At 72.0% G+C, this 57,059-nt stretch carries 49 protein-coding genes (2 of these 49 only partly in view); 21 read left to right on the forward strand and 28 right to left on the reverse strand.

Annotation, left to right across the window (positions count from 1 at the left end):
• Together V2J52_RS04020 and V2J52_RS04025 are read right to left on the reverse strand one after the other, a co-directional pair.
• Positions 1-215, reverse strand: the 5' portion of a protein-coding gene (locus tag V2J52_RS04020; RefSeq protein ID WP_331226364.1) for an SDR family oxidoreductase. The gene continues 556 nt to the left of window position 1, outside the view; only the first 215 of its 771 coding nucleotides appear in the window; it begins with the start codon at positions 213-215; the stop codon falls past the left edge of the window.
• 55 nt (positions 216-270) lie between these two features.
• On the reverse strand, positions 271-804 hold the full coding sequence (locus V2J52_RS04025; RefSeq protein WP_331226365.1) for a GNAT family N-acetyltransferase: 534 nt from the start codon (positions 802-804) through the stop codon (positions 271-273).
• Between the two features lie 275 nt (positions 805-1,079).
• On the opposite strand from V2J52_RS04025, the gene V2J52_RS04030 reads away from it, so the two are divergent.
• The 3 genes from V2J52_RS04030 to V2J52_RS04040 all read left to right on the forward strand — a co-directional run bounded on the left by V2J52_RS04030 (position 1,080) and on the right by V2J52_RS04040 (position 4,694).
• Positions 1,080-2,000 carry a hypothetical protein gene (locus V2J52_RS04030; protein WP_331226366.1) on the forward strand — a complete coding sequence of 307 codons (921 nt, stop codon included), beginning with the start codon at positions 1,080-1,082 and terminating at the stop codon, positions 1,998-2,000.
• Between the two features lie 77 nt (positions 2,001-2,077).
• Positions 2,078-2,740 carry a DUF3592 domain-containing protein gene (locus tag V2J52_RS04035; protein ID WP_331226367.1) on the forward strand — a complete coding sequence of 221 codons (663 nt, stop codon included), beginning with the start codon at positions 2,078-2,080 and terminating at the stop codon, positions 2,738-2,740.
• A 67-nt stretch (positions 2,741-2,807) separates the two neighbouring features.
• On the forward strand, positions 2,808-4,694 hold the full coding sequence (locus V2J52_RS04040) for an NHL domain-containing thioredoxin family protein (RefSeq protein ID WP_331226368.1): 1,887 nt from the start codon (positions 2,808-2,810) through the stop codon (positions 4,692-4,694).
• Between the two features lie 17 nt (positions 4,695-4,711).
• On the opposite strand, the gene V2J52_RS04045 is transcribed toward V2J52_RS04040, so the two are convergent.
• Positions 4,712-6,394: a BCCT family transporter gene (locus tag V2J52_RS04045; RefSeq protein ID WP_331226369.1), complete on the reverse strand. Its 1,683-nt coding sequence runs from the start codon at positions 6,392-6,394 to the stop codon at positions 4,712-4,714.
• 89 nt (positions 6,395-6,483) lie between these two features.
• Here V2J52_RS04045 and V2J52_RS04050 point away from each other — a divergent pair, with 89 nt between their 5' ends.
• The 4 genes from V2J52_RS04050 (at position 6,484) to V2J52_RS04065 (ending at position 10,389) form a co-directional block, all read left to right on the forward strand.
• On the forward strand, positions 6,484-7,101 hold the full coding sequence (locus V2J52_RS04050; protein ID WP_331226370.1) for a cob(I)yrinic acid a,c-diamide adenosyltransferase: 618 nt from the start codon (positions 6,484-6,486) through the stop codon (positions 7,099-7,101).
• A 129-nt stretch (positions 7,102-7,230) separates the two neighbouring features.
• On the forward strand, positions 7,231-8,175 hold the full coding sequence (locus V2J52_RS04055; protein ID WP_331226371.1) for a hypothetical protein: 945 nt from the start codon (positions 7,231-7,233) through the stop codon (positions 8,173-8,175).
• Positions 8,176-8,312: 137 nt separating this feature from the next.
• The gene (locus V2J52_RS04060) at positions 8,313-9,872 is read left to right on the forward strand and encodes a molybdopterin-dependent oxidoreductase (RefSeq protein WP_331226372.1); all 1,560 of its coding nucleotides are present in this window, start codon (positions 8,313-8,315) and stop codon (positions 9,870-9,872) included.
• A gap of 121 nt (positions 9,873-9,993) precedes the next feature.
• Positions 9,994-10,389 carry a VOC family protein gene (locus V2J52_RS04065; RefSeq protein ID WP_331226373.1) on the forward strand — a complete coding sequence of 132 codons (396 nt, stop codon included), beginning with the start codon at positions 9,994-9,996 and terminating at the stop codon, positions 10,387-10,389.
• 6 nt (positions 10,390-10,395) lie between these two features.
• On the opposite strand, the gene V2J52_RS04070 is transcribed toward V2J52_RS04065, so the two are convergent.
• On the reverse strand, positions 10,396-10,833 hold the full coding sequence (locus tag V2J52_RS04070) for a nitroreductase family deazaflavin-dependent oxidoreductase (RefSeq protein ID WP_331226375.1): 438 nt from the start codon (positions 10,831-10,833) through the stop codon (positions 10,396-10,398).
• A 96-nt stretch (positions 10,834-10,929) separates the two neighbouring features.
• Here V2J52_RS04070 and V2J52_RS04075 point away from each other — a divergent pair, with 96 nt between their 5' ends.
• From V2J52_RS04075 to V2J52_RS04110, 8 genes are all read left to right on the forward strand, one after another.
• Entirely contained in the window at positions 10,930-11,406 is a 477-nt protein-coding gene (locus V2J52_RS04075; RefSeq protein WP_331226376.1) for a PPOX class F420-dependent oxidoreductase, read from the forward strand.
• A gap of 47 nt (positions 11,407-11,453) precedes the next feature.
• A complete protein-coding gene (locus V2J52_RS04080) occupies positions 11,454-11,708 on the forward strand; it encodes a ribbon-helix-helix protein, CopG family (RefSeq protein ID WP_331226377.1) in 255 nt (84 codons plus the stop codon).
• Positions 11,705-12,013 carry a type II toxin-antitoxin system RelE/ParE family toxin gene (locus V2J52_RS04085; protein WP_331226378.1) on the forward strand — a complete coding sequence of 103 codons (309 nt, stop codon included), beginning with the start codon at positions 11,705-11,707 and terminating at the stop codon, positions 12,011-12,013. The genes V2J52_RS04080 and V2J52_RS04085 overlap by 4 nt, the downstream gene beginning before the upstream one ends.
• 120 nt (positions 12,014-12,133) lie before the next feature.
• On the forward strand, positions 12,134-12,802 hold the full coding sequence (locus V2J52_RS04090) for a HEAT repeat domain-containing protein (RefSeq protein ID WP_491062164.1): 669 nt from the start codon (positions 12,134-12,136) through the stop codon (positions 12,800-12,802).
• A 164-nt stretch (positions 12,803-12,966) separates the two neighbouring features.
• A complete protein-coding gene (locus V2J52_RS04095; protein ID WP_331226380.1) occupies positions 12,967-13,962 on the forward strand; it encodes a HEAT repeat domain-containing protein in 996 nt (331 codons plus the stop codon).
• A 165-nt stretch (positions 13,963-14,127) separates the two neighbouring features.
• Entirely contained in the window at positions 14,128-16,449 is a 2,322-nt protein-coding gene (locus V2J52_RS04100) for a DUF6777 domain-containing protein (RefSeq protein ID WP_331226381.1), read from the forward strand.
• 62 nt (positions 16,450-16,511) lie between these two features.
• Positions 16,512-16,760 (forward strand): AbrB/MazE/SpoVT family DNA-binding domain-containing protein, encoded by a 249-nt coding sequence (locus tag V2J52_RS04105; protein WP_331226382.1) that lies wholly within the window; start codon positions 16,512-16,514, stop codon positions 16,758-16,760.
• Complete coding sequence (locus V2J52_RS04110; protein ID WP_331226383.1) at positions 16,760-17,125, forward strand: type II toxin-antitoxin system VapC family toxin; 366 nt, start codon at positions 16,760-16,762, stop codon at positions 17,123-17,125. The genes V2J52_RS04105 and V2J52_RS04110 overlap by 1 nt, the downstream gene beginning before the upstream one ends.
• Before the next feature lies 1 nt (position 17,126).
• Here V2J52_RS04110 and V2J52_RS04115 read toward each other — a convergent pair whose 3' ends face one another.
• Positions 17,127-17,975 carry a dienelactone hydrolase family protein gene (locus tag V2J52_RS04115; RefSeq protein WP_331226384.1) on the reverse strand — a complete coding sequence of 283 codons (849 nt, stop codon included), beginning with the start codon at positions 17,973-17,975 and terminating at the stop codon, positions 17,127-17,129.
• 94 nt (positions 17,976-18,069) lie between these two features.
• On the reverse strand, positions 18,070-18,723 hold the full coding sequence (locus V2J52_RS04120; RefSeq protein WP_331226385.1) for a nucleotidyltransferase domain-containing protein: 654 nt from the start codon (positions 18,721-18,723) through the stop codon (positions 18,070-18,072).
• Between the two features lie 94 nt (positions 18,724-18,817).
• On the opposite strand from V2J52_RS04120, the gene V2J52_RS04125 reads away from it, so the two are divergent.
• Positions 18,818-19,510 (forward strand): YqeB family protein, encoded by a 693-nt coding sequence (locus V2J52_RS04125; RefSeq protein ID WP_331226386.1) that lies wholly within the window; start codon positions 18,818-18,820, stop codon positions 19,508-19,510.
• The gene (locus tag V2J52_RS04130; protein WP_331226387.1) at positions 19,494-20,087 is read left to right on the forward strand and encodes a TetR/AcrR family transcriptional regulator; all 594 of its coding nucleotides are present in this window, start codon (positions 19,494-19,496) and stop codon (positions 20,085-20,087) included. Before V2J52_RS04125 ends, V2J52_RS04130 begins: the two co-directional genes overlap by 17 nt.
• Positions 20,088-20,103: 16 nt before the next feature.
• Here V2J52_RS04130 and V2J52_RS04135 read toward each other — a convergent pair whose 3' ends face one another.
• From V2J52_RS04135 to V2J52_RS04150, 4 genes are all read right to left on the reverse strand, one after another.
• Positions 20,104-23,328 (reverse strand): S41 family peptidase, encoded by a 3,225-nt coding sequence (locus tag V2J52_RS04135; protein WP_331226388.1) that lies wholly within the window; start codon positions 23,326-23,328, stop codon positions 20,104-20,106.
• Positions 23,329-23,390: 62 nt separating this feature from the next.
• On the reverse strand, positions 23,391-23,768 hold the full coding sequence (locus V2J52_RS04140; protein ID WP_331226389.1) for a PIN domain-containing protein: 378 nt from the start codon (positions 23,766-23,768) through the stop codon (positions 23,391-23,393).
• Positions 23,765-24,022: a ribbon-helix-helix domain-containing protein gene (locus V2J52_RS04145; RefSeq protein ID WP_331226390.1), complete on the reverse strand. Its 258-nt coding sequence runs from the start codon at positions 24,020-24,022 to the stop codon at positions 23,765-23,767. Before V2J52_RS04145 ends, V2J52_RS04140 begins: the two co-directional genes overlap by 4 nt.
• Positions 24,023-24,036: 14 nt before the next feature.
• Positions 24,037-25,020, reverse strand: a complete 984-nt coding sequence (locus V2J52_RS04150; protein ID WP_331226391.1) for a DUF2332 domain-containing protein — start codon at positions 25,018-25,020, stop codon at positions 24,037-24,039.
• A 205-nt stretch (positions 25,021-25,225) separates the two neighbouring features.
• Between V2J52_RS04150 and V2J52_RS04155 the strand changes: the two genes are divergently transcribed.
• Complete coding sequence (locus V2J52_RS04155) at positions 25,226-25,498, forward strand: helix-turn-helix domain-containing protein (RefSeq protein WP_331226392.1); 273 nt, start codon at positions 25,226-25,228, stop codon at positions 25,496-25,498.
• Positions 25,499-25,517: 19 nt separating this feature from the next.
• Here the strand turns inward: V2J52_RS04155 and V2J52_RS04160 are convergent, their stop codons facing one another.
• Both V2J52_RS04160 and V2J52_RS04165 read right to left on the reverse strand, forming a co-directional pair.
• On the reverse strand, positions 25,518-26,105 hold the full coding sequence (locus V2J52_RS04160; RefSeq protein ID WP_331226393.1) for a ClpP family protease: 588 nt from the start codon (positions 26,103-26,105) through the stop codon (positions 25,518-25,520).
• Positions 26,102-26,731, reverse strand: a complete 630-nt coding sequence (locus V2J52_RS04165) for a ClpP family protease (protein ID WP_331226394.1) — start codon at positions 26,729-26,731, stop codon at positions 26,102-26,104. The genes V2J52_RS04160 and V2J52_RS04165 overlap by 4 nt, the downstream gene beginning before the upstream one ends.
• Before the next feature lie 199 nt (positions 26,732-26,930).
• Between V2J52_RS04165 and V2J52_RS04170 the strand changes: the two genes are divergently transcribed.
• Positions 26,931-27,566: a DUF4203 domain-containing protein gene (locus V2J52_RS04170; RefSeq protein WP_331226395.1), complete on the forward strand. Its 636-nt coding sequence runs from the start codon at positions 26,931-26,933 to the stop codon at positions 27,564-27,566.
• A 29-nt stretch (positions 27,567-27,595) separates the two neighbouring features.
• Here the strand turns inward: V2J52_RS04170 and V2J52_RS04175 are convergent, their stop codons facing one another.
• On the reverse strand, positions 27,596-28,180 hold the full coding sequence (locus tag V2J52_RS04175) for a hypothetical protein (protein ID WP_331226396.1): 585 nt from the start codon (positions 28,178-28,180) through the stop codon (positions 27,596-27,598).
• Positions 28,181-28,234: 54 nt separating this feature from the next.
• Here V2J52_RS04175 and V2J52_RS04180 point away from each other — a divergent pair, with 54 nt between their 5' ends.
• On the forward strand, positions 28,235-29,224 hold the full coding sequence (locus V2J52_RS04180; protein ID WP_331226397.1) for a DUF4352 domain-containing protein: 990 nt from the start codon (positions 28,235-28,237) through the stop codon (positions 29,222-29,224).
• Between the two features lie 10 nt (positions 29,225-29,234).
• Here V2J52_RS04180 and V2J52_RS04185 read toward each other — a convergent pair whose 3' ends face one another.
• From V2J52_RS04185 to V2J52_RS04235, 11 genes are all read right to left on the reverse strand, one after another.
• Positions 29,235-30,383 carry an RNA polymerase sigma factor gene (locus tag V2J52_RS04185; protein WP_331226398.1) on the reverse strand — a complete coding sequence of 383 codons (1,149 nt, stop codon included), beginning with the start codon at positions 30,381-30,383 and terminating at the stop codon, positions 29,235-29,237.
• 6 nt (positions 30,384-30,389) lie between these two features.
• Positions 30,390-30,797, reverse strand: coding sequence for a YciI family protein (locus V2J52_RS04190; protein ID WP_331226399.1), 408 nt, complete (start codon positions 30,795-30,797; stop codon positions 30,390-30,392).
• Positions 30,798-30,891: 94 nt separating this feature from the next.
• Positions 30,892-32,142: an alpha-hydroxy acid oxidase gene (locus tag V2J52_RS04195; RefSeq protein WP_331226400.1), complete on the reverse strand. Its 1,251-nt coding sequence runs from the start codon at positions 32,140-32,142 to the stop codon at positions 30,892-30,894.
• Between the two features lie 72 nt (positions 32,143-32,214).
• Entirely contained in the window at positions 32,215-33,747 is a 1,533-nt protein-coding gene (locus tag V2J52_RS04200; protein WP_331226401.1) for a rhamnulokinase, read from the reverse strand.
• The gene (locus V2J52_RS04205) at positions 33,744-35,792 is read right to left on the reverse strand and encodes a bifunctional aldolase/short-chain dehydrogenase (protein WP_331226402.1); all 2,049 of its coding nucleotides are present in this window, start codon (positions 35,790-35,792) and stop codon (positions 33,744-33,746) included. Before V2J52_RS04205 ends, V2J52_RS04200 begins: the two co-directional genes overlap by 4 nt.
• A 35-nt stretch (positions 35,793-35,827) precedes the next feature.
• Positions 35,828-36,988: an L-rhamnose isomerase gene (rhaI, locus tag V2J52_RS04210; RefSeq protein WP_331226403.1), complete on the reverse strand. Its 1,161-nt coding sequence runs from the start codon at positions 36,986-36,988 to the stop codon at positions 35,828-35,830.
• Entirely contained in the window at positions 36,985-37,335 is a 351-nt protein-coding gene (locus V2J52_RS04215; protein WP_331226404.1) for an L-rhamnose mutarotase, read from the reverse strand. The genes rhaI and V2J52_RS04215 overlap by 4 nt, the downstream gene beginning before the upstream one ends.
• Complete coding sequence (gene rhaS / locus V2J52_RS04220) at positions 37,335-38,423, reverse strand: rhamnose ABC transporter substrate-binding protein (RefSeq protein ID WP_331226405.1); 1,089 nt, start codon at positions 38,421-38,423, stop codon at positions 37,335-37,337. The genes V2J52_RS04215 and rhaS overlap by 1 nt, the downstream gene beginning before the upstream one ends.
• A gap of 11 nt (positions 38,424-38,434) precedes the next feature.
• Positions 38,435-39,490, reverse strand: coding sequence for an ABC transporter permease (locus V2J52_RS04225; protein WP_331226406.1), 1,056 nt, complete (start codon positions 39,488-39,490; stop codon positions 38,435-38,437).
• Positions 39,480-40,520 (reverse strand): ABC transporter permease, encoded by a 1,041-nt coding sequence (locus tag V2J52_RS04230; RefSeq protein WP_331226407.1) that lies wholly within the window; start codon positions 40,518-40,520, stop codon positions 39,480-39,482. Before V2J52_RS04230 ends, V2J52_RS04225 begins: the two co-directional genes overlap by 11 nt.
• Positions 40,517-42,037: a sugar ABC transporter ATP-binding protein gene (locus tag V2J52_RS04235; protein WP_331226408.1), complete on the reverse strand. Its 1,521-nt coding sequence runs from the start codon at positions 42,035-42,037 to the stop codon at positions 40,517-40,519. The genes V2J52_RS04230 and V2J52_RS04235 overlap by 4 nt, the downstream gene beginning before the upstream one ends.
• Positions 42,038-42,223: 186 nt before the next feature.
• Between V2J52_RS04235 and V2J52_RS04240 the strand changes: the two genes are divergently transcribed.
• Positions 42,224-43,264 carry a LacI family DNA-binding transcriptional regulator gene (locus tag V2J52_RS04240; protein ID WP_331226409.1) on the forward strand — a complete coding sequence of 347 codons (1,041 nt, stop codon included), beginning with the start codon at positions 42,224-42,226 and terminating at the stop codon, positions 43,262-43,264.
• A gap of 30 nt (positions 43,265-43,294) precedes the next feature.
• On the opposite strand, the gene V2J52_RS04245 is transcribed toward V2J52_RS04240, so the two are convergent.
• The 4 genes from V2J52_RS04245 to V2J52_RS04260 all read right to left on the reverse strand — a co-directional run.
• Complete coding sequence (locus tag V2J52_RS04245) at positions 43,295-48,010, reverse strand: family 78 glycoside hydrolase catalytic domain (RefSeq protein ID WP_331226410.1); 4,716 nt, start codon at positions 48,008-48,010, stop codon at positions 43,295-43,297.
• 81 nt (positions 48,011-48,091) lie between these two features.
• Positions 48,092-50,020, reverse strand: a complete 1,929-nt coding sequence (locus V2J52_RS04250; protein ID WP_331226411.1) for a BNR repeat-containing protein — start codon at positions 50,018-50,020, stop codon at positions 48,092-48,094.
• Between the two features lie 83 nt (positions 50,021-50,103).
• Positions 50,104-53,574, reverse strand: coding sequence for a family 78 glycoside hydrolase catalytic domain (locus V2J52_RS04255; protein ID WP_331226412.1), 3,471 nt, complete (start codon positions 53,572-53,574; stop codon positions 50,104-50,106).
• A gap of 230 nt (positions 53,575-53,804) precedes the next feature.
• Positions 53,805-57,059 carry the 3' portion of a family 78 glycoside hydrolase catalytic domain gene (locus tag V2J52_RS04260; protein WP_331226413.1) on the reverse strand. Its footprint extends 1,395 nt past the window's final position, so 3,255 of the gene's 4,650 nt are visible here — the last part of the coding sequence; its start codon lies beyond the right edge, outside the window; the stop codon is at positions 53,805-53,807.

Raw genomic sequence — 57,059 nt, forward strand, 5'->3', positions numbered from 1 at the left:
AAGAAGCGCTCCGCCGTCGTCCGCGACAGCGTCGTCACGTTGCTGACGTCGACGACGGTGTCCACGCCCGCGAGCGCGGCATCGAGGCCCTGCCCGGTACTCAGGTCCACTCCCCGCGACCGGGCGAGCACGACCGGCTCGTGCCCCGCCGTCGTGACGGCGTCGACGACGTGCCTCCCGACAGCTCCGGTCCCACCCGCGACGGCGATCCTCATCTACCGATGCAATCACGCGGGACGGCGGATGTCACGGGTCGAGCACCGCGAGCGCTCACAGCTCGACGGTGTACTCCTGCAGCTCAACGACCTCACCGGATGGAGCGGTTCCAACGGCCGGCTCCTCGCGGGGCCGGAATCCCGCACTCTGCAGAATGCGGCGTGAGGCAACGTTGCCGACGGCCGTGCGGGCACGCAAGGTGGCGAGCCCACAGCCCCGGGCAACGTCCTTGCCGAGCTCGATGCCCATCGTGGCTGCTCCTCGGCCGCGGCCGTCCGGGGCCAGCCAGAACCCGATCTCCGCGCTCTCAACCGTCACGTCGAACAGCACGAGGCTGCCGAGAAACGCGTCGGTGCCCCGGTCGGCGATCGCCAGGACGGCGAGTGTACCGGCCGCGAGGCCGGCGGCGATCTCGGCGTCGATGAGCTGGCGGACGCGTTCGGCCGTGTACTGAGGTTCGGGCAGATGGCCGAACCTGCGGACGTCGGGGTCGGTGGTGCCGGTCGCGTATGCCGACGCGTCGCGGTGGGCGAGCTCGCGGAGCGTGACGGAGTCCCGGGATCGTGGCAGGAGTGCGGTCATGTCCATCGTGGCAACCTAGCAACGCCCCGTCGGCGGTGGCGCGGCGCGGACCTCTGCGGCACGTCAGGACCGGCCCGGCAGCCGCCTCTCGGCGCGTGGCCGCTCGTAGCGGCGAATTTTGGAGCCCGGGGGTCTGACCGGGCCGGTCACATGCATCAACCTCGGAGGGGCTGAAACAATTCCCGGCACCGAGCGACCTGCAGACGAACAGTCGGTGAACTCTTTGGCGATACCCGTGAACTGCGGCGTGCGGCCCGGTGGACCGTGGCACCGTCGGCAACGTGAACGAGACACGGGGAACCTCCGGGGTGGAGGCGGCGCTGCAGCTCGCCGCCGATGCGATCGCGCAGGGCGATGCCGCCGCGATCGAGAAGCACATGCTGGCAGCCTGGGACCTGCTCGCGCTGCCGAAGGTCGAGGACGAGTACGGCGGCACCCTCGCCGTCGACCTCACCGAGCTGTACCGCGACCTGGGCCGCCCCGCGGAGGCGCGGCGCTGGCTGGCCGTCGCTCGGGAGGTCTACGGCCCAGACCCCGACCCGCACACCGAGTTCCTCGCCGGCACCGTCCACTACGCCGCCGGCGAGATCGACGCGGCGTTGGCCGTCTTCAACGGTCTCTACACCCGGTGGAACACCCGGCCGTTCCACGAGGAGCCCCCGCAGTACCTTGCCGCCGTCCTCGCCCACCGTGCCGGCGAGCCGGTCGCCGTCGAACCCGTCGTCGGGCCCTTCACGCGGCTGCGTGCCGATGCCCCGCGCACCGATCCGGCCGCGGCCGACCCGTACCCGCAGGACGCGATGGACCGGGTGGAGGAGCTGTGCGACCTCGGCGACGTGCAGGCCGAGGCCGATGACTACCGCGGCGCCGTGGCGACCTGGACCGAGGCGCTGGCCCTGCTGCCCGAGCCGCGGACCGAGTGGGGCGAGGCGACCTGGCTGTATGCCTCCCTCGGCGACGCGCACTTCCAGCTCGGTGACGACGCGGCCGCGCAGGCGGCCCTGTTCGACGCGCTCGGCTCCCCCGACGGGGCTGCCACCGGCTACGTCCACTACATGCTCGGTGTGAGCATGCTCCGCACCGACGATGCCCGCGCCGTCGATCACCTGCTGCGCGCCTACGCGCTGGAGGGCAAGGACATCTTCGAGGACGACGGCGAGACCGGAGCAGCCGCCCTACGCACCATCGAGCAGCTCATCTGATGCGCCAGCGGCCGCCAGAGCTCCGTCCCGCCGTGAGTCCTCCCGCGAGGACGACGCGGCCTACCGCTGCCACGCTCGTGTCAGCGGCGTTCGGTGCGGCGGCCGTCACCGCGGTCGGCTGCGCCGTCGTCCGCGGCTTCGACGGCCCGTCGGTGCTCGCCACCGTGGGCGCGCTGCTCGTGTCGATCGTCGCGGTGCTGCTGAGCCGTACCGGGGTCAACCGCCTCTACGGCGACGACCCGGCCGCGCCCGACCGCGCCCGGCGTGACGGGTCGCTCGCCACCGCCCGGGTCGTCTCGGCCAAGGCCCTCACGGACGACGACGGGACGCACCTCCTCGTCCGGTGGCAGGTGCTCGTCGCAGCGGTGGCCGGGCCGCCCTACCTGACGCAGACGATCGCCACCATCAACGTGGCCGACATGCCCACCCGGGCCACGGGCGCCGTCGTGGCGGTCCGGGTCCACCCGGAGCAGCCCGGGGTGGTGGTGATCGTCGACGACGAGGCGCCCGGGCCGCCGCCGGTGCTGCCGTCCACCACGCCCGTCGAGCACGACGGCAAGCCGCTGCCGGTCCGCGGCTGGTCGCTGCCCGGCCCGGTCGCCGGGCTGCTCGTGCTGCTGGCGCTGCTCGCCGGGGCGGGCGCGACGCTCGCGCTGCTGCGCTGGCGCTGCCTCGTGCTGTCCCAGCACGAGGTGGGTGCCGGTGAAGAGCCTCAGGCCCAACCGGGCCGTCCTCGCTGAATGTCCCGTCGTCGGCCGAGCGCCTGCCCGGCTCCGGGCGCGTGGCGATGCGGGAGATACTGGCCCCGTGCCTTCCTCTTCCATCCCCCGTGTCCGCGCTTCCGAGCTGCAGGGCCGCGGCTGGCTCAACACCGGCGGCCGCGACCTCTCCCTGGCGGAGCTCCGCGGCAAGATCGTCCTCCTCGACTTCTGGACCTTCTGCTGCATCAACTGCCTGCACGTCATCGACGAGCTGCGCGAGCTCGAGGAGAAGTACCACGACGTCCTGGTGACGATCGGCGTCCACTCCCCCAAGTTCGTCCACGAGGCCGACCCGGACGCCCTGGTCGCCGCCGTCGAGCGCTACGACGTCGCCCACCCGGTCCTCGACGACCCCGAGCTCATCACCTGGAAGGCGTACACCGCCCGGGCCTGGCCCACGCTGGTCCTCATCGACCCGGAGGGCTACATCGTCGGCCACATGGCTGGCGAGGGCCACACCCCGAACATCGCGGTGGCCATCGAACAGCTCGTCGCCGACCACGAGGCCAACGGCACCCTCCACCGCGGTGACGGCCCGTACGTCGCGCCGGAGCCGACGGCCGGCCTGCTCAAGTTCCCCGCCAAGGCGGTCGCGCTGCCTGGCGGCACCCTCCTCGTGGCCGACGCCGGTCACCACCGCGTCGTCGAGCTCGAGCCCGACGGCGAGACCCTCGTCCGCGCGATCGGCACCGGTGTGCGCGGCCGTACCGACGGCGCCGCTGACCGCGCCGAGCTCAACGAGCCGAACGGTCTGTGCCTCCTGCCGCCGGAGGTCGCCGAGCAGGTGGGGTACGACGTCGTCGTGGCCGACACCGTCAACCACCTCCTGCGCGGCGTGCGCCTCGCGGACGGCACGGTCACCACCCTCGCCGGCACCGGTGAGCAGTTCATGGTCGGCGCGCCGGACAACGTCCTGCCGGGCTCCGAGCCCGCCACCGAGGACTACGGCCCCGCGCGGCGCATCCGGCTGTCCTCCCCGTGGGACGTCGCCTGGTCCGACGCCGCGGGCGCCGTCGTCGTCGCGATGGCCGGCCATCACACGCTGTGGACCTTCGACCCGCTCACCGGCCACCTCGCGCGGCTGGGCGGCACCATGAACGAGGGCCTCGTGGACGGCGTGCTGCGCCAGGCGTGGTTCGCCCAGCCGTCCGGGCTGTCGGTCGGCGAAGACGGCCGCCTCTGGCTGGCCGACGCCGAGACCTCCGCCCTGCGCTACGTCGACGTGCCGGCCGGCCAGGTGCGCACCGTCGTCGGGCAGGGGCTGTTCGACTTCGGCCACCGTGACGGTCCGGCCGCCGAGGCGCTGCTCCAGCACCCGCTCGGTGTTGCCGCGCTGCCGGACGGACGGGTGGCGGTCGCCGACACCTACAACGGCGCCGTGCGCCTGTACGACCCGGCCAACGGGCAGGTCAGCACCGTCGCCACCGGCCTCGCCGAGCCGTCGGGGCTGCTCGTGGCCGACGACGGCGCGTACCTGGTGGTCGTCGAATCCGCCGCGCACCGCCTCACCCGGGTGCCCGTCCCCGACGACGGTGCCCGGCACGACGGCGGCGCGCACCGCACCCAGCGCCCGGTCACCGAGGTGGCGCCTCAGTTCACCCTGCGGGTGGTGTTCACGCCGCCGGCCGGGCAGAAGCTCGACGACCGCTTCGGGCCGTCGTCACAGCTCGCGGTCGCTGCCGAGGCGCTCGTCGCCGGCGGTGGCACCGGCACCGAGCTCGAGCGGCTGGTGACGCTCAGCCTCGGATCGCTCGACGGCACCGTGGACGAGGACGGCCAGACGGTGCTGTCGGTGACCGCCAAGGCGGCCTCCTGCGACGCCGACCCGGCGGTGGAGTTCCCCGCCTGCCACCTCGCCTCCCAAGACTGGGGCATCCCGGTGCGGGTGGTCGAGGGCGGGCCGGCGGAGCTGGTGCTCAACCTGCACGGCTGAGCCACCGTGGCGCCGCGCTACGGCGACTGCCCATCCTCGCCGTCGCCGTTGGTCTCGGCCGAGTGGTCGGCCGCGTCGCTGAAGGGCACCTCCGCCGGGGCCCGGGCCCCTCCTCTGACCGGGATGGGCGCGCGGTAGCGCAGCGGGTCGTGGCGCAGGTCCACGTACAGCGCGACGCAGAGCAAGATCATCACGATCACGAAGGGGCTCGCCGCCAGGATGGTGAAGGTCTGCAACGCGTCCAGGCCGCCCATGAGCAGCAGCACCGCGGCCACCGCCCCGGACAGGAACACCCAGAAGACGACGATCGGTTTCCACGGCTGCTCGCTGCCCTTGGTCGACAACGTCCCCAGGACGACGCCGCCGGAGTCGGCGCTGGTGATGAAGAAGATGCCGATGAGGATGACGGCGGCCACGGTCGCCACGGTGGACAGCGGAAGCTCGCCCAGGGCGACGAAGAACGCGGCCTCCTCGCTGCCGGTGCCGGCGATGTCGACCCCGTTGCGCTGGAGGTCGATGCCGGTGCCGCCGAACACGGTGAACCACACCACGCCCACCGCCGTCGGCGTGAACAGGGCACCGATGACGAACTCGCGGATGGTGCGGCCGCGGGAGATCTTCGCGATGAACGTCCCGACGTACGGTGCCCAGGAGATCCACCAGGCCCAGTAGAAGATGGTCCAGCTCGCCAGCCACTCGGTGCCGCCGAAGGCCGCCGACTGCAGGCTCATCGAGACCAGCTGGGACAGGTAGGAGCCCACGCCGGAGGGCACCATGTCGAGGATGAAGACGGTGGGGCCGACGACGAAGACGAACAGCAGCACCGCCCCGGCGAGCGCCATGTTGATGTTGCTCAGGTACCTGATGCCCTTGGCGACGCCGGAAGCGGCCGACAGCGCCGCGCCGGAGGTCAGCACGAGAATGACGACGAGCGAGAGCCCTGGCCCGGAGTCCTCGCTCAGCTGCCCGGTGGCGAGCAGTCCCACGCCGGCGGCGATCTGCAGGGCGCCGAAGCCCAGCGTCGTCGCCGTGCCGAACTGGGTGGCGATGATCGCGAGGACGTCCACGGCCTTGACCGCCTTCGGGGTGCGCCGGTTGCGGAAGAAGGCCTCGAAGCACGAGCTCAGCAGGCTGCTGCGGCCCATCCGGTGCGTCGAGTAGGCGATCGCCAGTCCGGCCACCGAGTAGATCGCCCACGGGTGGATGCCCCAGTGGAAGAAGGTGTAGGCCATCGCGTTGCGGGCGGCGTCGGCGCTGCCGGCGGCGTCGTCGGTGAAGGGCGGCGGCGCCATGAAGTGGCTCACCGGCTCGTAGAGCCCGAAGAACACCAGCCCGATGCCCATGCCCGCGCTGAACATCATCGCGACCCACGAGATGGTGGAGTACTGCGGCCTTTCCCCCTCCTCCGACAGCGGGATGCTGCCGTACCTGCCGAAGGCGAGCACCAGCGCGAACAGCACGAAGGCCGCGACGGCGAGGATGAACAGCCAGCCGAAGGTGGTGGTCACCCAGGTCAACGCGCTCGTGGCCAGCTCGGTCAGCCGGTCGGTGAACAGCACGCCGACAAGCGCGAGAACCACGATGATCGCCGCGCTGATCAGGAAGGTCGGCCGGTCCACGCTGGCCAGCCCGTGCGCGCCACGCGGCACCTGCGGGGGCACGCGGGCCACCTCGGCGGCGTCCGATCCGTCCTCGCTCATGATCCATGTCCCCTCGGCGCTGTTGGTCCGGCCTCGGCTCCGCGACTCGCAGGAAGTGTGGCCGGGGTCACCAACCGTATAGTTCCACCATGGCTGCAGATGAGACATTCGGGGCGGACGTGCCCGACTGGTTCCCGGCGTCCGGAGACGCCGGCCGCACCCGATTCGGCCCCCGCGGCGAGGTCGCGAAGCACGACGACCGGCTCGAGGCCTACGGCGCCTGCGCCGAGGCGAACGCCGCCATCGGGGTCGCGATCGCGGTCGGGCAGCTGCCGGTGGACATCAACGCTCTGCTCACCAGCATCCAGAACGACCTGCTGGACGTCTCCGCGGACCTCTTCGTCCCGGTGACCTCCACCGAGCCCGCCGAGGCTCGGGTCTCCGAGTCCTACATCCGGCGCATGGAGCGGGCCATCCTCCACTATGCCGAGGGGATCGGTGCGCCCGAGACCCGCGTGCTGCCAGGCGGCACGGCCGCCTCCGCCCTGCTGTACCTCGCGCGCACCGTGGTCCGCCGGGCCGAGCGCGCCGTGTGGCGGGCGGTCGACACCTACCCGGACGACGTCAATCCCGATGTCGCCCGGTACCTCAACCGGATCGCCACCCTCTTCCTCCTGCTCGCACGCGCCGCGAACCTGGAGCACGGCAACATCGACTGGACCCCGGCAGCCTCCGCCCGGGCGATGGACGACGCACCGCCCGCCTGAGCATCACGGCAGAAGAAACAAGGGTTCTTCACATCCCTGTCCGAGGTTCTTCACCTCGATATCTCGGGCGCCGTGAGGCTCGTCCCATTCCAGGGGATACCCAGGTCAGCGACTTACGATCACCGGATCGTGAGCATCGACAGCCCCGCCCCCACCAGTCCTCCCGCCGCGGACCAGCAGGCCGTGAAGCGCGAGCCTTCGGCGCCGCGCCTCTCGACCCTGCAGATCGTCGCCAGCGCACTGGCGGCGATGACGACGACGGCGCTGCTCGCCACCCTCGGCGTGGCCGGCACGATCATCGGCGCCGCGCTCGCCAGCGTCATCACCGTGCTGGCCAACTTCGTCTACACCGCCTCCCTCAGCCGTACGGCCGACAAGGTCGCCGCCACCGTCCCGGTGAAGAAGGTGCGCTCCCGTAACGAGACCGCCGTGGCCGGGGCACCTGACCGGCCGAGGGCGATCCTCGTCGCCGGCGAGCTCGTCGACGTCGACGTCGCGGCCGCTTCACCCGACGGCGTGGCGCCCGACGGCCTGGCGCCCGACGGCGCGACCGCTCCCCCGGCGCAGCGTCCCGAAGGCCTCCGATCGGTCGTCGAGCGCGTCGGTTGGCGCCGGATCGGCGGGGCGACCGCGATGGTGCTCGTCCTCGTCCTCACAGCGGTGACCGTTGTCGAGCTGACCGCGGGCCGGGCGCTGACCGACATCGTCCGCCACCAGGAGGGCTCGGGCACCTCGCTGTTCGGGACGGCCGCTGCGCCGCCGTCGGCCCCGGTCGAGCACGGCGACGCGCCCGGGAGCGGGCCAGCGGACGTGCCGGCACCGAGCCCGGAGGAGGTCGTCACCCCGGAGCCGACCGACACCCCGACGCCAGACCCGACCGAGACCCCGACCGAGCCTGCGACCCCGGAGCACCCCACGCCGACGCCCCCTGCCGAGGACGTGACCCCGGCACCGCAGGACCCACCGACGTCGCCGGCACCGGGCGACGAAGAGACCTCGCCGCCCGCCGACGACGACGCACCCGTCACCGAGCCCCGGCCCACCCCGGAGCCGACGCCCTCGCCGGCCCCGTAGCGGGCGGTCCGGCCGGGCCGACCGGGGATGCGCGGTGCCGACTGGCCGCCCCGTCAGCAGGCGTCCCGATCTGACGGCCGGCCAATCGTGACGCCGTCGTCACCCCGGTCAGCCCGCCGCAGTGCCACCATGGGTGGATGGAACGAGGCTCGAGGGCCATGTCCGCGCTGGCCGGGGTGGCCGCGGGGGCGATGACCCTCGGGGTGGCCGAGGTCCTCGCCGGGTTGCTGCCCCGGACGGTAGGCACCGACGGCACGCCGTCGCCGTTGCTCGCAGTGGCCGACTCCGTCGTCGACCGCACGCCGCCCTGGCTCAAGGACTTCGCTATCCAGGCCTTCGGCACCGCTGACAAGGCCGCGCTCCTCGTCGGGATGGCCCTCGTGCTCACCGCCGTGTGCGCCGGCATCGGGCTGCTCGCCCGCCGGCGGTTGGTGGCCGGGTTGGTGGCGTTCGGCCTCGTCGGCGTGGTGGGGACGGCCGCGGTGCTCAGCCGGCCCGAGGCCACGGTGACCGATGCCGTCCCGACGGTGCTCGGCGTCGTCGTCGGGCTCGTCGTGCTGCGCCGGCTTGGCCGACTCAGCCGCGACGTCCCCGCACCCCAGCGGGCGCCCCAGGTGCTCATGCCCGGCGAGCTCTCGCGGCGAGCGGTACTCGTGCGGGGCGGGGCGCTCACCGTGCTCGGGGTGCTGGGCATCCTCGTCGGCCGGATGGTCAGCGGCGCGGGCGAGGCGGTGCGGGCCGCGCGAGACGTGTTCGTCGTGCCGCGGGTCGCCGCGCCGGTCGTGGTCCCGGCGGGCGCGGACCAGGGCGTACCGGGACAGACGAGGTACCGCACCGCGAACGACGACTTCTACCGGATCGACACCGCCCTGGTGGTGCCGCAGGTGGACCCGGCGACGTGGCGGTTGCGGGTGCACGGCCTCGTCGAGCGCGAGGTCGAGATCGACATGGCGGAGATGCTCGCGCAGCCGATGGTGGAGGCACTGGTGACGCTCACCTGTGTGTCCAACGACGTCGGCGGCGACCTGGTGGGCAACGCGGTGTGGACGGGTTGGCCGCTGCGTGAGCTGCTCGCGCTGGCGGGCCCGCTGCCGGAGGCCGACATGGTGCTGTCCACCAGCGCGGACGGCTGGACGGCCGGCACCCCGCTGGAGGTGCTCACCGACGACCGCAGCTCACTGCTCGCCGTCGGGATGAACGGCCAGCCGCTGCCGCCCGAGCACGGCTTCCCGGTGCGGATGGTGGTGCCCGGGCTGTACGGCTACGTGTCGGCGACCAAGTGGGTGGTCGACCTCGAGGTCACCCGGTTCGCCGACGACCAGGGCTACTGGACCCCGCGCGGCTGGTCGGAACGTGGTCCGATCAAGACCGCCTCTCGGATCGACGTCCCCCGCGGCGGGCAGATCGACACCGGCCAGACCGTGGTCGCCGGCGTCGCGTGGGCGCAGCACCGCGGGATCAGCGCCGTCGAGGTGCGGGTGGACGACGGCGAGTGGCAGCAGGCGACGCTGGCCGCCGAGCCCACCGTCGACTCCTGGCGGATGTGGCGGCTGGACTGGGACGCCCCGCCGGGACGGCACGTCATCACCGTCCGGGCCGTCGACGGCGACGGCGAGACACAGACCGAGCAGACCGCGCCGCCGGCGCCGGACGGGTCGAGCGGCTGGCACTCGGTGGAGGTCGAGGTGGCCTCATGACGGCATCGGAGTCGTTGCAAGTGCTGCTGGCTGACACCACGGCTCCGACCTGCGGCTCTCGACTGATGCCGCCCTCCGCGGCCACCCGATGAGTTCCGCCCCCACCGACGGTCGGTATGGCATGGCTACTTCACTGTTCGACAGCACCACCGCCTACGCCGGCTTCTCCGTCGACGACGCAGCCAGCGCCGCGGCCTTCTACCGCGACACCCTCGGGCTGGTCGTGAACGACGCCGGGATGTCCGGCGTCCTGTTCATCGACCTGCCTGGCGGGGCGCAGGTGCTCGCCTACGCCAAACCGGACCACGAGCCGGCCAGCTTCACCGTGCTCAACTTCCCGGTGCCCGACATCGAGGCCGCCGTCGACGAGCTGGGCCGCCGCGGCGTCACCTTCCTCCACTACACCGGCACACCGATGGAGACCGACGAGCGCGGCATCTTCCGCCGCGGCGGCCCGCTCATCGCGTGGTTCGCCGACCCCGCGGGCAACGTGATCTCGGTGCTGCAGGACGCCTGAACGGCGTCAGGCCATCTTCTCCAGCAGGAACACCGGGATCTGGCGCTCGGTGCGCTCCAGGTACTCGGCGTAGGGCGGGAACGCCTCGACGGCTCGCGCCCACCACTCCTCGCGCTCCGCGCCGCTGAGCTCGCGCGCCTGCATGTCCCACTTGTGGGCGCCGTCCTGCAGCTCGACGTGGGGCTCGGCACGGACGTTGTGGTACCAGACCGGGTGCGTGGGCGCGCCGCCCATCGAGGCGACCGCGAGGTAGCTGCCCTCGTGCTCGACCCGCATGAGCGGCGTCTTGCGCAGCTTGCCGGTCTTCGCGCCGCGGCTGGTGACGATGACGACCGGCAGCCCGCCGAGGGTGCCGCCCTCTGCGCCGCCGGTCCGCTCGTACAGTTCCACCTGCTCGCGGGAGCGCTGGCTGGGACTGGGCTCGTACTCTCCATGAAGTGGCATGGTCCGTGTCTACACGAGCGGCGCACCGCCGTCGAGGTGGGTGCCGTCGGCAGAGGCGGCGCGGCAGCTGTCAGCCCCGGGCACTAGCCTCGGAGCATGGCCCGTACCGTCGCAACGAACCGCACCGTCGATCTGCCCGAGCTGCTCGACTTCATCCGTCCCCGGCACCACCTGCTGCTCGTCACCACCCGGCGTGACGGGCGCCCGCAGGTGTCCCCGGTCAGCGGCGGCGTGGACGACCATGGCCGCATCGTCATCTCCACCTACCCGGGCCGCGCCAAGACGGTCAACGCCGAGCGCGACGCGCGGGTGTCGGTCGTCGTGCTGTCCGACGACTGGAACGACGCCTGGGTGCAGGTCGACGGCGACGCCGAGGTGCTGCACATGCCCGACGCCGAGGACGCGCTGGTCGACTACTACCGGTGCATCGCCGGCGAGCACCCGGACTGGGACGAGTACCGCGCCGCGATGCGGGTGCAGGGCAAGAGCCTCGTCCGCGTGACGCCTACCCGTTGGAGCCCGATCGCCACCGGCGGCTTCCCGGCCGACGTCGCCGCGCGGCTGGACGGCTGACACAAGCGCATGACTTGGGTATGATTTAGTCATACTAAGGAGACGGCATGGCAGTACGCAAGGTAGCGATCACTCTTCCCGCGGAACTTTATGACTTGGTTGAACGCGCGCGAGCGGTCGAGCATCGGAGCAGGTCAGAGGTCATTCAGGAAGCGTTGCGCACCCATTTCGGTGAGGCGGTCTACCGGCCCACTGAGGTCGAGCGGGCGGAACTAGTCGCGGCACTCGACGCAGCTCACATCAACCCTGCGTCGCTTCAGGACTGGTCCGACGTCCAGCGACACTTGCGGGCCCGTCGTTGAGGATCCGATTCACCGCACACGCAGTCGTCGACCTCGAGCGTGCTCACGACTACTACGCGCAGATCGACCCGGAGCTGGGCGAACGGTTCTTGGCCGATGTCGACGCGGCAGTTGAGCGGCTTGAGATGTTTCCGGCGGGCGCTCCACCGGTCGAAGGGTTCGATGAGATGCGTAGGGCACGGATGCGCCACCTTCCCTACGGTGTCTTCTACCGATGCTCGGACACGGAGACCGAGCTGCTCGTCATCCGAGTCCTGCACAGCCGGCGTCATCACCCAGACATTCTCGAACATCCGGGCTCGTGATGCAGGTCTCGCGGTCACGTCGGTCTCGGCGAGCTGGCAGCGCCGCTGACTATGGGGGCGCCACGCTGTTGACCCTCACACGGTGACAAGGTCTTCACTGTCAGTGAGGAGGTGGCCACCATCGACACGACCCACCGCACCACCCACGACAACCGCATCATCGCTGCCCTGTCCGCCGCGCAGTCCTCGACCCGGCTGCAGGCGGCCATGGCGGCCGGCACCCGGCCGGACCCGGCCCTCGTCGAGCCCCTCGTCGAGCGCTGCGCCGTCGAGCCGGACTTCTTCGTCCGGGACATGCTCACCTGGGCGCTGACCCGGCACCCGCAGGCCGTCACGGTTCCGCAGCTGCTGGACGAGCTCGGCTCCGGCCAGGCCCAGGCGCGCAGCCAGGCGCTGCACACCCTGTCCAAGATCAAGAATGACCAGACGTGGTCGGCGATCCCGCCGTCGTTGTTGCACGACGCCGACGACGACGTCGCCCGCAGCGCCTGGCGCGCCGCCGTCGTCCTCGTGCCGGCCGGGCAGGAAGGGCGGCTCGCTGCCGAGCTGGTCCGCGAGCTCGGTCGAGGCGACCGCGACACCCAGCTCAGCCTCAGCCGCGCACTGATCGCGCTGGGCGACACGGTGCCGCCGATGCTCACCGAGGCGATGACCAGCACCGACCCGTCGGTCCGCGCGCACGCCGTCGCGACCGAGCGGCTGCTGCGCGACCCCGACGGCGACTTCGCCGTCGCACTCGACGAGGCCACCCGCGTCGTCCTCACCGAGGCTGCTCCGCGGCCGGACTGATCAGGTCGCGTTCTTCGACCTCCGCCTGTTCGCCCGGTTCGGACTCCCGGAGACCGCGACGCCGAGCTCAGCCTCAGCGCCGCGGTGATCGCGCCGGGCGATACGGTGCCACCCATGCTCACCCGAGTCGTCATCACCAGCGCCGCGCCCACGGTGGACCAGCCGTGCTGATCGGGGAGGTGTCGCGCCGCTCGGGGGTGAGTACCCGCATGCTGCGGCACTACGACTCCCTCGGGCTGGTGCGCCCCACCGGCCGCACCTCCGGCGGCTACCGCGAGTACTCCGACGAGGACATCCGGCGGATCTTCCACGTGGAAAGCCTGCGGACGCTGGGCCTGTCATTGAGCGAGGTCCAGCGGGCGCTGGACGATCCCGCCTTCAGCCCGTCGGCGCTGGTCGGTGACCTCGTGGCGCAGACCCTGCGGCGACTGGCCCGTGAAGAGGAGCTGCTCGCGAGGCTGCGCCGCGTCGAGGCCGCCGGCCCGACCGGCTGGGAAGACGTCCTACAAACCGTCATGCTGCTACGGGCGCTGGGCTCCACCGACGCCCTCGAGCGGCAGCAAGCCGTGCTGTCCGCGGCGAGCACCGCGTCGCTGCCCGCCGAGGCGCTGGCCGAGTCGGTGCTCGCCGAGTCCGAGACCAACGTCGCCGGCGCCCTGCGATGGGCGCTGGCACGGACCGGCCGCGACGCCCTGCCCGCCATCGCCGCCGGCCTGGGGTCGTCGCAGCCCGAGGTTCGCCGTCGGGCCGTCGAGACGGTCACCGACGTCGAGGGCGAGGAGGCCACCGCCCTCCTTCTCGACGCTCTCGCCGACCTCGACGACGTCGTCCGCTCCCGGGCGGCGGTGGCGCTCGGGGCGCGCGGGGTGTCGGACGCGGCGCCGGTGCTCGTCGACCTCGTGGCGGCGGGGATCGGGGACGTCGAGGCCGCGGAGGCGCTGGGGCGCCTGGCGGTGCATCTTGCGGTCGCCGGAGAGATCGTCGCTGCGCTGGTCGGCACGTCGGCCGACGCCGAGCCGGTGGTTCGCCGTCGAGTGGTCCAGGCGCTGGCCGAGATCCCTGGCAGCGCCGCTCGCGAGGCCCTCGAGACGTTCAGCCACGACGACGACGGCGCCGTCGCACTCACCGCGCGAGCCGTGCTCCGCCGTCGTGATCCGTGACGCGCGGCGCCGGAGCTGAGCTCGCCGTCGTCCTGACCGAGCGCACTGGCGCCGCCGGGCTCTAGCCAGACCGGCCGCGCCGCCCTAGGATCGCGCGCACGGCAGTCATTCTCCGCGACCGTCGACCGGGCTCCTGAGTACCTCCGTCGTCGAAGGGCTCCGCTCATGTCCGAAGCCGCTGCACCGACTCGCCGGTCCCGCAGACCGATCGTCATCGCCCTCGTGGTCGTCGTCGCCGTCGCCGGCGCAGCGCTGGTCGGGATCCGGCTGCTCCGCCCCCTCGAGGCGGATCCGCCCGCCGCGGCGGGAGACACCACGGCGGTGATTCTGGAATCCGCCACAGCCCCGGGCGACGACCCGTTCACCGACACCATCACCGCCCGAGAGCTCGACGACCAGGCGCCGTTCGTGGAGACCCTCGCGGCCCGCACGGTGGAGGTGACCCAGGAGCTGGCGGCCGACCCGGTCACCGGTGCGCTCGGCATCGCGGGGACGTTGCCGGGGCTGTACGGCGGATCGAGCCAGCTCAGCATCTGCGACCCGGAGTCGCTGGTGGCCTTCCTCGCCGACGAACCTGCGAAGGCATCCGCGTGGGCGGGCGTGCTGGGCATCGCCCCGGAGGCGATACCCGAGCTCGTCGCCTCCCTCACGCCCGTGCTGCTGACCATGGACACCCTGGTGACCAACCACGGCTTCGCCGCCGGCGCCGCGACGCCGAAGCAGACGGTGCTGCAGGCGGGCACCGCCGTGATGGTCGACCGCCTGGGGGTCCCGGCCGTCCGCTGCGAGTGCGGCAACCCGCTGATCGCGACCGGCCTGTCAACGACGGTGGCGGGCGCCGAGACGGTCGGGGTCGGCTGGGACGGGCTAAACCTCGGCCGTGTCGTCACGGTGACCGCGGCCGACGACGACCTGACGGCGTTGACCGTCATCGACCTGCACACCGGCGAGCTCGTCGAGCAGCCGACCGGCTCGGTGACGATCGCGGCCCCCGTCTACATCGCCACCTCCTCCAACCACGCGGAGCTCACGACCGGCCCAGACTCACCCGCTCTGGCCGGCAGCATCCAGACCAGTACCGACGGCGCGCAGTGGACCGTGGCGCTGGAGACCACGCCCATGCTCGACGTGGCCGCCGGTGACGGGCTGGCGGTGGCCGTGGGCCTCGACGACGAGTTCGGCGGCGCGATCCACACCAGCACCGACGGGCTCATCTGGAGCCCGCCGATCGAGGTGATCGACCCGCTGACGGCCGTCGCCTACGGGGACGGCGCCTGGGTCGCCGTCGGTGACCGGTCCTTCGCCGAGGAGAGCGGAGCGGGCGACGCCTCGAGCGGAGCGATCTACCGCAGCGACGACGGCGAGTCGTGGCAACGGGTGGCGGTCACCGATCCGTACGAGAACTCCGAGCTGGCCGGCAGCGGTGAGCTCGTCTACCAGAGCATGGAGTCGGTGGGGTACGGCGACGGCCGCTGGATCGCGACCGCGACGGAGTGCGCCCACCGGACCTGCATGCGGGTGCTGTTCACCAGCACCGACACCATCAGCTGGAACCGGCTGGCGCTCGACGAGCGGATCGTACTCATCGACATCGCCCACAACGGGCATGAGTGGGGCTTCGTCGGAGGCGAGCCGCTGCCGAACCCGGCCGACAACTCCGAGATCGGCTTCCCCATCGGCGCGGGCGGCACCAGCGAGGACGGCGTTACCTGGTCGTTCGGCCCGACCCAGCCGGACCGCGTCGTGCTCACCGGACTGAACACCGGCGACGGCGAGTGGCTGGCGGTCGATGCCTACACGCCGCGCTCACCATCCGACCCGCCGCCGGCGGGCGGCGTCTACCGCAGCAGCGACATGCTCACGTGGGAGCTGATCGGCACGGCGGCGGAGTGGACCACGAGCGTCGCGCTGCTGCAGACCACCACGGCTCCAGCGGTGCCTGCGGTGCCGGCTGTCGAGCCCGACGCAGGCGCCGCCACGGTGCGCATCATGGCGGAGGGCGTGGAGCTCCTGGCCACTGACGGCAGCACGCTGCAGAGCCTCCCGTACGCGCAGCCGGCCACGGAGGCTCTCGCAGCCCTGACCGGCCTCCTCGGCGAAGGGAGTGCGGAGTTCACCGCCGGGGACTACACCTGCACCGAGGACACCACGACGACGGCCTGGGCAGGTCTGCACCTCATGCATCCGGGCACCGCCTCCGAGTGGTGGGTCTACATGGACGGGCAGGAGGCGTCTTCGAGCCCTGTCACCGTCAACGGACCCGGCGGTGTCACCGCGGGACAGCGGATCGACGCCGTTCGCGCCGATCATCCGCAGGCACCCGGGCAGTCGTTCAGCCACGAAGGCGTCGCATACGACCACGTCTACCTCGACGTGGTGACCCAGGAATCGGAGTGGGGACCGTTCGACGTCGCCGTGGACGTAGGTGCGCAGGACGGGGTCGTCGCAACGATCACCGCGCCGGTCGCCGTCGAGGGCGACTGCTGACGGCGGCACCGTGCTCACGCGCAGCCAATCCCACTCACCAGCGCTGGTGGTACGTTGCTCTCATGAGTGGGACATACCCCGTGAGCATGGGCGACCGTGGCCGGCTGGTGGTACCCGCGGAGCTGCGCGAGCGGGCTGGCCTCACCGCCGGCACACCACTGATCCTCGCCGAGAGCACATCCGGCCTCGTGATCATGACTCGAGACCAGGCACACGACCGGCTGCGGCAACAGCTCGAGGGCCACGACCTTGTCGGTGAGCTCCTTGCCGAACGCCGCCGCACGGCGGCCACCGAGGACAGCGCTGCATGATGTCGGTCCTCGACGCGTCAGCACTACTGACATTCCTCCAAGGTGAGACCGGCGCCGACCGAGTCGAGCAACTCCTCACCGGCGCGGCGTACTGCTCAAGCGTCAACTGGTCGGAAGTTGCCCAGAAGATCCAGGCCGCCGGCGGAGACTGGCCGCTCGCCGCTGCACTGCTCATGAGCTACGGCCTGCGCGTGGAGCCGGCAACCCTCGACGACGGAGAACGCGCCGCAGTGCTCTGGACACGAGGGTCTGGACTCTCGCTGGCCGACCGCTTCTGCCTCGCCCTCGGCCACCGCCTCGCCGCGACGATCTGGACAGCGGACGCTGCGTGGGGCCACTCGGACACCATCCGCCAGGTCCGCTGACTCAGCCGCGACCGGCCCCCGCCCGCAGCGTGGCGTAGTCGGTGAGCGGCACCCGGTCACCGACGGCGATGCCCAGCTGCGCAGCGAGCTCAGAGTCTCGGATCGGGACCGTCTTCTCGCCCTGCTGGAAGAGGAACGTGACGCCGAGGACTACGCCGGCAGCTGCCTGGCGAGGAACTCGGCGGTCTGCTGCCCACGCGTCGGCCCGCGCGGCCTCGTGGACGAACATCGGGTGCGGGTTGTCGAAGGCATGGCCCGCGCCGTCGTGCAGGTGGAGCTCGACGTCCGGGCCGGCGACGGCGGCCCGGATCTCCTCGACCTTCGCCAGCGGGATGTACGCGTCGGCGGTGCCGAAGTGGTGCAGGCTCGGCGCGCTCACGCGCTCGGCGACCGGCAGCAGCTGAGGCAGCGCGGAGCCGTAGTAGGAGACGAGGACGTCGACGTCGGCGACCGCCGCCACGTGGAAGGCCACTCCCCCGCCGAAGCAGAATCCGATGACGCCCGTGCCGCCGGCGACCTCGGGCCGGGTGCGCAGCGCCTCGAGAGCCGCGACGGCGTCGGCCACCGTGGTGTCCCAGTCGAGCTGCGACTGCAGCGCCATCCCCTGCTGCAGGAATTCCTCGCTCGACTCGTCCACCGAGCCTTCGGCCCGCCAGTAGAGCTCGGGCGCGAGGACCACGTATCCCAGGTCGGCGAGGTCCTGCGCTCGGCTCTGGATGTAGTCGGAGACGCCGAAGATCTCCTGCAGGAGCAGCAGGCCCGGCCCGGTCCCGGCCGGCGGGAGCCAGAGGTGCGCCGGCATCACGCCATCGGGGAGCCGGACATCGATCGTCGTACGCCTCGAGGTCATGCCTCTCGCTCCTCTGTCGTCACGTCGGCCCGCGCGGCCCTGGGCTTCGAGCCACGATACTGGCCGACGCTCCTGCCGCCGTCCACACCGCGTGTCACAGCCACTCGAGCCACGGGTGCTCGGGCCGGACGCAGCTCAGCGTGTCGCGAAGCCAGCCTCGCTGACGACCGTCCAGCCGCGGGAGCAGCACCTCCGCGTCAGTACGGTCCTTCGCTCGCACCTGCGCGTGCTTCATGAAGAGCGCAATCTCCGGTCTCAGGTACCGAACGCCGTCGTCAGCCACCCAGGTCACCTCGTCCAGCGGCGCGGTCTGCTCCCGGAGGCGCTTGTTCGTCCATTCCCCATGTGCGGTGGGAGTCAGCGGCACGTCGAGCACCCACGGGCTCTGGGCGTTCGCACGCACCCAGATCGAGCTGTCCGGCCTGATCTCGCGGAACCTCTCGTCGAACGGCCGCAACCATCCCTGATCCATGTTCCAGGGAGTCCACTCGTGCGACAAGAACTGGCGGAGCTCCTCGGCGTCCGACGACAGGATCGATACGTCCATGTCCTCGTGCGGGCGAGGCACACCCGTGAACTTCTCGATGGCCCAGCCACCGATCACCCACCACGGACGCTCGAACCCCGTCATGAGCTCGACGACCGAACGAGGATCCAACGGGTCCCAGCCGCCGTACCACCGAGTGAACGCATCAGGCGGCAGCGGGCGGGCGCCCGGTGGGCTCGGGAGGGGCGGCCGTTCGGGCATCACCACGGATCGTACCCGGGGAGGTGCGGGTCGTGCTGGTACGCCTCCGCGCTCCCTGTTCCATTGCCAGAGCAACCACTCTAGTATTTCGGCTATGCCCACCCAGGTAAAGCAGTCCCCCGCCGTACCGGCCGTGCTCGGCATCATCACGGCAGTGGTCGGCGCAGCGCTGGGCTTCGCGCTGCCGCCGCTCGCTAGGGGGCTCATCGCCCTCATCGAGCGCAGCCCGTTCCCCGTGCCCGGGATCATCGACCTCGTTGCGGACCTGCCACTGGTCTGGTCGGTCGGCGTGCTCGCCGTCCTCGGCGTGATCGCCGGGGCCTTCGTGGCACACGGTGCGGCCACCGAGGCGCTGCTGCTGCGGGTCGCCGATGATCACCTCGAGTTCCGTCAGGAGGACCGCGAGGGATGGATCGAGCGGCAGGACGTCGCCGCCGTCTTCCGCCACGGCCGACACCTCGTCCTGCTCGACCGCACCGACAGGGTCAAGGCCCGGTTGGACGCCGACGCACTACGCCCGGCCGCCGTGCAGCAGGCGTTGCAGACCCACGGGTACCCCTGGCACGAGCAGGACCCGCACGAGGCTGCCTATCTCGACTGGCTGGACGGTCGGCCCGGGTTCACCGACGAGGAGCACGCCCTCCTGCGCCGTCGTCACCGCGAGCGCAAGGACCGTGCCGCGAGGGAGCAGATCGATGTCGATCTCAGCGCGCGCGGCCTCGTGGCGCGCGAGCGGGCTGGCAAGCTGCAGGTGCGGCGGGCGGGCAGCCGTGGCTCGGACGGTTGACCCGCAGCGCCACGAGGCGCGGCGGCTGCAGATCATCGACGCCGCCCTCACGGTGTTCGCGGCGCGGGGCTACGCCGAGGCCACCACCGCCCGGATCTGCCGGCAGGCGGGCATCGGCTCGGGCACCTTCTTCCACTACTTCCCCACCAAGCTGTCTGTGCTGCTGGCGATCCTCACGCTGGGCACGGCGGAGGCCGGCGAGCTCGCCGGGCGCCTCGAGGGGCGTACCGACGCCCTCGCCGTGGTCCACGAGATCATCGACCACGCGCTTGCCGACGCCGCTGACCCTCGCCTGGCCGGCTTTGTCCGCGCGGTCGGTGGCGTCCTGGCCGAGCCGCCGGTGGCCCAGGCGCTGGCCGACGACGACGACGCGCAGCACTCGCTCATCCGCACCTGGGTGGCGCGCGCGCAAGAGGCGGGGCAGGTCCGCGAGGACATGAGGCCCGAGCGCCTCTCCTCGTGGGTGCAGGTGCTGCTGGGCGGCTTCCTCGACCGCGCCGCGGTGGACCCACGGTTCACGGGCGCGGCCGAGGGTGGCGTCCTCCATGACACCGTTGACCGGTTCCTGCGCGGATGACCGGCGGGCGGAGCTCTCACCGCACCTTCGGCTCCGGGATCTCCGGCGGCTGCGCGGCCGGTGTCCGCACCAGCAGGTCGAAGGCCTCCGCGATGGCCCGGTCCAGCTGCTTGTCCTCCGTGGCGAAGAAGTCCGCCGGTGAGCACGCCACCTCGATGTCGGGCTCCACGCCGTGGTTCTCCACGCCGAAGCCTTTGCCCGGGAACGCGAACGCGAACCGCGGCTGGGTGACCGTGGTGCCGTCGACCAGCGAGAACCGGCTGTCGATGCCTACCACCCCGCCCCAGGTGCGCACGCCCACCACCGGGCCGAGGCCGACCTCCTGCGCGGCGGCGTTGATGATGTCGCCGTCGGACCCGCTGAACTCGTTGGCCACCAGCACCACCGGCCCCCGCCGCGCCTGGGTGGGGTACGGGATCGCCGAGTCGAAGTGCCGGGCGGTTGCCCAGCCCAGCACCCTGGCGACCAGCCGGGAGAGCACCAGCTGCGAGGTGTGCCCGCCACGGTTGTAGCGGACGTCGACGATCAGTCCCTCGGCGCGCGAGGCGTGGCGCAGGTCCCGGTGCAGCTGCGCCCAGCCGGTGGCGATCATGTCCGGGATGTGCAGGTAGCCCAGCCTGCCGTGGCCGTGCTCGTGCACGTACTCGCGGCGCGAGCGCACCCAGTCCTGGTAGCGCAGCGTCTCCTCGGACGTCAGCGGGACGACGACGACCCGCCGGTCCTCACCACCGCGCCGCAGCGTGAGCTCCACCGGCTTGTCCGCCGTCCCCGCGAGATGGCGCGCGGGCCCGAACGCATGATCCACCGGCACGCCGTCGACGGCGACTACCAGGTCCCCTGGCTGCGCGTCCACCCCGGCGGCACGCAGCGGCGAGCGGGCGTCGGGGTCGGACGACTCCCCCGGCAGGATGCGCTCGATGCGCCAGCCCGCCTCGGCAGGAAGCAGGTCGGCGCCGAGCAGGCCGAGCCGGCGCTGCTCGTCCCCGGCCGGACCGGACGGCATCACGTAGGCGTGGGAGGTGTTGAGCTCGCCGCCCACCTCCCACAGCAGGTCCTCGAGGTCGTCGTGGGTGCGCAGCCGGTCCACCACCGGGCGCCACCGCTCGCCGACGGCGTCCCAGTCGACGCCGTCCATGTCGGCGCGCCAGAAGTGGTCGCGCATGATGCGGTGGTTCTCGTCGAACATCTGCCGCCACTCGGCGGCCGGGTCGACGTCGAACCGCAGCCGCGCCAGGTCGACGGTGACGACCGCGCCGTCGTCGTCCTTGGGCGGCTGCTGGTCGGCGGGCTGCACGGTGACGGCGTCCTTGTGCCGCAGCACCACCCGCTGCCCGTCCCCGGAGACGGCGTAGCTGTCGACCTTCTCCGCCACCGTGGTGAGCTTGCGCTCGGCGAAGGACCAGTGCTCGAGCGAGTCGGTGGCCGGCTCGCCGACCACGCCGGCGCGCCGACTGCCGAGCTCGCCGGTCTCGCCGGCCTTCCTCACCCACAGCACCCCGCCCGCGGCGGCGCGCAGGTCGCGGTAGTCCCCGGACGGCACCGGGAAGGGCACGATCCGCTCCTCCGCGCCGTCGGCGTCGAGGTCCGGGCACGTCACCTGCGACGTCGCCGCGTCGTCCTTGCCGACCGGCCGGTCGGTGGGCTTGCTGATCCGCCAGCCGTCGGCGCTGGGGCCGAACGGCGCGGGTTCGCGCGCGGAGATCGGGATGAGCCACGGCCGGGTGGAGCCGCTGAAGGACAGCGCGAACTCCTGGTTGTCGTAGCTGGGGTCGAAGGTGCGGTCGGAGAGAAAGACGACGAACTTGCCGTCGGCGCTGAAGGCCGGGCTGTGATCGTGATACTTGCCGGAGGTGAGCGCCACGGGGGTGGCGTCGCCGGCGGTGAGGTCCACCATCCGCAGCTGGTGCAGCTCGCCCTCCAGGCCGGTGGGCTGGGACCACAGCAGGTAGCGGCCGTCCGGCGAGAAGCCCAGGTGCTGGGCCTCCCCCTCGGTCGACGTGCCGAGCTCGGTGACCTGCTCGGTCTCGAGGTCGAGCAGCCGGATGGCGCCGTCGTGCGAGATCGTCACCACGCGCGTGCCGGCGGGGTCGCTGGCCAGGTGCAGCACCCGGCCCAGCACTCCCGCGGCCAGCCGGCGCGGCTCGGTGCCGGCGGTCAGCGAGTGGATCTCCAGCGCGTCCTCCCCGGCGGCGTCGGTCACCAGCACGGCGTCCCCGGTCCGGCCCAGCAGGGCGGGCTCGCGGACCCGGACGGCGGAGTCGGCGACCAGCGCCCGCGCCGGTCCCTCGCGGTGGCTGAGCCAGAAGGCGTTGCCCCGCCAGCCCACGAGGCTGGCGTCGCCGCCATGGTCGGGCACGAGGCGGTCGAGGTTCTCCGTCGGCTTCGCCGCGAACGACGACGGCGCACCGGCCGGCACGCTGACGTCCAGCGGGCGGGCCGCGGAGTCGACGTCGTCGAGGATCCACAGCCGGCCCCTGCTGTGCCAGACCACCCGGCGGCCGTCGGTGGTGGCGTCGCGGACGTACCCCTCGACGGCGGTTTGCCGGGTGACCTGACGGGGCTCGCCGTCGCCGGGCGAGTCCCACAGCCACAGGTTGGCCTGCTCGTCGGCGCGGTCGGGGAACCGGGCGGCGCGGTCGGAGACGAACGCCAGCCGGCTCCCCAGCCACATCGGGTCCACCAGCCCGGCCGGCTCGTCGGCCAGCAGCTGGCGCCAGGCGCCGTCGGTGCGCAGCCACAGCCGGGCTGCCGTGCCGCCGCGGTAGCGCTTCCAGTGCGCCGGCACCCGGCTGCCCGGAGTGCTGAGCGCGACCGTCCCGTCGTCGGCGACGGCAGCCCCGGACGCCGGTCCCAGGTCCAGCCGCTCGACGGCGCCGTCGAGGGCGACCGCCTTGACCACCAGGTGGCGGAGGTTCGCCTCGCCGGCGTGGGAGGCAGCCAGCACCCGGCCGTCGGCGGTCCAGCCGAGCACGAGGGTACGCCCGGCGCCCCACCACGTCAGCCGCCGCGCACCGCCGGTGGCCAGGTCGACGACCATCACCTCCGGGTGCCCGTCGCGGTGGGAGACGTAGGCGACGTGCTGCCCGTCCGGGGAGAACCGTGGTTGCGCGGCCGGCGACCGGTCGGAGGTCAGCCGCCAGGCGCGGCCGCCGTCGGTCGGGGCGAGCCAGACGTCGTCGTCGGCGACGAACGTCACCAGGTCGCCGTGGATGTGCGGGTAACGCTGGTACGCAGCAGTCATGTCGCCAACCTAGCGGCCGCGGGTGGCCCGGGTCACGGGGATACCCGGCCAGCCGGGAGAGGTCAGCACGGGGCAGCCAACCCGCGGAACATCGGGAAGTGCTTGACGTTTCGGGTGAGCAACCGGGCGTCGATGGCGATCGCGGTCGCGGCGATGACGAGGTCGGCCGAGTCGATGCCACGATGGCTGGGCAGCCATCGCCGGCCCAGGTCACCGGCGATGTCGGCGACTCGCTCGTCCAGCGGATGCCAGGCGAAGGCGCCGAACAGCGCCCGGGTGGCGTCCGACTCCTGGGGGCGCATCCCGGCGAGCACCTCCACCCTCGTCACCTCGCTCGCGTGCAGCACACCGCTCGCGCGCGCGTCGCGCAGGGCGGTGGCTGCTGCCCGCTCCCCGCGGAGCACGTCGATGAGGATCGAGGTATCGACAAGGACCGTCATCTCGCGGCCGCGTCGTCCAGCCGCGCACCGGAGCGCAGGTGCTCCACGTACGCCTGACCGTCGACGTCGGGCAGGTCCCAGGCGCCCAGCGCGGCATCGATCGCCCGCAGGTCACCCTCGGCATCTCGCCGCGGGCCGTAGGCCTGGGCGACGGCATCGCGGATGAGCGCGGAGATCGACCGTCCAGTCCGCGCCGCCTCTGCGTCGAGCAGCCGCCGCTCCTCGACGGTCAGCGAGATCTGCGTCCGAAGCATGATGTAAGCCTACATCACGAGATCGCGCTCAACGCGGCCACCGAGCGTCCGTGCGGGTCGGTCAGCGCCCGCGGCTCGCCGTCGACGGCGAGCAGGAACCTGCCGTCCCCGCGGCGCGCCTCCCGGGCGAGACCGGGCAGCACCGCCGGGCCCTCGTTGCTGATCCAGTGCCCGGGCAGGCCCGAGGCCAGCTCGACGAACCGCTCGCGCGCGTCGGCCTCGACGTAGGCGAGGACCGCGCTGTGGAAGACGACGAGCGTGGCGTCCGTCGGCGCCTCCTGCGCGAGCGCGGGCAACGCCTCGAGAAGGTCGCCGGTGATCACTCGAGGCGGTTCCCGGCGGGCCACCCCCAGGGCGGCACTGAGTCGCCGGCGCCGATCCTCCTGACCCGGCCAGACAAGCGTCTCCAGCCAGGCGCAGGCGTCGTCGTCGGTGACGTCCACCGGGTTGAGGTCGAGCCCGGCCCGCCACACCACCTCGGGCATGGCCGGCGGCGGGGCGATCCCCTCGCCGAGGTGGCAGTCGATCACCACGTCGGACGGACCGGCGACGGGATCGAGCGAGGTGCCGTCGTCGTACCGGTAGGAGTAGCGGTCCGGCAGCAGGCACAGCCCCGCCGAGGCGCCGACCTCGATCAGGGCGAGCGGCTGCGGCAGCTCGGCGAGGAAGGGCAGCAGGACGGCGCACCGCGCGGCCTCGTTGGTCTGGGTGGCCCGGCTCAGCACGGTGCCCTGCACGTCCTGCCAGCGGTCGAGCAGGGTGGTGCGCAACGAGTCGTAGCTGTCCCGGGCACCGTGCCACCGGGCCGCCGCGAACACCAGGTTCGGCTGTCGCTTGGCCCGCTGCAGCGTCTCGAGCTGGGCCAGGACGGCGTCGTCGTCGGCGAGGCGTCGCGCCCAGTCCTCGTAGACCGGCGAGACGCCGCAGGCCTCCCGCTCGGCGAAGATCCGGTAGCCGTCGGCCATCGGCCGCTGTCCCAGGTGGATGGTCGGGTCCATCGGCCCATCCTGGCGCATCGCGGGTGACGGTCCTCGGCGGCTGATGCCCTCGCCGCCTCCGCTCTGGGCGAAACGTCTGCTCCGCCGTCGGGCCCCGTTCTAGATTGAGGCATGGCCGACACCGTCGTACCGCTCCGTCCCGTGCCCACCCCCGCGAGGCGAGCCGCGTCCCGCCAGGCCCGCCCGGGAGCCGCTGTGGCGGCACATGGTCGGTGACGAGCTGCGCCAGGCGCGCCACGAGCGTGGCGAGACGCTGGGCGAGACCGCGCGGCGGGCCGGGGTGTCGCCGCAGTACCTCTCGGAGATGGAGCGCGGCGTCAAGGAGCCGTCGAGCGAGATGATCGCCGCCGTCGCCGGCGCGCTCGACCTCACGCTGCTGGACCTGACCGCGGCGGTGACCGAGGGGCTGCGGACGGTGCGGCCCGGCCGGCTGGCCGGCGGCCCCACCTGCCGCGCGACGTTCACGCTCGCCGCGTAGCGACCGCCGCCGGGCACCGTCAGCGCTGGTCGATCACCTGGTCGAGCAGACCGTAGTCGCGGGCAGTGGTCGCGGTAAACACGCGGTCGTGGTCGGTGTCGGCCCGCAGCGTCGCCACGCTCTGCCCGGTGTGGCGGGACAGGATCGCCTCGATGTCGCCGCGGATCCGGACCACCTCGTCGGCCTGCAGGATGAGGTCGGGGATCGAGCCCCGGCCCTGCGCGGCCGGCTGGTGGAGGATGACCCGCGCGTGCGGCAGCGCGACCCGCTTGCCCGCCGCCCCGGCGGCCAGCAGCACCGCGCCGACGGCGACCGCCTGGCCCACACAGCTGGTCGCCACCTGCGGGCGGATGTAGCGCATCGTGTCGTAGATGCCCAGCATCGCGCTCGGGTCGCCGCCCTCGCAGTTGATGTACAGCTGGATGTCGGCGTCGGGGTTGTCCGCCTCGAGGTGCAGCAGCTGGGCGATGAGGGCGTTGGCGACGCCGGCGTCGATCGCGGTGCCCAGGTAGATGATCCGCTCGGTGAGCAGCTGGGAGTAGACGTCCATGACCCGCTCGCCGCGCGGGTGCTGGGCGATGACGTTCGGGATCGTATAGCTGCTCATCGTGCTCCCCTCCCGGCCGCGGCGCCGAAGCCCGCAGGCTCGCGGCCGTGCGGGGCGACGTCGTCGAAGTCGGCGACGATCGTGTCGATGAAGCCGTAGTCCAGTGCCTGCCGGGCGGTGAACCAGCGGTCGTGCAGGGAGTCCTCGAAGACCCGCTCGGCCGGCTGGCCGGTGTCGGCGGCGATGAGTCCCAGCACGGTGTCGCGGGTCTGGCGCAGGTCACCGGCCTGCAGCTCGATGTCCACGGCGCTGCCGCCGATGCCCGCCGAGCCCTGGTGCATGAGGATCCGCGAGTGCGGCAGCGCGCGCCGCTTGCCCGGTGTCCCCGCGGAGAGCAGGAACTGGCCGGCGCTGCACGCGATCCCCAGCGCGAGGGTCGCGACGTCGCACGGCACCAGCCGCATGACGTCACGGATGGCGAGCATCGCGGGCACCGAGCCGCCCGGCGAGTGGATCCACAGCGCCACGTCGCGCGACGGGTCCTGGGCGGCCAGCGAGATGAGCTGGGTGGCCAGCAGGGTGCCGTTGTCGTCGTCCAGCACGCCGTCGAGCACGAGCACGCGCTCCTCGTAGAGCCGGTGCCGGGCTTGCCGGTCGAACAGTGGGGGCTTGTCGGTGTCGGTCATGGCACCAGCCTGCTCCGCCCGCGCGGTGGTTGGGCGTCCGTGCTGCTGTGGGCAGATCTGCTCTTGGCAGCGCGGGACGGGCGGGGTCTGACCGCGCTGAGCGGCGGTCGCTACCGCTGACGAGCCGTCGGCGGGCACAATCGGGTGACGCGCCGGTCCGGTCCAGGGCCGAGCGCTCACCGACCTGACGGAGACCACCATGACCGACGTCGTCGTGGGCGTGCTCGCCCTCGTGATCGGCATGCTGCTGTGCTTCCGCGGCCGCGGCGCGATGCGGGTGCTGCTCGCGTTGTGGGGTGCGTTCGTCGGGTTCGGGCTCGGTGCGGTGCTCGTCGTCGCCCTCACCGACCAGGGGTACCTGGCCACCGCCCTCGGCTGGGTCGCCGCGATCGTCCTCGCGCTGGTGTTCGCGGCACTCGCCTACCTGTTCTTCGCGGTCGCCGTCGTCCTCGGGTTCGCCTCGATGGGGTTCGTGCTCGGCCAGACCCTCGCCGCCGCGCTGGGCGCATCGGAGCCGTGGCTGCTCACCGGCGTCGGGGTGGCCGGTGGCGTCGTGCTCGGCCTCCTCGCCGTCGCCACCAACCTGCCCGAGCTGGTCCTCGTCGTGGTCAGTGCCCTCACCGGGGCCGGCGTGGCGGTCGGCGGGCTCCTGCTGCTGCTCGATGCCCTGGACCTCGACGCCCTGGCGCAGACACCGCTGCGCATCGCCGACCAGCCGGTCTGGTACGTCGGTCAGCTGGTGCTCGCCGTCGTCGGGATCGTGGTCCAGCTGAGCGCCGCGCGCCGTCGCCGGCTGAGCACGGTCCGCGACTCCTGGGCGGCGGCTGGGCGGTAGGGCCGGCGGCGATCGGAGGGCCTGCTCCGTCAGTGGCGACGGTGACTGAGGTACGGCGAGAGCAGATGCTCGACCACGTCCAGCGCCCTGGGCACCGACCGTTGGTTCACCAGACCCTCCAGGGCATGGGCGGTGACCTCCGCCCGGTCCGGGAACCACACGACCTGGATCACCGCCGAGTTCATGTTCCACCAGCCCGTTCCGACCAGACCGACCAGAACGCCCTGCACCTGTCCGCCGGCCCGCGCCTCCGACACGAGGGCAGGGGCGAGTCCGCGGTGCATCGTGGCGTGGGCGTGCCGGGTGTAGGGAACCGGGAGGGTGCGGCTCTGGCCCATGACTCGGGTGAACAGCTTGGCCCCGAGACGCCCGCCGGCTCTCCCGCCCGACGAGCCCCCAACGGCTCCCGGTAGCGCACCGCCGCCGCCGATCGAGCCACCGATCGCGCCGCCGATCGACCCGCCGCGCGCACCGGCGTCGCCGTTGCGCGCGATAAGGATGGTGCGCACCTCCTCGGCGGGCAGCACTGGGGAAGGATGGTGTCGGCTCGGCTGGCTCTCCATAGGGCACGAGTGTTTCCGGATGTCGCGGCCTGAGGCAATTCGTGCGGTCACGCGCGTGCCCTTGAAGCCCGGCGGTTTGTCAGTGGTCGGTGGGACAGTTCGGCCATGAACATCAACCGTGTTGCTGCTGCCCTTGGGGCAAGTGTCCTGCTGCTCACCGCCTGCGGAGGCGGTAGTGGTGGGAGTGAGGACGTGGCGACTCCCCCGGCGTCAATCGGCGCCGACGTCGTACAAGAGGAACCGACAGCTGAACCCACCACCGAGGAACCGACCCATGACCCGCTGGCCGTCTGTGCGGCATTGTTCGACGGTGGGGCCACCTCCGTCATTGATCGCATCCCGGAACTGCTGATCGACCTTCCGGAAGAGCTCGACAGCGAGCTCGCGCAGCCATACCTCGTCATGGATTCAGATCTGCGGGCGGTCATCGCTATCGCGCCCGCAGATCTCGCCACGTCCATCGAGCTGCTGCGCGCACCCTTCGCCGAGATCTCCGCGGCGATGACGACCGGTGGTGAACGGATCAGCTCCGACACGAGCCAGATCACCGCTACCGTCACCCAGATTGGTGAGGAGTGCGTTGCGGCCGGCTACGACCTGCCCGAGGTCGAGGAATCGCCCTACGGCGAAGCCGTCACTTCGTCACGCGGGAATCTGGTCAAGGGGTTGGGACAGCCCAGCGGAATCACCGCCCGCAACGGCGACACCATCGTCGACTTTGCCGTCACCGAGATCGACGTCGACATCACGTGCACCTCGTCCTGGGCAGACGCCTCGTCCAACGGGCACTTCGTCGGCCTCCACTTCGAGATTCAGACCCACCCCGAGCTCGCTGACGAGGAGCTCCGCGAGTTCTGGATCAGCGAGCATGACTTCAGCGTCTGGGACGGCGATGGCAAGCGCGTCAACGATCCCGTCGGGACCAGCTACTCCTGCATGAACGACTCGGACAGGCTCCCGAGCTCGATCGGGCCGGACGAGACCGTCAGCGGCTGGATCGTCCTCGACCTGCCGGACGAGTCGGGCGCCGTGAGCTTCTCCTGGCTCGGCGTCGACTCTGGTGCGGGTTGGGAGTGGGCCTACGGGGAGGGGTAGGTGTCGGCGCTCAGCTGCCGCGCAGCCCCGCGTTGAGGCGGGCGGCCTGGCGGGTCAGGTGGTCGCGCTCGGGAACGCTCGGCGCCAGCCGGGCAGCCTCGGCATAGAGCCGTGCCGCGGCCTCCCGGTCCCCCGCCCGTTCGTGCAGGTAGGCCGACGCTGCGGTGTGACGGGGCAGCGCGGGTTCGAGCTCGGCGAGCGCGGCCAGGCCGGCGTGCGCGCCGTCGGCCTCGCCGACGGCGACCGCCCGGTTGAGGCGGGCCACCGGGCTGTCGGTGAGGCGCACCAGCTCGTCGTACCACTCGACGACCTGCACCCAGTCGGTCTCCGCCACCGCTGGGGCGTCGGCGTGCAGGGCGGCAATCGCCGCCTGCGCCTGGTACTCCCCCAGCCGGTCGCGGGCCAGCGCACGCTGGAGCACGGCGACGCCCTCGGTGATCAGCCGGGTGTCCCACGCGCTGCGGTCCTGCTCCGCCAGCGGTACCAGTCCGCCGTCGGGCCTGGTCCGCGCCGCCCGCCGGGCGTGGTGCAGCAGCATGAGCGCCAGCAGGCCCGCGACCTCCGGATCGTCGACGAGCGCGGCCAGCTGGCGGGTGAGCCGGATCGCCTCGGCGACGAGGTCGATGTCGCCGGAGTAGCCCTCGTTGAAGACCAGGTAGAGCACCCGGAGCACGGTCGCGACGTCGCCCAGCTGGTCGAGCCGGACGCCGGAGACGGTGCGCTTGGCGCGGCTGATGCGCTGCGCCATCGTCGCCTCCGGCACCAGGTAGGCCTGGGCGATCTGCCGGGTGGTGAGGCCGCCGACGGCGCGCAACGTGAGCGCGACGGCGGAGGCGGGGGTGAGGGCCGGGTGGGCGCACCGGAAGTACAGCGCCAGCGTGTCGTCCCGCGCAGTGGCGTCGCCGGGTGCCGGTTCGGCGGCGACGCGCTCCTCGCGCCGACGTCGCGAGACGTCGGCGCGAGTGGCATCGAGGAACTTGCGCCAGGCCACCGCGACCAGCCAGCCCTTGGGGTCGCGCGGCGGGCTACCGGGCCACACCCGCAGCGCCTCGACCAGGCTGTCCTGCACCGCGTCCTCGGCCGCCGCGAAGTCAGCTCCGCGGCGGCACAGCACGCCGATGACGCTGGGCGCGAGGACCCTCAGCAGCGCCTCGTCCACCGGGTGTCACTCCGTGACGGTCGGCGGCTCGGTGAGGAAGGGGCGGAGCTCGAGCCACTCGTGCAGCGGCTCCCCGCCGGCACCCGGCGCGGCCGACAGCTCACCGGCGACCTCGAGCGCCCGCTCATAGCTGTCGACGTCGATGATCATCCAGCCCGCGATGAGGTCCTTGGTCTCGGCGAACGGACCGTCGGTGACCGGCGGGCGCCCCTCGCCGTCGGACCTGACGAAGGTGCCTGCCGGCGAGAGTGCCTGGCTGTCGACGAACTCGCCGGTGGCCTCGAGCCTGGTGGCGAGGTCGGACATGTACTGGATGTGGGCGGCGAACTCCTCCGGCGCCCACTGGTCCATCGGGACGTCCCGGACCGGCTCCGGCCCACCGCGGTAGTGCTTGAGCAGCAGGTACTTGGCCATGACGATCTCCTTCGTGCGGTACGACCCATTGTGGTCGTGCTCGCTCCTGGGACGCAGCCGGACGGCAGTTCTCGACATGGCGCAGCCCGTCGCTTCAGCGCGGCGGGGCGCTGGTGCGGCGCGGGACGAGCCGCTGCAGCTGGGTGACGTGGCCGGGCTCGAGCTCGGCCAGCGACGCGACCTGGAGCAGCTTCATGGTCCGCACGACCTGGTCGGCGAGGATCTCGATCGCTCGGTCCACGCCCTGCCGGCCGCCGGCCATGAGGCCGTAGAGGTAGGCACGACCGATGAATGTGAACCGGGCACCCAGCGCGATGGCGGCCACGATGTCGGCGCCGTTCATGATCCCGGTGTCCACCGCGACCTCGGTGTGGTGCCCGACCTCGCGGACGACGTCGGGCAGCAGGTGGAAGGGCACCGGTGCGCGGTCCAGCTGACGTCCTCCGTGGTTGGACAGCACGATGCCGTCGACGCCGAGGTCGACCAGCCGCGTGGCGTCGGCGGTGTTCTGCACGCCCTTGATGACGATCTTGCCCGGCCACATCTCCCGGATGATCTCGAGGTCGTCGTAGTTGATCGAGGGGTCCATCGCCGAGTCCAGCAGCTCACCGACGGTCCCGCCGGTCGAGGACAGCGAGGCGAACTTCAGCGTGGGGGTGGTGAGGAAGTCGAACCACCACCACGGCCGGGGGATGGCGTCGATGACGGTGCGGATGGTCAGCTGCGGTGGGATGGAGAAGCCGTTGCGGGTGTCGCGCAGCCGGGCCCCCGCGACCGGCGTGTCGACGGTGAAGAACAGGGTGTCGAACTTCGCCGCGGCGGCCCGCTCGACGAGGCCGTAGGAGATCTCGCGCTGCTTCATGACGTACAGCTGGAACCAGTTGCGCCCGTGCGGGTTGGCGGCTCTGACGTCCTCGATGGAGGTGGTGCCGAGCGTCGAGAGCGTGAAGGGGATACCGGCGGCACCCGCCGCGCCGGCTCCGGCGACCTCACCGGCGGTGTGCATGAGGCGGGTGAACCCGGTCGGTGCGATCCCGAACGGCAGGGCCGAGGGCCCGCCGAAGACCGTGGTCGAGGTGTCCACGTGGGACACGTCCCGCAGGATCGAGGGGTGGAACTCGATGTCCTCGAAGGCCCGCCGGGCACGGCTGAGCGAGATCTCGCTCTCCGCCGCGCCGTCGGTGTAGTCGAACGCCGCCCGTGGGGTCCGGCGCTTGGCCACCGCCCGCAGGTCATGGATCGTCAGCGCCGCGTCGAGGCGGCGCTTGCTCGCGTCGAAGGAGGGCCGCTTGAACTGGATGAGCTCGACGAGCTCACGCGGGTTGGGGAACTGCCGGTTGACCATGGGTGGGACCTCATCGGGAGATGGGACGGGAGCGACAGTAGCGCCCCGCGGGCACGGAAGCGGCTCGGCGAGTCATCGCCGCCTCGGGAAGAGCCGGCGCTCGGCCTCGGCCCACGGGTCCTCGGGGCCGCTGGGGTCGTAGCGCCTGCTCACGCTGGATGCCGAGACCACCTCGCGCAGCGCGGCGAGCCCCGGCTCCAGCGCACCGGTCGCCTGCGCCTGGACCAGCAGGTTTCCCGCAGCGGTGCCCTCTGCCAGGCCTGCGACGACGGGCCGCCGGGTGGCCTCGGCGGTCAGCCGGCAAAGCAGCTCGTTGCGCGACCCGCCGCCCACGAGGTGGATCACCCCGACCTCGCGGCCGGCCAGCGACGCTGCTTGTCGAACGGTGCGGCGGTAGGCCAGCGCGAGGGAGTCGAGGATGCACCGAGTGATCTGGGCCCGGGTCTGTGGCTGCCGCTCCCCTGCGGCCCGCGCCGCCGCCACCACGCGGGCGGGCATGTCCCCCGGAGCGAGCAACGTCGGGTCGTCGATGTCGATGACGCACGCCAGCGCGGGTTCTCGGCCGGCAGCCGTCAGCAGGTCGGGCAGGGTGATCGCGGCGCCGTCCTGCTCCCACGCGCGCATGCACTCTTGCAGCACCCACAGGCCCATGACGTTGCGCAGGTAGCGCACCGTGCCGTCGAGCCCGAGCTCGTTGGAGAAGTTAGCGGTGCGTCCGGCGTCGGTGAGCACCGGCGCGGGCAGCTCGAGGCCGACGAGGGACCAGGTGCCGCAGGAGATGTAGGCCGCATCGGTCGAGGTCATCGGGAGCGCGGCCACGGCCGAGGCGGTGTCGTGGGACCCCACCGCCACGAGCGCGGGGTCGCCGGCGCCCACCGCCGGCCGTAGCCGGCCGACGACCGTCCCGGGCTCCACGAGCTCTGGCAACAGGCGCGCGACGTCCGTCCCGCAGGCCGCGGCGAAGGCGGACAGCACGTCGTCGGACCAGCGCCGGGAGGTGACGTCGAGCAGCCCGGTGGTCGAGGCGTTGGTGACCTCGGCGACCACGGCGCCGGAGAGCCAGTGCCCGAACAGGTCGGGCAGCAGCAGCAGGCGCCGGGCGGCCGCCAGCTGCGCCGCCCCCACCCCGGCCCGTGACGGGGCGATGCCGGCGGCAGCTGCCAGCTGGAAGATCGTGTTGAACGGCTGGACCTGCAGCCCGTTGCGGGCGTAGAGCCACGCCGCCGGCAGGTGCTCGAACAGTCGCTCGGGCACACCGTCGGTGCGGGAGTCGCGGTAGTGCACCGGGTTGCCCAGCAGCGCCCCGTCCGCGGCGAGCAGGCCGTAGTCCACCGCCCAGGAGTCGATCCCCACCGAGCGCAGCGGACCGTGCTCGCGGACCGCGGCACGCAGCCCCTCGGTCACCTCGCGGTACAGGGCGAGGACGTCGGTGTGCAGCACGTCGCGGCCCGCCGCCGGCAGCGTGACGGCGCCGTTCGGGAACCGCGCGACCTCCGTCGTCTCCAGCCTGCCGCCCGACAGCCGCCCGAGGATCACCCGGCCGCTGGACGCACCGAGGTCGACGGCGGCGTGGAGCTCCCCCGGCCCGGCAGGCATCGTGGTCATCGCAGGAACGCGGCCGCGACCCCGGAGTCGACCGGGATGTGCAGACCGGTGGTCTGGGACAGGTCCGGCCCGGTGAGCGCGAAGACCGCGGCCGCCACGTGCGACGGCAGCACCTCGCGCTTGAGCAGGGTGCGTCCGGCGTAGTACTTGCCGAGCTCCTCCTCGGGCACGCCGTAGACCGCGGCCCGCTTGGCGCCCCACCCGCCGGCGAAGATGCCGGAGCCTCGGACGACGCCGTCGGGGTTGACGCCGTTGACCCGGATGCCGTGCTCCCCCAGCTCTGCCGCGAGCAACCGCACCTGGTGCGCCTGGTCAGCCTTGGCAGCGCCGTAGGCGACGTTGTTCGGGCCGGCGAACAGCGAGTTCTTCGAGGCGATGTACACGATGTCCCCGCCCATGCCCTGCTCGATCATCGCCCGGGCAGCCTCCCGGGCGACGAGGAAGGAGCCTCGGGCCATGACGTCGTGCTGGAGGTCCCAGTCCGCCACCGTCGTGTCCAGCAGAGGCTTGGAGACCGACAGGCCCGCGTTGTTGACGACCAGGTCGACGCCGCCGAACGCGAGCGCGGCACTCTCGACGAGCGCTGCGACGGCGTCCTCGTCGGTGACGTCGCCGCCGACCGCGACGGCCACGTCGGGCCCGCCGAGCTCGGCCGCCACCTCCTGGGCTCCCTCGAGGTTGCGGTCCGCGACGACGACGCACGCGCCCTCGGCCGCGAGCCGCTCGGCGATCGCGCGGCCGATCCCGGAGGCTGCCCCGGTGACGAGCGCGACCCTGGTCGCGAGCGGCCTGGGCCTGGGCATCCGCTGCAGCTTGGCCTCCTCCAGCGCCCAGTACTCGATGCGGAACTTCTCCGACTCGGGGATCGGGGCGTAGGTGGAGATCGCCTCGGCGCCGCGCATGACGTTGATGGCGTTGACGTAGAACTCCCCCGCGACACGCGCCGTCTGCTTGTCCTTGCCGAAGGAGAACATCCCCACGCCCGGCACGAGCACGATCGCCGGGTCCGCGCCGCGCATCGCCGGTGAGTCGACGGTGGCGTGCCGCTCGTAGTACGCGGCGTAGTCCTCCCGGTAGGCCGCGTGCAGCTCGCGCAGGCGGGTGACGGCCTCGGTGACCGGGGCGTCGCCCGGCAGGTCGAGGACGAGCGGCGTGACCTTCGTCCGCAGGAAGTGGTCCGGGCAGGAGGTGCCGAGCGCGGCCAGGTCCGAGAGCTTCTCCCGGGAGAGGAGGTCGAGGACGACGTCGGAGTCGGTGAAGTGGCCGACCTGCGGCCGGTCGGTGCTCGCCAGGCCCCGGATGACGGGGGCGAGCGCGGCGGCGCGGGCCCGCCGCACGTCGTCGGGCAGCGGCTCGTAACCGTCGACGACGGCGCCGAACGGGTGCCGGCCCTCGGCGGCGAGCCGCTCGGTGCGCTCAGCGATGAAGGCCTCGGCGGTACGGATGATCTCCAGCGAGTTGGCCTCGCTCTCCTCGCTGGTGGCGCCCCAGGCGGTGATGCCGTGCCCGCCGAGGACGCAGCCGATGGCCTGCGGGTTGGCGCGCTGCACCTCGGCGATGTCGAGCCCCAGCTGGAAGCCGGGCCGGCGCCACGGCACCCACACCACGCGGTCGCCGAAGCACTCGCGGGTGAGGGCCTCGCCGTCGGCGGCGGTGGCGAGCGCGATACCGGAGTCGGGGTGCAGGTGGTCGACGTGCGGCAGCTCGACCAGGCCGTGCATCGCGGTGTCGATGCTGGGGGCCGCCCCGCCCTTGCCGTGCAGGCAGTAGTCGAAGGCGGCGACCATCTCGTCCTCCCGGTCCACGCCGGGGTAGACGTCCACCAGGGCGCGCAGCCGGTCGAGCCGCAGCACCGCCAGGCCCTGCTCGGTCAGGGTGCCGAGGTCACCGCCGGAGCCCTTGACCCAGCACAGCTCGACCGAGGCCCCGGTGACCGGGTCGGTGGCGGTGCCCTTGGCGGAGGTGTTCCCGCCGGCGTAGTTGGTGTTGCGGGGGTCGGCGCCGAGGCGGTTGGAACGGGCGATGAGGTCGGACGGGGTGGTCAACGAAGTCTCCAAAGACGTGGGGTGGGGTAGGGCGGTCAGGCGCCCCAGCCGGCCTGGGTGCCGCCGACGCGCTCGGCGGCGATCTGCTCCAGGTAGCCGCTGGCGGCGAACGAGGCCATCGGGTCCTCCGGCAGGCCGCGACCGGCCCGCCACTGCGCGAGCTCGGGCCGAACGTCGGTCCAGAAGGCGTCCATGAGGACGCCGTTGGCGGCGAGGACGTCGTTGCCGGCCTGGGCCTCGGCGAGCGCGGCGTGGTCGAGGTTCAGCGCCTTGAGCACCGCCTCCTGGACGTTGAGCACCGAGCGGATCTGCGCCGGCACCTTGGCCTCGATGTTGTGGCACTGGTCGAGCATGAACGCCACCTCCGAGCCCGCGCCGAGACCACCGCCGCGCAGCACCTCGACGATGATCCGGAAGAGCTGGAACGGGTCGGCGGCACCGACCATGAGGTCGTCGTCGGCGTAGAAGCGGGAGTTGAAGTCGAAGGCGCCGAGGCGCCCGAACCGCAGCAGCTGCATGACGATGAACTCGATGTTGGTGCCGGGGGCGTGGTGACCGGTGTCCAGGCACACCACCGCCCGCTCCCCCAGCGCGACGACGTGGGCGTAGGCGGTGCCCCAGTCCGGGACGTCGGTGTGGTAGAACGCCGGCTCGAAGAACTTGTACTCCAGCACCAGGCGCTGGTCGGCGGACACCTGGGAGTAGACCTCCGCGAGTGCCTCGGCGAGCGCGTCCTGGCGGGCCCGCAGGTCGTCCTGGCCGGGGTAGTTGGTGCCGTCGGCGAGCCAGATCTTCAGGTCCCGCGACCCGGTCGCAGCCATCACCTCGAGACAGTGCAGGTGGTGGTCGATCGCCTTGCGCCGCACCGCCGGGTCCCGCGAGGCGAGGGAGCCGAACTTGAAGTCCCCGTCCTGGAAGGTGTTGGAGTTGATGGTGCCCAGCCGCATGCCGAGGTCCTCGGCGTACCGACGCAGCGCCGAGTAGTCGTCGACGGTGTCCCACGGGATGTGCAGGGCCACCGTCGACGCACCACCGGTGTACCGCTGCACCTGCGCGGCGTCGGCGATCTTCTCGTACGGGTCACGGGGCACCCCGGCCTGTGGGAACACTTTGAAGCGGGTCCCGGAGTTGCCGAAAGCCCAGGAGGGCAGCTCGATGTTCAGGGCGCCCAGGGCGCCGGCCGCGGTGGCCGTCATGTCAGATCAGCTTTCTCTCGTTGGTCCTCGAGGTTGAACACCTCATCGAGGTGGACGAACTGCTCGTCAGGCCTGGCGGCATCGGCCACGAAGTACTGGGACATCTCCGCCTGCCAGCGGGCGTTGACCGCGGTGGCGGCCATCGCCCGCTGGGCGGCGTCGAGGTCCTCGCTCTCCACGTAGCCGACGAGCAGCCCGTCCGGTGCCAAGAACAGTGAGTAGTTGCGCCACCCGGCCTCGTGCAGTGCCTGGAGCATCTCCGGCCACACAGCGGCGTGCCGCGAGCGGTACTCCTCCGCGTGCTCGGGCGCGATCCTGGCGACGAGGCAGTAGCGGCGCACGGTCATCAGAAGTTGAACTCCTCGATGTTGTCCGCGTTGAAGCGCGTGGGCGGACCGAGGACGATGACACCGTCGGGGCCGACGGTGTACTCACCGAGCTCGCCGGCGGTGAAGGTGTCGCCCTCGCCGCTGATCATCCCCGACGCCAGTGCGGCGCCGGTCCAGGCGGCGAGCTCGCCGAGGGCGCCCGGGTCCCACAGCGCGAACTCGGTGACGGTGCCGTCGTTGATGTAGTCGCGCATGTCGTTGGGGGTGCCGAGCCCGGTGACGGCGACGTCGTAGTCCGAGCCCTGCACGTAGCGGGCTGCGGAGAGGATGCCGACGGTCGTCGGGGCGACGATGACCTTGAGGTCCGGGTTGGCCTGGAGCAGGCCCTGGGTCTCGGCGAAGGACTTCTCGTCCTCGTCGTCGCCGTAGGCGGTGGCGACCAGCTCGAGGTCGGCGTAGTCGGGGTTGCTGGCCAGCTCCTCCTCCATCACCGCGATCCAGGCGTTCTGGTTGGCGGCGTTGGCGGTCGCGGACAGCACCGCGATCTGGCCCTCGCCGCCGGCCTGCTCGGCGGCCATCTCGATGAGTGCCTTGCCGACCTCCTCACCGTCCACCTGGCTGACGAACAGGTCGCGGCACTCGGGGTCGACGTCGGAGTCGAAGGTGACGATCGCGGCGCCGCCGGCGCTGGCCTGGTCGAGCGAGGAGCACAGCGCGTTGGGGTCGTTGGCCGACAGCAGGATGGCGTCCACGCCCTGCTGGGACAGCGTGTTGATGTAGCTGACCTGGGAGGACGCCGAGGCGTCGGACGGCCCGGTGTACTCGTAGGTGCCGCCGAGCTCGGTGACGACCGCCTCCGCCCCGACCGAGGAGGTCTCGAAGTACGGGTTGTTCACCGACTTCGGCAGCATGGTGATCGCCAGGCCCTCGGCGAACTCGCCGTCGCCGCCGCCGTCACCGTCGTCCCCGGCGTCCTGGGTCTCCTCGGCGTCGTTGGTGGGCTCGTCGTCGGCGTCGTCCTGCGTCGTACCGCCACAGGCGGCCAGCGCCAGGCTGACCCCCAGCGTCAGGGCGATGGCACGAGTGCGTCGTTGCGTTCTCGTCATGTCGGTTCCTTTCATCGTGCCGCGGGTGCGGCGGTGGGGACGGGGTCGTTCTGGTCGGGTCTGCGCCGGCGCAAGGCCTGGCGGGTGCGGGCAAGGACGTTGGGCAGCAGCACGGAGATGATGAGCAGCGACCCGGTGACGACGGTCAGCGCCTCGGTGGAGATGCGCTCGAGCCGCAGTGCGTTCTGCAGCGACATGAGCAGCACGACGCCGGCGAGCACGCCGGGCAGCGAGCCCTTGCCGCCGAAGATGGACACCCCGCCGAGCAGCACCGCCGCGACGACGGTCAGCTCCAGCCCGAAGGCGTTGTCGCCGCGGGCGCTGGAGTAGCGCATCGTCCAGAACGCACCGACCAGCCCGGCGACGGCGCCGGAGGTGACGAACAGCAGGAAGCGGGTGCGCATGACGTGGATGCCCGCGTAGGCGGCGGCGGTGACGTTGGCGCCGATGGCGTAGATGGAGCGGCCGGCCGGTGTCGCGTGCAGGACGACGGCGAACGCGGCGGCCAGCACGAGCAGCACCGGGAAGATGTTCGGCATCCAGCCGACCGAGCCGATCGTCCAGCCGGTGAAGGCCCGCGGGAAGGTCGCCACCGCGCTGTCGCCGAGCAGCACGTAGGACAGGCCGCGGTAGAGCGCGAGCGTGCCGATCGTGACGGCGAGGGCGGGCAGGCCGAGGACGGCGACGAAGAAGCCGTTGATGGCACCGAGCACCGCCCCGATGACGACGGCGAGCACGAGGATGGTCTCCAGCGGCAGGCCGGCCTCCCACATCACGCCGATCGCGCTGGAGGTGAGACCCACCATCGAGGCGACCGACAGGTCGATGTCGCCGGTGATGATGATGAGGGTCATCGGCAGTGCGAGCAGCAGGATCGGCGCGAGGTCGAGCACGAGGAAGCCGAAGTTCCGGGCGGTACCGAAGTGCTCGACGCCGAGCGAGGCGGCGATGAGGAAGACGAGCGTCACCGCGATGATCGCGGCGTCCCAGCCCAGCGATCGCCGCGAGCGGCGAGCCGGTGCGGTGGGGGCGGTGTCGGCGGTGCGGAGCTGGCTGTCAACCGACATGGGTGGCCTTTCGTGACGCCTTCGCGTTGCGGACCGCGACGATCCGGTCGAGCGCGATGGCGCCGATGATGAGGGCGCCGACGATGGCGCGCTGCCAGAACTGGTCGATGCCCAGGGTGGGGAGGGCGTTGTTGATCACGGTAAGGAGCAGGGCGCCCAGCGCGGCGCCGAGCACGGTGCCGCTGCCGCCGAAGATCGCGACCCCGCCGACGACGACGGCGGCGACGATGTCGAGCTCGATGCCGTTGCCGGCGGAGGCGTCGACGGTGCCGTATCGGGCCGCGTAGAGGACGCCGCCGATGCCGGCGAGGATGCCGGCGACGATGTAGGCGGTCATCAGCCGCCGGGTGGCGGGGATGCCGGCGAGCGTCGCGGCCTCCGGGCTGGAGCCGAGGGCGTAAAGGTCGCGTCCGGACCGGTAACGGGCCAGGTGGATCCCGACGGCGACGGCGACGACGATCGCGATCAGCGTGAGGTAGGGCATGCCGAGGATCCGGCCGGTGCCGAAGTCGAGGAAGGCGCGCGGGATGTCCCCGGCGCTGATCCGCGAGCCGCCGGCCCAGAAGTAGACGACTCCCCGGAAGAGGTAGAGCGTGCCGAGCGTGGCGACCAGCGGTGGCACCCCACCGACCGTCACCAGCGCACCGTTGACGGCACCGCACAGCGCCCCGAGGAGGATGCCGAGGAGCACGGCCACCGGGATGGGCAGCTGGTACTCGCTCATGAAGGTCGCGGTGCCGAAGGCGGACAGTCCCAGCACCGAGCCGACCGACAGGTCGATCCCTCGGGTGAGGATGACCATCGTCATGCCGGAGGCGAGGAGCACCGTGATCGCTGCTGCCAGCAGGATGTCGCGCACGCTCTGCCCCGACAGGAACCGGGGGTTGAGCGCTGCGGTGACGCCGATGAGGATCACCAGTGCGAGGACGAGGCCGAAGATGCGGGCGCCGAGCAGCGCGCGCAGCCGGCGGCCCCAGGCGGCCTCACGGGGCGGGGTGATGGTGGGCTGGGGCGACGTCGTCGTCGTCATGCTGCCTCCACGGCAGTTCCGGCGCGGATGATGGACTCCTCGGTGGCGTCCGCCCGGGGGATGTCGGCGGCCAGCCGGCCCTCGCGCATGACGAGGACGCGGTCGGCCATGCCGAGCACCTCGGGCAGCTCGGAGGAGACCATGAGGACGGCGACCCCGCCGGCGGCGAGCTCGGTCATCAGGCGGTGGACCTCGGCCTTGGTGGCGACGTCGATGCCGCGGGTGGGCTCGTCGACGATGAGCACCTTGGGCTCGGTCGACAGCCACTTGGCCAGCACCACCTTCTGCTGGTTGCCGCCGGAGAGGGTGGCGACCGGGTCGGTGAGTCGGGCGAACCGGGTGTGAAGTCGCTCGGCCCACTCCCCGGCGGAGCGCCGCTCGCTGCGGCCGGTGAGCAGGCCGAGGGTGGACAGCGCACGGGAGCGCGGCAGCGTGATGTTGCGCTGGATGGACAGGTCGAGGATGAGGCCCTGCTGCCGGCGGTCCTCGGGGACGAGCGCCAAGCCGGCGGCCATCGCGGCCTTCGGGCGGCCGGCCGGCAGGGCGCGACCGGCGACGCGGACGCTGCCCGAGTCGCGCGGGTCGACCCCGAAGATGCTCTGCACGACCTCGGAGCGGCCGGAGCCGACGAGCCCGGCGAGGGCGACGATCTCCCCCGCACGCACGTGGAAGGAGACGTCGGCGAACACGCCCGTCCGGGTGAGGCCCTCGACCTCGAGGACGACCTCGCCGGGCTCGACGTCCTCCTTGGGGAAGCGGGTGGACAGGTCGCGTCCCACCATCCGCCGCACCAGCTCGTCGGTGGTGACGTCGCTCATGAGGTCGGTGGAGACGTGGCGTCCGTCGCGCATGACGGTCACCCGCTGGCACAGCGCCTCGACCTCGCTGAAGCGGTGCGAGATGAACAGGATCGCCGCGTCCTGCTCCTGCAGGCCGCGGACGACGGCGAACAACCGGTCCACCTCGACGCCGGACAGCGCCGCGGTGGGCTCGTCCATGATCAGTACCCGCGCGCCGACGGACAGCGCCTTGGCGATCTCGACGAGCTGCTGGTCGGCGATCGACAGCCCGCGGGCGGGGCGGTCGGGGTGCAGCGGCACCCCCAGTCGCTGGAAGAGCTCGGTGGCGGCCGCGTTCATCGCGGGCCGGTCGATGGTGCGCGCGGCGCCGAGCGGCTGGCGGCCGACGAAGATGTTCTCCGCGACGGTGAGGTCGGGGAAAAGTGTGGGCTCCTGGTAGATCACCGCGATGCCGGACGCCATGGCGTCCGAGGTGGTGCGGAAGCTCACGGGGCGGCCGTCGACGGTGAGGCTGCCGGAGTCGGGCTGATGGACACCGGCGAGCACCTTGATGAGGGTGGACTTGCCGGCGCCGTTCTCCCCGACGAGGGCGTGCGTCTCGCCGGCGTAGAGCTCCAGCCGTGCGCCGCGGAGGGCCTGCACGGCGCCGAAGCTCTTGGTCGCGCCGTCGAGGGCGACGACCGGTGTGCCAAGGGCGGGCGGTTCCTGCTGGGACATCACTGTCCTCACTGGTTGACGTGACGATGAATCGGTTCAATGCTTGAGCGTGACAGTACTCACACGAGTACCGTGTCGTCAACGCTTTGATCGATCACAGCAAGATAACGGACACTCCGGCCACCTGCCGGTGGTGCCGGCACCAGGCGTTGTATCGTTGCAACACGTCAGCAGGAAGGGGTGGCGATGGCCGCCGCACGAGCGAGCATCAAGGACGTCGCGTCACTCGCACGGGTCTCCGTGGGGACGGTGTCGAACGTGCTCAACAACCCCGACCGGGTCTCCCCCGCGACCCGGGAGCGGGTGCAGGCGGCGGTCACCAAGCTCGGCTTCGTCCGCAACGAGTCTGCTCGGCAGCTGCGGTCGGGCACCAGCGGGATGATCGGCCTGGTCGTGCTCGACGCCGGCAACCCGTTCTTCGCCGACGTCGCCTTCGGTGCCGAGCAGGTGATCACCGACGCCGGGTACTCGCTCATGCTCGCCAACAGCGGTGAGGACCCCCAGCGGGAGGCGCGCCACCTCGACCTGTTCGAGCGGATCCGCGCCGAGGGCGTGCTCGTCTCCCCGGTCGACGCCGCCGGTGGCGCGCTCGCGCAGCTGCGGGAGCGCGGCATCCCGGCGGTGCTGGTGGACCGCGGCACCGAGCTGACCCACGAGTGCTCCGTCTCGGTGGACGACGTCACCGGCGGGCGCCTCGCGGCCGAGCACCTGCTGGCGCAGGGCCACCAGCGCATCGCCGTCGTCGGCGGCCCGGAGTCGCTGCGGCAGGTGACCGAGCGGCGGGCCGGGGCGCAGGAAGCGGTGGCCGGGTTCGCCGACGGCAACGGCCGGTGGGCACGGCTGGAGATCATCCCGACGGCGGCGCTGACCATCGCCGAGGGGCGGCGGGTCGGGACCGAGCTGGCAGAGCTCGACGCGGCCGACCGGCCGACCGGCGTGTTCGCCCTCAACGACCTGCTCGCGCTCGGCCTGCTGCAGAGCCTGACGCTGGCCGGCCTCCGGGTGCCGCAGGACGTGGCGCTCATCGGCTACGACGACATCGCCTTCGCGGCGGCGGCCACCATCCCGCTGAGCTCGGTGCGCCAGCCGCGTAAGGACCTGGGGCGGATGGCCGCGAAGCTGCTCCTCGAGGAGGTGCGGGCCAATGGTGACGGCGTCGCGCACGAGCACCAGCACGTGGTGTTCGACCCAGAGCTCGTGGCGCGGGCGTCGACGCTCGGCCGATAGCCGGCGGACGGTGGTTCACGGGTGGCCGCCTCAGTCCGCCGGGTCCTCGGGACCGGCCGTGGCCGGGAGCACCCAGACGTCGGCGATGGACGGGTCGTAGCCGGTACCGGTGTGCTGGAACCGCACCCGGACGACGCCGTCGGCGGTCGCCGGGGAGGGGTCGACAACGAACTGGTAGCTCACCGTCCCGGCTCCCGTGTCGCTGCGGTCGTGCGCCCGCTCGAGCACGACGTCCCCGTCCACCGAGACGGCGTACTCCTTGCGGTGGGCGCCGTCGTAGGTCTCGATCGCCCGGAGGACGAACGGCTCGTCCGCCGGCACCTCGAGATCGAACTCGAACCACCCGCCGGGCACGGTCTGGTTGGTGTAGCGGCGGGTGAGGCCCGCCTCCACCGAGGTGCCCGAGGCGGGCGACGCGGTGAGGTCGTGCGCCTCCTCCGAGGCGGCCTCGCCCAGGTCGATGTGGTCGAGGAAGGACGCGGGCGGGTTGCTGAACTTCACCGCGACGTCGATCGCGTGCTGCTCAAACTCGTGGGTGCCGACCGACGCGACGACGGGGACAGCGCCCTCCGTGACTGCCACCGGCGCCGTGAGGGGCAGGGCGACCTCGAGGTCCTGCTGGGCAGGGACGGTGACCTCCCGGTCGGCGCCCGCGGTCCACCCCTCGGGTGCGGTCAGCGCCACCGTCCGGGTCTCCGCCAGCGGCCCGCGGTTCCGCAGCACCACGGTGACCTCGGTGGTCCCACCGGGACCGACCGGCGCGGCGACCGCCTCATCGATCGTGACCGCGGCACCGACCGTGAGACCAGCGGTGATGGGCAGGACGGCGACCCCCGACCGGTACTGATAGCGCACCTCGCCGGTCAGCTCCACCGCGCCGGGTTCGGCGTCGTCGGGGACGACGAGCTCGTACCGGGTGCTGGCCTCGCCCGTCGCCGGGACCATCCGTGGCGGGGTGCCGACCGGGTCGAGGACCCAGCCGGCCGGCCCTGCCAGCGAGACGTCGAGATGGGTCAGCCGACTGCCCCCGGCGTTCTCGGCCACGACGTCCACCGCCACCCGCTCTCCCGGGTAGATCTCCTCGGTGGGCACCGCCACCCGCACGGTAGCTCCCACGAGGCTGGCGGAGGCGTCGGACAGGTGACCAATCACGTCGGCTGCCGCGGCGGCGATCCGGTCGGCCGACTCGTCATCGAGACGGGTGTCGCGGTGCTGCTCGACCCAGTCCTGGATGGCGCCGGCGGTGTTCAGCCCGAGGTGGACCTCGGCCGGGACCCGGTGGCTGCCGACCAGCTGCCCCTCCCAGGCGCCGTCGACGTGCCGTGCCAGCCGGTCCACGTGCGAGGTGAGCGGTGCACGGGTGCCGCGCGGCAGGTCGAGATCCTCGATCACCGAGCGCAGCTCGGCGACGTCAGCCCCGGCCTCTCCGATGTCTCCGAGGAGGGCGTCGACGGCGAACGAGTAGCTGCCGGAGCCGATCTCCACCACCACCTCGCCGTCCTGCCCGGTCACCGCGGTGACGCCGTCGACGCGGTCGAGCGGCAGCCCGCCCTCCGTCACGGCCCAGGTGCTCTCGGCGGGCACGTGGACGCTCGCCGTCGTGCCGACCGGGATGTCGACGTCGAGCCGCAGCTGGCCGTCGTCGTTGTGCTGCCAGTGCGACGTCACCGGGCCGAACGGGGACTGCACGGTGGCGCGCGCCCAGTCCATCTCGGTGGTGACGGCGGGGCGGATGGTGATGTCCCGGTAGCCCTCGGTCGGTGAGGCGTTGATGCCGCCGACGTCGTGGTAGAACCAGTCGTCCACGGTGCCGAGGAAGTAGTGGCCCAGCGACCGCGACTCCGGCGCCCAGTGCTCCCACATCGACCCGCTGCCGCTCTCGAGCATGAAGCCCCAGCTGGGGTAGCCCGTCTCGACGGCAAGGTCGAAGGCGATGTCCGCGTAGCCGTGGTCGGTGAGCACCGGCAGCAGGTACTTGGTGCCGAGCACCCCGGTGTTGAGCTTGCCGCCCTTCGCGTCGATGTCCGCGACGATGCTCGCGGCGACACCCTCGGCCGTCTCGGCGTCGGGCGCGAGGCCGAAGGCGAGCGCGAGGACGTTGTGGGTCTGGCGGTAGCCGCGGTCGCCGTTGCCTCGGTAGTAGCCCTCCTCGTCGTCGAGGAACTCGGCGTTGAACGCCTCCTTGACGACGGCCGCCCGCTCGGTGAACCGGGCCGCGTCGTCGTCCTCGCCGAGGAACGTCGCCGTGGCCGCCATCTCGGTGAGCATGAGGTAGAGGTAGGCCGTCGCCGAGACGCGGACGTCCTCGGGTGCGTTGCCGCCCGCCGGATTCGACTCGGGGTTCATCCAGTCGGCCAGGCGGGTGGTGGCGATGCCGCCCGGTGACCTGTCGTACTCGAGGTCGACGTAGGCCGCCATGCCGTCGTAGAGCTCGGTCATCACTCGGGCGTCGTTGCCGTACTGGTAGAGCCAGCGCGGGATCGTCACGTACGCCGAGTGCCACGTCGGGGCGACGCCCCACTCGCCCCAGCTGCCCGAGCTCGGGGCGATGACGAGGGGTGCGCCCTCGGCGTCGCGGGTCTCGTGGACGTCGCGCAGCCACTTGGCGAACAGCTCGTGGGTGTCGAGGTTCATGAGGAACATCTCGCCGCCGACGGCGGCATCGCCGGTCCACCCGTTCTTCTCGAACATCGGGGTGTCGGTCGGGATGTGGTGGATGTTGTTCTTCAGGGTGTCGACCACGGCTCGGTGGACGCGGTTCATGATGTCCTCGGAGCTCTCGAACACGCCTGTCTCGGCGGCGTCGGTGTGGAGCAGCTTGGCGGTGAAGGCCTCGGCCGTGGGCGGCTCGTCCCCGGGCCACCCGGTCACCTGGATGTACTGGAAGCCCTTGTAGGAGAAGCGTGCCTCCCAGGTCTCGGGACCGCCGGTGCCCGCGAGGATGAACCGGTCGGTCTGGAAGCCGGACTGGAAGCCACCGTTGTTGTCGAAGTTCACCAGGCCGGTGTCGCGCAGCTTCTCGCCGTACTGGAAGCGGATGGTGTCGCCGGCCTCGCCCTCGGCGGTGACCTCGACGTTGCCGGCGAGCACCCGGGGGAACTTCACGACGTAGGTGTCGGCCACCGGCTCGGTGATCTCGACGGCGGGCAGCTCCTCGGTGACCCGGACGGGCTGCTGGCGCTGGTTGACGAGCACCCCGGCCGGTCCGTCGACCTCGCTGGCTCGGGCCCACGAGGAGTCGTCGAAACCAGCCGTGTCGAAGCCGGGCTGGACCCGGCTCGCGTCGTAGGTCTCCCCCGCGTAGAGGTCGTCGAACACGGTCGGGCCGTCATCGATGGTCCAGGAGTCGTCGGTGACGACGTGCTCCACCCGGCCGTCGGCGTACTCCACCTGCAGCACGGCTCGTACCACCGGCTCGTCGTGCCAGGGCGCGCGCTCCCACCACCAGACGTTGGCGCCGGTCATGCCGTAGAAGCCGCGGCCGAGCTCCATGCCGAGCGCGTTCTGGCCGGCGCGCAGCTGGTCGGTGAGGTCGGTCGCGGCGTACTGGACGGTGTCGTCGTAGTCGGTGAAGCCGGGCGAGAGCATGTCCTCGCTGATCCGGTTGCCGTTGAGCGTGACGTCGGCGTAGCCGCCGGCGGCGAGGTAGAGGGTGGCGGCGCGGACGTCGCCGTCGACCGTGAACTCCCGGCGCAGCAGCGGTGCCGCATTGACGTCGTCCGCCGGCGGGCGCACGTTGCTCCCCCACGGCCCACTGCCGAATGCGGCGACGACGGATGCGTCGTCCCACGACGAGTCGTCGAACGCCGGGTCCTCGAAGCCGTCGGGGACGGTGTCGCTGACCCGCCAGCTCGTGCCGGTGGGGAAGACCTCGGTGGAGCCGTCGGTGTAGCTCACCCGCACGGCGGCCACCAGCCCGGCGGGTGAGGCGGGACCGTTCGTCGTGCGGACGGCGACGACGTTGCGCCCGGCCTCGAGCGGCACCGTGAACAGGTGCGACTGCTGCCACTCGTTGACAGCGCCCTCGGTCTCGCCGAGGAGCTCGCCGTTGACCCAGAGCCGGAAGGAGTCGTCGGCGGTGATGAGGATGTCGGCGCTGGCGGCCTCCTTGCCCGACGGCGTGACGAGCTCGGTGCGGAACGCGCGGGGCTCGGCCGGGGCACCATCGGTGGAGGCGTCCGCGGTCCAGATCCATGAGGCTCCGGCGAATGTGAGGTCCAGCTCGTCGTCACCGGTGGGTCGCGAGTTGCCGATCCACGCGGCGCCCGCCCAGTCCGCCTCGGTGTGCAGGCCGGTGCGCAGCTGCGACGACGCGGTCGCTGCGCCGGCGTTGGTGACGACGTCCACCCGCCAGAAGTAGTCCGTGGCGGCGGCGAGGTCGGGGCCGGTGTACTTGACGTTCGAGGACTCGCTGGACGCGACCGTGCCGCTGTCCCACACGAGGTCCGTGCCGTCGTCGAGCGCTGCCGGCGAGGTGGCGAGCCGCAGCCGGTAGGACTCCTGCATGACGCCGCGTTCCGTCGAGGTGATGATCCACGAGAACCGCGGCTGGTCGACGTCGATCCCGACCGGCTCGGCCTTCTTCTCCACCTCCAGACCGGTGAGCTCGACACCGGCGGCGGCGTTGGCCCCGCCCGTGCTGATGACGCCGAGCGCAAGGGTGAGCGCGGCGGTCAGCAGCAGCGCGAGAAGTGCGCTGGCTCGTGACGGGGCGCTGCGGCCCCAGGACTCTCCGGTGGCAGGCATCGTTGCGGGTCCTTTCAAGACGCTCGTCGGCGGGTGGCGGTGAGCGGGGGCGCACCGTGGTGTGCCCCCGCTCGCTGTCTGCTATCGATCAGTGGCGAGTGCGCGCCGGCGTCCGCCGCGCAGGGCGAGCAGCCCTCCGGCGACGAGGAGCGCGAGAGCTGCCGCGGCAGCTGCCAGGCCGGTGATGCCGGTCTGCGGCAGGTCGCCGTCAGGTGCCGTCGGTCCGGCGCCATCGTTGGGTGCCGTCGTCGGGTCCGCGTCGTCGGTCGGGTCCGTGTCGCCCGTCGGGTCCGCGTCGTCCGTCGGGTCGTCCGTGCTCGGCGGCTGCGTGGGATCCTCGGTGGGTGGCTCCTCCGTGGGCTCCTCGGTGGGCGGTTCCTCGGTCGCACCGTCGGTCGGATCGTCCGTGGGAACCTCCGGCGGCTCCGTTCCGGTCTCCCGCTGCACGTGTGCCACGCACTCGGCCTCGCTGGCGAAGTCGAAGGCGTTCCAGCCGCCGTCCCGGCACGCGTCCTCGGTGCCCAGCGCGACGACCTCCATCGGCTGCGACGCCGGCCAGGTCCCGCGTGGCAGGTCCTGGTTCTCGCCCAGGCTCTCCCAGCGCAGCAGGTAGCGGAGGTCCTGGTCCGCGTCCGGAAGCAGTGGCCGCGCGTGGAACGAGCCGGCGGAGCCGGAATCGTCGTTGAGGTTCACCTGCATCTCGGTGCCTGCCTCGTCCCCGTCGGGGTGGACGTAGTCCGAGCGGAGCTCCGACACGACGTCGGGCTCGGTGGGCGGCGTGGCAATCTCGCGCAGCGGCTCGAGAGTCTCGGCGTCGATGATGAACGTGCGCGCATCGCCCTGACAGGTCACGTCCAGCCGCAGGTTCCCGTCGGGCTGGAGCTCAGGCGCCCAGTAGAGCTCGACCTCGAAGACCAGGGTGCCGGGCTGTGAGAAGTCCCAGGCACCGGTCCAGTCACTCAGCTGGACGGTCTGCCAACCGGCGGCCGAGTCGTCCGGTCGTGCCACGTAGACCTGCGTGTTCCCACCGTCGTCGTACTTGTGGAACGCGACAACAGGCGCGCCAGCAGCGTCGAAACCGACCTGGACGTTGTTGTTGATGCTGCCGCCCTCCGGCTCCACCGGGTCGACGACGTCACTCGTGCCCAGGGTGATCGGCAGCGGCATCGGTTCCCCCCGGCTCGTCTCCCAGTTCACCAGGTCGGCGCTGCGCGCGTAGGACACCGTGTGCGTCGACGAGGCGATCGGCGTCTCCCGCCACACCCAGACCATGTGGTAGTTGCCGTCGGGCCCGAGGACGGGCTTCGCCGCGTAGGCGTTCCGTTCTCCCTCGCCGTCCAGCACCGGGGTGTCCAGCAGGCCTTGCCACGTCTGGGTCTCGGCGTCGTACTCGTTGTAGATGTCGATTCCGTTGCCGCTGCCGCCCTCGCGGTACCGGAAGATGACGGTCCCGTCCTCGAGCTCGAGGAACACCGGGTAGGTCACCCGGCCCTCGAGCTGTGGGTCCGCCATGTTCTCGACGCGTTCGAGTGAGGTGACGTCGCCGGGCGTCGTGGTGCGCCAGTACAGGAGTGGCACGTTGTGCATGTTCCCCGTGACATGCAGGTTGCCGGCAGGATCGGTCGCCATGGTGATGTAGTTGTGGCTGTCCCACGCGGTCTGCGAGCCGAGGCGCTCGTGGGTCCACTCAGCACTGTCAGTCGTGCGGTGCGCGACGGTCAGCTCGCGGTTCTCGTCGTAGTAGCCGACGTACTGGTCCTCACCGTCGGTCAGGAGCGCTTGGCCGACGTAATGCCCCGCCCAGGTCGTGCCGACCTCGACGGTGTCGAGCACCGCCTCGGCCGGCGCACTGCCGCCATCCCCCTGGTCGACGTCACGGCAGATGAGCGGCCCCGGATCCGCTGGTGGCGGGTCCGCGGTCTGCGCAGTCGCCGGCGCGACGAGCGCTGCGCACAGCAGGAGGAGGGCGGCGAGCGCCGGGGCCGTCCTGAACAGCTTGCGGGTCGGCATCGAGAACCTTTCGACGGTGGATGGCGGTGTGCTTCAGCGGCCCGACGAACGGATCTGTCGGTGCCACCTCATCGGCCTACGGACTATCGGTCGGTGGCGAGCAAGCGCCTGCGTGCAACGAGCAAGGCTCCGGCGGCGAGGAGCACGAGAGCTGCCGCGGCAGCTGCCAGGCCGGTGATGCCGGTCTGCGGCAGGCCGCCGCCAGGTGCCGTCGGTCCGGCGCCATCGGTGGGCGCCGTCGTCGGGTCCGCGTCGTCCGTCGGATCGGCGTCGTCAGTCGGGTCGTCCGTCGGGTCGTCCGTGCCCGGCGGCTGCGTCGGCTCCTCAGTGGGCGGCTCCTCGGTGGGCGGCTCGTCACCGACGACGTCGAAGGTGGTCTGGCCCGAGCCGACGGCGAACACCGCCCTGCCGTCGATGACGCCGAGGTCCTCCGCGCCGGGCTCCGCCGCGTAGGTCTCGTCGCCGGTGACGGGGATGGCGACCCGCGCGGTCACGTTGACCGGGACGTCGACGGTGACGCGCATACCGTCGTCGTGGCGCTGCCAGTCGACGGCGACGGGGCCGCGCTGGGTGGGCACCGTGCCGCTGGCGTGATCGAGCGCGGAGTCCGGCGGCACGATGTCCACCTCGGCCGCGCCCGGCGCCGCCGTGCGCACGCCGAGCAGCGTCTGCTGGATGTCGACGAGCGACTGCGCGCCCCACCCGTGCGAGGAGCTGTTGGCCGAGCCCTCCAGCTCCCACGCCTCCCAGGTGAAGGTGCCGCCCTGGGCGAGGATGTTCGCCCACCCGTAGTCCTCGGCGTCGGTGAGCCGCTGCAGGACCGCGTCGTCGTCGCCGGCGTCGCTGAGCGCCTGGAGCAGCCAGTGCGCCGTCATCGGCCCCTGCCGCATGCCCATCTCGGCGATGTGCTCGGCCAGCTCGGGCATGTCTTCCGCGGGCGCGACGCCGTGCGCGATGGCGTAGGACGTCGAGTGCTGTCCGGCGTGCTCACTCTGGGTGCCGTCGGCATAGAGGCCGTCGATGTACACGCCGTCCTCGCGGCGCAGCAGCTCGTTCATGGTCGCCGCGAGGGTGTCGCCCTCGCTGCGGTAGGCCGCGGCGTCCTCGGTCTCCCCGAGCGCCTCGGCCATCCGGGCCACGTCGTGCAGCACGTCGACGCCCTGAGCGTTGATCGTGGTCCGCGCGGCCGCCTCCATGTCGTACCCGAACCTGCCGTGCTCGGGCCAGTCCACGATCCCGTGCAGGTACGCACCACCCCCGCCGGTGAGCGTGGTGACGAGCCCGGCCGTGGGACCGTCCTCGGGGATGTTGCGCAGCACGTAGTCGGCGGTCTGGCGCATGTAGGGGTAAGCCTCCGCGAGGAGCGCCTCGTCGCCGGTCTCGGTGTAGTAGCGCCACACGCCGTCGACGAACATGAGGGCGTAGTCGGGGATGTCCCGCTTGCCGTCACCGTTGGGGTAGACGGCGTTGTACCGGCCGAGGTCCTCGCCCTCGTTCCAGAACCGGTCCGCAGAGTTGAGGAACTCCCGGATGGCCTGCTGGGTGTGCGCCCGTTCGGCGAAGGCGCCCATCGTGGCGTAGGAGATGTCGACGAAGTCGCCGAGGAACTGGCCCTTCTCGCGGGTGGGGGTGTCGACGAAGGCCTCCTGGACGGAGTACAGGGCCGAGCGCACCATGAGGTCCCAGACGGCGTCGAGGGTCGGGTCGGAGCTGGTGAACGTCGCGGGCTCCCGTTCCGGCATCTCGGTGTGGACGACGACGGCGGAGACGTCCTCGAGGTCGACGTCCTCGCCGGCGTCGGGGATCTCGAGGTAGCGGAAGCCGAGGTGGGTGAAGGCCTCGAACTCCTGGGGCCCGTCGACCTGGGTGTAGGGGAAGGACATGTCGGTGCCCTGCGTGGCGACGCCCGAGGTGCTCACCCGGCCGTTCTCCTGCAGCTCGTAGCTGGCGCGCATCGGGATGACGCGGCCGGCGACACCCTCGTCGAAATGGATGACCGGGCGGGCTGGGATGACGACCCCGAAGTCGGCGACGACGGTGCCGTCGTCGGCGACCAGGAGCTCCTGCGCCGGGACCTCCGTCTCCGCCATCCGGGTGAGCTGGCCGGTCAGCGCGGTGAACGGCGCGGTCGGGTGGGTGCCGATGACGACGGCGTCGTCCCAGTCGGCATCGTCGTACCCGGAGGTGTCCCAGCCCTCGATGACGCGGGTGGCGTCGAGGTGCTCGATCCACTCGCCCTCGCCGTTGCGGCGGCCGGCCAGCAGGTACGGACCCTCGGTGACGTTCCAGGACCCGTCACTGACGATGACCTGCTCGGCGCCGTCGCCGTACTCGACGTCGATCCGCACGAGCAGCCCGGGCTCCACGGCCGGGCGGCCCTGGCCGGAGCCGTACCAGTGCAGGAGCGCGCCGACGGCGATGCTCTCCTTGCCGTCGAGCAGCTCGGTGACGTCAGTGGTCTGGTAGTAGTGCTCGCCCGGGTAGGCGAAGGACTGGCCGCGGTCGGCGCGCTCACCGTCGATGCTCAGCTCGTAGGTGTGGCTGCCGGCGACATAGGCGCGCGCCCGCACGACGTCGTCGGACTCCAGCTCCACCTCGGTGCGCGCCAGCGTCCACTCGTCGGGCTGGCGCTCGGTGGAGGTGTTCTCCCACTGGTCGAGGCCGCCGGCGAAGTCGTCGCTGAGCAGGGTGGCGCCGTCCGGTGCGGTGACGAGGACGTCGTCGAACTCCCCGACCTCGTTCGACGCCTCCCGGAAGCCGACCGTGCCGGCCTCGAAGGTGGGATCTGTCCGCTCGTCGACGAGCTCGTCATCGACGAAGGTCCGGATGACCGGCCCCTCCAGCTCGATCCGCACGCGGTAGTCCTCGCCGTCCTCGACGTCGAGCGGGACCGTCGCCAGCCGGCTGAAGGAGCCGTCGACGAGCACGTGGGGGCTCAGTCCGGTGCCCTCCGTCAGCTGCCACATGTGGCCGTTGTCGCGGTCCGGGCTGCGGAACATCACCCCGGCGCCACGTTGGGTGGGGCGCACGGTGACCTCGAAGGTGTAGTCGGTCCACTCGGTGCCCGTCGTGGCGAGCGTGACGTTGCCTCCTGCCACGCGCACGCGGTCGTCGTCGGTCACGGTCATCGGCCCGGCGCCGCCCGGCGCCCGCCGGATCCACTGGGCCGGAGCCCAGTCCTCGTCGGCGAGGCCGGTGTCGAACGCCCCCGTCGCCGTCGGGGACGGTTCGTCCGCGCCGTCCCAGGTCTGCACCGACCATGTGTAGGACGATCCCGGCTCCAGCGCCGGCCCGTCGTACGGCACGAAGGACTGCTCGGTCGAGGCGACTTTACTGCTGTCCCACACCGCGGCGCCGGTCGCGTCCTCGAGCACCTGGACGCGGTAGGCGGTCTGCACCTCGTCACGGTCCACGTCCTGCGGCAGCCAGCTGAAGTGCGGGTCGCCCTCGACGCCGAGCGGATGCTCCCGGCTGTTCACGAGCAGCCCGGTGGGAGCCGTCGGAGCGGTGTTCTCCTCCGCGGCCTGCGTCGGCACGGTGAGTCCGGCGCCCACGAGCAGCACGGCCCCGGCAGCGGCAGCTCCGCGTGCTGGACGGTTGGTTCTACGCCCGGCGGCGCTGGCCTTCTCATGGCGTGCGCGAGCAACAGTGGTCGGCATGGTTATTTCCCCCCGGCTCGGGCGACGGCGCCCGAATACCCATTTCCGAAATCCTGACTGCGGCCTGCTTGTGAAACGATTCACTAGGCCGCGTGGACTAACCTATCGTGGTGATTCGCGTCACGTCAACGGTTGTGCACCGTCAACGTCACCCACACGTCGGCGATGGACGGGTCATACCCGGTGCCGGTGTCCTGGAACCTCACCCGGACCACGCCGTCGGCGGTGGCGTCCGAGGGTTCGACGACGAACTGGTAGCTCACCGTCCCCGCTCCCCCGTCGCTGCGTCGATGGGCGCGCTCGTGGACGACCTCCCCATCGATCGAGACGGTGTAGTCCTTGAGCTGGGCCATGTCGTAGGTCTCGATCGAGCGGAGGACGAACGGCTCACCGGCCGGGACCTCGAGATCGAACTCGAACCAGCCACCCGGCACGGTGGTGTTGGTGTACCGCCGGGTCAGCCCCGCCTCGACCGAGGTGCCCGACGCCGGCGACGCGGTGAGGTTGTGTGCCTCCTCCGAGTCGGCATCGCCCAGGTCGATGTGGTCGGTGAAGGACGCGGGCGGATTGCTGAAGGTCACCGCCACGTCCAGCTCGAAGCGTTCGCTCGCGGTGTCGCCGACCGCGACGGTGAGCGGGGCAGCGCCCTCGGTGACGGTGAGCGGCGCCGTGGCCGTCAGGTGGACCTCGACGTCCTGCCCGGCCGGGACCGTGACGTCGTCGGCCGCAGCCACGGTCCAGCCCGCCGGCGCGGACAGCTCCAGCGCGCGGGTCGCATCCACCGGCCCTCGGTTGCGCAGCGTGACCGCCAGCTCGGTGGTCCCGCCGGGCGCCACCGGCTCAGCGGTCACGTCGACGACGGCGACCGCCGGCCCGACGGCGATATCGGTCGCGACGGGGATGCTGGCACCACCCGCCTGGTAGCGGTAGCGCACCTCACCGGTCACCGCGGCGGTGCCCGGCGCGGCGCCGTCGGGGACGGCGAGCTCGTAGCTGAGTGTGGCGCTGCCGTTCGCCGGCACGGCGCCCGGCGCGGAGCCGACGGGCGTGAGCAACCAGCCCGCGGGCACGTCGAGGGAGACGTCGAGGCCGCCCAGTCGCTGGTCCCCGGAGTTCTCGACGACCACGTCCACCGGCACCTGCTCGCCCGGGTAGACGGTGCCGCTGGGCACCTCTACCCGGGCGACGGCGCCGACGAGCTGGGCGGACGCCGCGGACAGCGAGGCGCTCACGGCGTCGACCTCGGCGCTGATCCGGTCCGCAGCGGCCTCATCGAGCCGGCCGCCGCGATGGTGCTCCACCCAGCTCGCGAGGTGCGCGGCGGTGTTCAGCCCGAGGTGCACCTCGGTGGCGACACGGTCGCTGCCGGCGAGCTGTGCCTGCCACGCGTCGTCGACCTGCCGCTCGAGCCGGTCGGCATGGGCGGTCAGCGGGCTGACCAACCCGCGTGGCAGGTCCGCCAGCTCCGTCAAGACGGACTGCAGCTCGGCGACACCGGCGCGGGCGTCGCCCAGGTGCCCGAGGGCGGGGTCGACGGCGAAGTCGTAGCTGCCGGAGCCGATCTCGTAGACGGCATCGCCGTCGTCCATCGCCACGAAGGTGACTGCTTCGGCGTCCTCGGCCGGGAGCGCGCCCTCGGTCACCGCCCATCGGCCAGGTGCCGGCACGCGCACCGTGGCGGTGGCACCGGCCGGGATGGTCACCGCCATCTCCAGGCCGTCCGCGGTCTGCTCCCAGGCGCTGCGGACCGTGCCGTAGCGGGTCTCGTGGGAGAAGTCGACGGCGTCGATCCCGGATCCGGGCTCGGGGGCGATGAGGATCGACCGGTACCCGGGCTCGAGGGCAGAGACGCCGGCCATCGTGCGGTACATCCACTCCCCCACGGCGCCGTAGGCGTAGTGGTTGAATGAGTTCATCCCCACCGGGCCGAACGAGCCGTCCGGCATGATCGAGTTCCACCGCTCCCAGATCGTCGTCGCGCCGTGGCCGATCTCGTAGCCCCACGAGGGGTAGTCGGTGTTCTGCAGGAGGCGGTAGGCCACGTCGGTGCGGCCGACGGCGGTGAGCGCCGGCAGCAGTCCGTCGACGCCGAGGAAGCCGGTGGACAGGTGCCAGTCTCGGCGCTCGAGCGTCTCGATGAACTGCTCGGTGAGCGCCTCGCGGAGCTCTTCCGGCACGAGGTCGTTGGTGATGGTGAGGACGTAGGCGGTCTGGCTGTCGCCGTGGACGGTGCCGTCCTCGCCCACGAAGGCATCGATGTACGCCGCGCGGACGTCGTCGTGCATCTGCTGGTACCGCTCGGCGATCGCGTCCTCCCCGATGGCTGCGGCCATCTCCGCGAGCTGGCCGGAGCTCTTGGCGACGAAGGCGGTGTCGACGACGGGCACCGGGGTGTCGTCGTCGAGGTTGAGCCAGTCGTTGTACCCGCCGACCGAGCGGATGCCGTCGGTCGAGCTCGCCTCGAGGTAGTCGACGTAGCGGGTCATCATGTCGAGGTTCTCGCGGATGACGGTGGTGTCCCCGTACGCCTGCCACAGCGTCCACGGCACGTTGACGCCGGCGTCCATCCAGCCGGCCGGCCCGTAACCGCCGTCGAAGGTGCCCGGGATGATCGGGGCGATGCCCGGCAGCGCGCCGTCCGCCCGCTGGCTGTCGCGCAGATCCTGCAACCACTTGGTGAGGAAGGCCTGGGAGTCCATGTTGTACACGGCCGTGCGGGCGAACACGTTGATGTCCCCGGTCCACCCCAGCCGCTCGTCACGGGCGGGCGTGTCGGTGGGGATCGACAGGAAGTTGCCGCGCATGCCCCAGACGATGTTGCTGTGCAGCTGGTCGATGAGGTCCGAGCTGGTGTCCAGCTCGCTGACCAGCTCGCCGTCGGTCCCCACGACGACGCCGACGACGTCGGCCGCGTCGGGCGGCTCGGACACCCCGGAGATCTCGACGTAGCGGAAGCCGTGGAAGGTGAACTCCGGCTCGTAGGTCACCGGATTGTCGCCGGTGAGGGTGACGTAGTCGGTGGCCTTGGCGCTGCGGAGGTTGGCGGTGTACATCGTGCCGTCCTGGTTGAGCACCTCGGCGTGCCGCAGGCGCACGGTGTCCCCGGCCTCGCCGTCGAGGGTGACCCGGACCTTGCCGACCATGTTCTGGCCGAGGTCGTAGATCCAGGTGTCCTCCGCGGGCGAGGACAGGTAGGTGGCGCTGAGCTCCTGCGTCTCGCGGGCCGGCGGGTCGATCTGCGGCTCAAGCCGGTCGGTCGCGGAGTCGCGGACCTCGACGGGCTGCCAGTCGGCGACGTCGAAGCCGGGCTCGTCCCAGCCCGCCAGCTCGGCGGCTCGGCGGGCGTCGTAGGACTCGCCGTGGAGGGGGTCGGCGGCGGT

This window comes from Georgenia sunbinii, from assembly GCF_036421875.1.
GTDB lineage: Bacteria > Actinomycetota > Actinomycetes > Actinomycetales > Actinomycetaceae > Georgenia_B > Georgenia_B sunbinii.

Coding starts and splice junctions, on each gene's coding strand:
- V2J52_RS04200 (WP_331226401.1), bottom strand. CDS start 33,747: ATGACCACGATGCCTGCCGGGCCGGGGGAGCTCCACGCCGCCGTCGAC.
- V2J52_RS04140 (WP_331226389.1), bottom strand. CDS start 23,768: ATGACGGTCCTTGTCGATACCTCGATCCTCATCGACGTGCTCCGCGGG.
- rhaS (WP_331226405.1), bottom strand. CDS start 38,423: ATGACGAGAACGCAACGACGCACTCGTGCCATCGCCCTGACGCTGGGG.
- V2J52_RS04235 (WP_331226408.1), bottom strand. CDS start 42,037: ATGTCCCAGCAGGAACCGCCCGCCCTTGGCACACCGGTCGTCGCCCTC.
- V2J52_RS04240 (WP_331226409.1), top strand. CDS start 42,224: ATGGCCGCCGCACGAGCGAGCATCAAGGACGTCGCGTCACTCGCACGG.
- V2J52_RS04065 (WP_331226373.1), top strand. CDS start 9,994: ATGGCTACTTCACTGTTCGACAGCACCACCGCCTACGCCGGCTTCTCC.
- V2J52_RS04170 (WP_331226395.1), top strand. CDS start 26,931: ATGACCGACGTCGTCGTGGGCGTGCTCGCCCTCGTGATCGGCATGCTG.
- V2J52_RS04050 (WP_331226370.1), top strand. CDS start 6,484: ATGGCTGCAGATGAGACATTCGGGGCGGACGTGCCCGACTGGTTCCCG.
- V2J52_RS04155 (WP_331226392.1), top strand. CDS start 25,226: ATGGTCGGTGACGAGCTGCGCCAGGCGCGCCACGAGCGTGGCGAGACG.
- V2J52_RS04160 (WP_331226393.1), bottom strand. CDS start 26,105: ATGAGCAGCTATACGATCCCGAACGTCATCGCCCAGCACCCGCGCGGC.
- V2J52_RS04025 (WP_331226365.1), bottom strand. CDS start 804: ATGGACATGACCGCACTCCTGCCACGATCCCGGGACTCCGTCACGCTC.
- V2J52_RS04250 (WP_331226411.1), bottom strand. CDS start 50,020: ATGCCGACCCGCAAGCTGTTCAGGACGGCCCCGGCGCTCGCCGCCCTC.
- V2J52_RS04225 (WP_331226406.1), bottom strand. CDS start 39,490: ATGTCGGTTGACAGCCAGCTCCGCACCGCCGACACCGCCCCCACCGCA.
- V2J52_RS04190 (WP_331226399.1), bottom strand. CDS start 30,797: ATGGCCAAGTACCTGCTGCTCAAGCACTACCGCGGTGGGCCGGAGCCG.
- V2J52_RS04115 (WP_331226384.1), bottom strand. CDS start 17,975: ATGACCTCGAGGCGTACGACGATCGATGTCCGGCTCCCCGATGGCGTG.
- V2J52_RS04195 (WP_331226400.1), bottom strand. CDS start 32,142: ATGGTCAACCGGCAGTTCCCCAACCCGCGTGAGCTCGTCGAGCTCATC.
- V2J52_RS04180 (WP_331226397.1), top strand. CDS start 28,235: ATGAACATCAACCGTGTTGCTGCTGCCCTTGGGGCAAGTGTCCTGCTG.
- V2J52_RS04165 (WP_331226394.1), bottom strand. CDS start 26,731: ATGACCGACACCGACAAGCCCCCACTGTTCGACCGGCAAGCCCGGCAC.
- V2J52_RS04125 (WP_331226386.1), top strand. CDS start 18,818: ATGCCCACCCAGGTAAAGCAGTCCCCCGCCGTACCGGCCGTGCTCGGC.
- V2J52_RS04100 (WP_331226381.1), top strand. CDS start 14,128: ATGTCCGAAGCCGCTGCACCGACTCGCCGGTCCCGCAGACCGATCGTC.
- V2J52_RS04060 (WP_331226372.1), top strand. CDS start 8,313: ATGGAACGAGGCTCGAGGGCCATGTCCGCGCTGGCCGGGGTGGCCGCG.
- V2J52_RS04105 (WP_331226382.1), top strand. CDS start 16,512: ATGAGTGGGACATACCCCGTGAGCATGGGCGACCGTGGCCGGCTGGTG.
- V2J52_RS04150 (WP_331226391.1), bottom strand. CDS start 25,020: ATGGACCCGACCATCCACCTGGGACAGCGGCCGATGGCCGACGGCTAC.
- V2J52_RS04145 (WP_331226390.1), bottom strand. CDS start 24,022: ATGCTTCGGACGCAGATCTCGCTGACCGTCGAGGAGCGGCGGCTGCTC.
- V2J52_RS04070 (WP_331226375.1), bottom strand. CDS start 10,833: ATGCCACTTCATGGAGAGTACGAGCCCAGTCCCAGCCAGCGCTCCCGC.
- V2J52_RS04120 (WP_331226385.1), bottom strand. CDS start 18,723: ATGCCCGAACGGCCGCCCCTCCCGAGCCCACCGGGCGCCCGCCCGCTG.
- V2J52_RS04045 (WP_331226369.1), bottom strand. CDS start 6,394: ATGAGCGAGGACGGATCGGACGCCGCCGAGGTGGCCCGCGTGCCCCCG.
- V2J52_RS04230 (WP_331226407.1), bottom strand. CDS start 40,520: ATGACGACGACGACGTCGCCCCAGCCCACCATCACCCCGCCCCGTGAG.
- V2J52_RS04215 (WP_331226404.1), bottom strand. CDS start 37,335: ATGACCGTGCGCCGCTACTGCCTCGTCGCCAGGATCGCGCCCGAGCAC.
- V2J52_RS04110 (WP_331226383.1), top strand. CDS start 16,760: ATGTCGGTCCTCGACGCGTCAGCACTACTGACATTCCTCCAAGGTGAG.
- V2J52_RS04245 (WP_331226410.1), bottom strand. CDS start 48,010: ATGCCTGCCACCGGAGAGTCCTGGGGCCGCAGCGCCCCGTCACGAGCC.
- V2J52_RS04080 (WP_331226377.1), top strand. CDS start 11,454: ATGGCAGTACGCAAGGTAGCGATCACTCTTCCCGCGGAACTTTATGAC.
- V2J52_RS04075 (WP_331226376.1), top strand. CDS start 10,930: ATGGCCCGTACCGTCGCAACGAACCGCACCGTCGATCTGCCCGAGCTG.
- V2J52_RS04135 (WP_331226388.1), bottom strand. CDS start 23,328: ATGACTGCTGCGTACCAGCGTTACCCGCACATCCACGGCGACCTGGTG.
- rhaI (WP_331226403.1), bottom strand. CDS start 36,988: ATGACGGCCACCGCGGCCGGCGCCCTGGGCGCCCTGAACATCGAGCTG.